Source organism: Amycolatopsis sp. NPDC058986 (assembly GCF_042741125.1).
Classification (GTDB): Bacteria; Actinomycetota; Actinomycetes; order Mycobacteriales; family Pseudonocardiaceae; genus Amycolatopsis.
On record NZ_JBHYJW010000025.1, the window covers coordinates 5,780 to 63,450 of the forward strand.

At 71.4% G+C, this 57,671-nt stretch carries 24 protein-coding genes (1 of these 24 cut by a window edge); 14 read left to right on the forward strand and 10 right to left on the reverse strand.

Annotated elements, in window-relative coordinates:
* Positions 1 to 115 precede the first annotated feature (115 nt).
* Positions 116 to 1,378 (forward strand): cytochrome P450, encoded by a 1,263-nt coding sequence (locus ACFW0G_RS22320; protein ID WP_378327284.1) that lies wholly within the window; start codon positions 116 to 118, stop codon positions 1,376 to 1,378.
* Here the strand turns inward: ACFW0G_RS22320 and ACFW0G_RS22325 are convergent.
* Positions 1,375 to 2,859, reverse strand: coding sequence for a hypothetical protein (locus tag ACFW0G_RS22325; protein ID WP_378327285.1), 1,485 nt, complete (start codon positions 2,857 to 2,859; stop codon positions 1,375 to 1,377). The genes ACFW0G_RS22320 and ACFW0G_RS22325 overlap by 4 nt on opposite strands.
* Before the next feature lie 338 nt (positions 2,860 to 3,197).
* On the opposite strand from ACFW0G_RS22325, the gene ACFW0G_RS22330 reads away from it, so the two are divergent.
* From ACFW0G_RS22330 to ACFW0G_RS22355, 6 genes are all read left to right on the forward strand, one after another.
* Positions 3,198 to 4,031: an SAM-dependent methyltransferase gene (locus ACFW0G_RS22330; RefSeq protein ID WP_378327286.1), complete on the forward strand. Its 834-nt coding sequence runs from the start codon at positions 3,198 to 3,200 to the stop codon at positions 4,029 to 4,031.
* Between the two features lie 135 nt (positions 4,032 to 4,166).
* Positions 4,167 to 6,278 (forward strand): putative bifunctional diguanylate cyclase/phosphodiesterase, encoded by a 2,112-nt coding sequence (locus tag ACFW0G_RS22335; protein WP_378327287.1) that lies wholly within the window; start codon positions 4,167 to 4,169, stop codon positions 6,276 to 6,278.
* Positions 6,279 to 6,355: 77 nt separating this feature from the next.
* A complete protein-coding gene (locus ACFW0G_RS22340; RefSeq protein WP_378327288.1) occupies positions 6,356 to 7,270 on the forward strand; it encodes an AraC family transcriptional regulator in 915 nt (304 codons plus the stop codon).
* Positions 7,271 to 7,371: 101 nt separating this feature from the next.
* Complete coding sequence (locus ACFW0G_RS22345) at positions 7,372 to 8,247, forward strand: carbohydrate-binding protein (protein ID WP_378327289.1); 876 nt, start codon at positions 7,372 to 7,374, stop codon at positions 8,245 to 8,247.
* Between the two features lie 158 nt (positions 8,248 to 8,405).
* The gene (locus tag ACFW0G_RS22350) at positions 8,406 to 8,948 is read left to right on the forward strand and encodes a hypothetical protein (RefSeq protein WP_378327290.1); all 543 of its coding nucleotides are present in this window, start codon (positions 8,406 to 8,408) and stop codon (positions 8,946 to 8,948) included.
* 210 nt (positions 8,949 to 9,158) lie between these two features.
* Positions 9,159 to 9,971, forward strand: a complete 813-nt coding sequence (locus ACFW0G_RS22355) for an alpha/beta hydrolase family protein (protein ID WP_378327291.1) — start codon at positions 9,159 to 9,161, stop codon at positions 9,969 to 9,971.
* An 8-nt stretch (positions 9,972 to 9,979) separates the two neighbouring features.
* Here ACFW0G_RS22355 and ACFW0G_RS22360 read toward each other — a convergent pair whose 3' ends face one another.
* The 5 genes from ACFW0G_RS22360 to ACFW0G_RS22380 are packed head-to-tail and all read right to left on the reverse strand — an operon-like array spanning position 9,980 to position 37,009.
* The gene (locus ACFW0G_RS22360; protein WP_378327292.1) at positions 9,980 to 10,762 is read right to left on the reverse strand and encodes a tryptophan 2,3-dioxygenase family protein; all 783 of its coding nucleotides are present in this window, start codon (positions 10,760 to 10,762) and stop codon (positions 9,980 to 9,982) included.
* A 23-nt stretch (positions 10,763 to 10,785) separates the two neighbouring features.
* On the reverse strand, positions 10,786 to 12,108 hold the full coding sequence (ccrA, locus tag ACFW0G_RS22365) for a crotonyl-CoA carboxylase/reductase (RefSeq protein WP_378327293.1): 1,323 nt from the start codon (positions 12,106 to 12,108) through the stop codon (positions 10,786 to 10,788).
* Between the two features lie 24 nt (positions 12,109 to 12,132).
* Positions 12,133 to 12,348, reverse strand: coding sequence for an MbtH family protein (locus ACFW0G_RS22370; protein ID WP_378327294.1), 216 nt, complete (start codon positions 12,346 to 12,348; stop codon positions 12,133 to 12,135).
* Positions 12,345 to 29,882 (reverse strand): amino acid adenylation domain-containing protein, encoded by a 17,538-nt coding sequence (locus ACFW0G_RS22375; protein WP_378327295.1) that lies wholly within the window; start codon positions 29,880 to 29,882, stop codon positions 12,345 to 12,347. Before ACFW0G_RS22375 ends, ACFW0G_RS22370 begins: the two co-directional genes overlap by 4 nt.
* Positions 29,883 to 29,896: 14 nt before the next feature.
* Positions 29,897 to 37,009 carry a type I polyketide synthase gene (locus ACFW0G_RS22380; protein ID WP_378327296.1) on the reverse strand — a complete coding sequence of 2,371 codons (7,113 nt, stop codon included), beginning with the start codon at positions 37,007 to 37,009 and terminating at the stop codon, positions 29,897 to 29,899.
* Between the two features lie 459 nt (positions 37,010 to 37,468).
* On the opposite strand from ACFW0G_RS22380, the gene ACFW0G_RS22385 reads away from it, so the two are divergent.
* The 4 genes from ACFW0G_RS22385 to ACFW0G_RS22400 are packed head-to-tail and all read left to right on the forward strand — an operon-like array spanning position 37,469 to position 52,785.
* Positions 37,469 to 38,824: a cytochrome P450 gene (locus ACFW0G_RS22385; RefSeq protein ID WP_378327297.1), complete on the forward strand. Its 1,356-nt coding sequence runs from the start codon at positions 37,469 to 37,471 to the stop codon at positions 38,822 to 38,824.
* A gap of 32 nt (positions 38,825 to 38,856) precedes the next feature.
* Positions 38,857 to 40,122 (forward strand): cytochrome P450, encoded by a 1,266-nt coding sequence (locus ACFW0G_RS22390; RefSeq protein WP_378327298.1) that lies wholly within the window; start codon positions 38,857 to 38,859, stop codon positions 40,120 to 40,122.
* 23 nt (positions 40,123 to 40,145) lie between these two features.
* Positions 40,146 to 51,515, forward strand: a complete 11,370-nt coding sequence (locus ACFW0G_RS22395; RefSeq protein WP_378327299.1) for an amino acid adenylation domain-containing protein — start codon at positions 40,146 to 40,148, stop codon at positions 51,513 to 51,515.
* Positions 51,516 to 51,558: 43 nt separating this feature from the next.
* Positions 51,559 to 52,785: a M50 family metallopeptidase gene (locus ACFW0G_RS22400; protein WP_378327300.1), complete on the forward strand. Its 1,227-nt coding sequence runs from the start codon at positions 51,559 to 51,561 to the stop codon at positions 52,783 to 52,785.
* On the opposite strand, the gene ACFW0G_RS22405 is transcribed toward ACFW0G_RS22400, so the two are convergent.
* Complete coding sequence (locus ACFW0G_RS22405; protein WP_378327301.1) at positions 52,782 to 53,732, reverse strand: amidohydrolase family protein; 951 nt, start codon at positions 53,730 to 53,732, stop codon at positions 52,782 to 52,784. The genes ACFW0G_RS22400 and ACFW0G_RS22405 overlap by 4 nt on opposite strands.
* 58 nt (positions 53,733 to 53,790) lie before the next feature.
* Between ACFW0G_RS22405 and ACFW0G_RS22410 the strand changes: the two genes are divergently transcribed.
* The 3 genes from ACFW0G_RS22410 (at position 53,791) to ACFW0G_RS22420 (ending at position 56,023) form a co-directional block, all read left to right on the forward strand.
* Positions 53,791 to 54,243, forward strand: a complete 453-nt coding sequence (locus tag ACFW0G_RS22410) for a MarR family winged helix-turn-helix transcriptional regulator (protein WP_378327302.1) — start codon at positions 53,791 to 53,793, stop codon at positions 54,241 to 54,243.
* Positions 54,244 to 54,374: 131 nt separating this feature from the next.
* Positions 54,375 to 54,929, forward strand: a complete 555-nt coding sequence (locus ACFW0G_RS22415) for a hypothetical protein (protein WP_378327303.1) — start codon at positions 54,375 to 54,377, stop codon at positions 54,927 to 54,929.
* Complete coding sequence (locus ACFW0G_RS22420) at positions 54,926 to 56,023, forward strand: MAB_1171c family putative transporter (RefSeq protein ID WP_378327304.1); 1,098 nt, start codon at positions 54,926 to 54,928, stop codon at positions 56,021 to 56,023. The genes ACFW0G_RS22415 and ACFW0G_RS22420 overlap by 4 nt, the downstream gene beginning before the upstream one ends.
* A gap of 106 nt (positions 56,024 to 56,129) precedes the next feature.
* Here the strand turns inward: ACFW0G_RS22420 and ACFW0G_RS22425 are convergent, their stop codons facing one another.
* The 3 genes from ACFW0G_RS22425 to rlmN all read right to left on the reverse strand — a co-directional run.
* A complete protein-coding gene (locus ACFW0G_RS22425) occupies positions 56,130 to 56,255 on the reverse strand; it encodes a hypothetical protein (protein WP_378327305.1) in 126 nt (41 codons plus the stop codon).
* Positions 56,256 to 57,049: 794 nt separating this feature from the next.
* Positions 57,050 to 57,325 carry a hypothetical protein gene (locus tag ACFW0G_RS22430; RefSeq protein WP_378327306.1) on the reverse strand — a complete coding sequence of 92 codons (276 nt, stop codon included), beginning with the start codon at positions 57,323 to 57,325 and terminating at the stop codon, positions 57,050 to 57,052.
* Positions 57,326 to 57,354: 29 nt separating this feature from the next.
* On the reverse strand, positions 57,355 to 57,671 hold the end of the coding sequence (rlmN, locus tag ACFW0G_RS22435; protein WP_378327307.1) for a 23S rRNA (adenine(2503)-C(2))-methyltransferase RlmN. It continues 790 nt past the right edge of the window; 317 of the gene's 1,107 nt are visible here — the last part of the coding sequence; its start codon lies off the right edge, out of view; its stop codon occupies positions 57,355 to 57,357.

Sequence of the window (57,671 nt, forward strand, 5' to 3'; positions counted from 1 at the left end):
GGGGGGGGCTGCCTGCGGGCGCTCGACCTCACCCCCGCTCCCAACCTCAGCCCCACCCCTCCGGGGGCCCCCCCCCACGCCGTCGACTCGCGCGGAGACGGGCTAGGGTCGAGCCGTGGTGATTACCGATCCGGACACCTACGTCAAAGGTGTGCCCCATGAGCTGCTCGCCCGGCTGCGCCGCGAATCGCCGGTGGTGTGGCTGGACGGGTTCTGGGCGGTGCTGCGGCACGCGGACGTCCGGCGGGTGCTGCGCGATCCGGCGGTGTTCTCCTCGCAACTCGGCGGCACGCAGATCCGTGACCCCGCGACGCCGGAGGATCTGAAGTACGTCCGCCGGATGATGCTCAACATGGACCCGCCGGAGCACGCGCGGCTGCGCGGGCTGCTGACGAAGGCGTTCACGCCGCGTGCCGTCGCCAAGCTGACCGACCGGATCCACGGGTGGGCCCGCGACCTCGTCGGCGCGGTCGCCGACGCGGGCGAGTGCGACTTCGCCAAGGTCGCCGCGGACCTGCCGCTGCTCACCCTCGCCGAGGTGTTCGGCGTGCCCGAGCGGGACCGGCGGCTGATGTACGACTGGAGCAACCGCGTGATCGGCTACCAGGACGCCGAATACGCGGTCAGCGCGACCGTGCGCGCCGACGAGGTCACAGAACTCGCGCGGACGGCTCTCGCCGTCCGGCCGGCGCCGGGGCCTGATGGCGTGATGCCCGACCCGCGCACCCGCGAGGGCATGCCGGACCTCTACGCCTACGCGACCGCGCTCGGCGAGTACAAGCGCGAAAATCCCGGCGACGACGTGATGAGCAACCTCATGCGCCACGTCGACGACGAGGGCGGCCGGGTCTCGATCGCCGAATTCGAAAACCTGTTCTGGCTGTTTTCCGTGGCAGGAAACGAAACCCTGCGCAACGGCCTGCCCGGCGGAATGCTCGCGCTGCTGTCCCACCGTTCGCAGTACCGCGCCTTGCTGGCCGACCGCTCGCTGCTGCCCGGCGCCGTGGAAGAGATGTTACGTTGGTGGACGCCCGTTATGCACTTTCGCCGCACCGCGACCCAGGACATCCGGCTGTCCGATGTGGACATTCGCGCCGGGGACAAGGTCGTGGTCTGGTTCTCCTCGGCGAACCGGGACGAGACGCTGTTCCCCGATCCCGATCGCTTCGACATCACGCGCGCCCCGAATGATCACCTCACCTTCGGGCACGGACCGCATTTCTGCCTCGGCGCTCAGCTGGCGCGGGTGCAGATGCGGGCGATGTTCGAGGCGGTACTGGATCTGCTCGGCGAGGTCGAACTGGCGGGTGAGCCGGTGCGGTTGCGGTCGAACTTCCAGAACGGCCTGAAGAGCCTGCCGATCCGCTGGCGCCGCTAGCCGTCGGCTCGCCGGTCCAGCAGGACTCGGACCACGGCGGGGAACAGCCGGTGCACGGCCGGATCGTGATCGAGCGGGACGACGATCGGCCGGTAACCGCGCGCGGCCAGCGCGTCGACGAGGAACGGCACGTCGGACACGCTCGCCGTAGGGCCGCAGTGCGCGAGCAGGCCTTCGGCCACGGCCGACGTCCACTCGCGCCCGGCCGCCGCACCGACCGCTTCCGGCGCGGGAGCGGCGGCCAGCGCGGGGAACACCCGGTCCGCGCGGACCAGTACGGCGTCGCCGCTTTTCAAGGCATGGCCCCAAACGTAAGCGTCGTCGGCACGCAGTTCCCGCAGCGCGGCGTCCGGATCGGCACCGGCGGGCAGCAGCGGGGCACCGGTGTGATCCAGCAGCCGTCGCGGATCGACCATCGAGGTCCCGTAGCGCGCCAGCCGCGGCAAAACGGTACGGCGCGGTCCGTCGAGTTCGTCCAGCACACCGAAGCGAGGATCCACGAGCCGCGCGATCCGGGCGGTGAACTCCTCCTCCGGCGGCGGCTCGGCCGACGCCAGTCGCGCGACACGAGCCAGGAACTCGTCCGCGCTCTCGGCGAGGGCCGGTCGGGTGAACGGGTGTGCGAGCACGGCGTGCCGGGTTTCGTCGAGTGTGTCCAGCCGGATCCGGAGAAGCCCGGGCGACGGTTCACCTCCGCCGGTGCGATGACGGAGCACGGCCAGCATCGCCCGGCTGGTCAGGACGGCCGTCGTCGCGGCGTCCAGCTCTCCCGGCGGGTCGTCCGGCACTCCGCCGGTGATCGCGGTGTGGCGGCGCCAGGCGCCCGCGAGGGAAACCGGCGGCGAGCTGGGTACCGTCAGCCACGCCTCGTCCCGGTGCACCGCGAGCTGCACCAGCGGGACGCCCGCCTCGGCACACAGCCGTTCCAGCCGCGTGGCCTCGGCGAGCCGCGGTGATTCGGGAACGTGGACCACGAACTCGGTGCCGCGCAACGCTTCCGCCAGCGCCGCCTCGTCCGCGGTGCCGACCGGGCGTACCGTGCGCAGGCCGGACCGCCGCGCCGCGTGGACGATCGCCGCGCACAGCGGACCCCCGCCCGCGACGGTCAACGGCCCGTCCTGGTACCGCGCGGGTACCCGCGCGGGCGTGCTCAGGTAGTAGCCGAGGAACGAGACGATCCGCTCGCACACCGGTTCGCGGCTGATCTCCTGGACCGCGCCCGCCTCGACCAGTGTCCGCACCAGCTCGGCGAGGTACTCGCGACGCGGCGGCGTCAGCGGCGCGGCCAGGTCGGCGAAGGTACGGCTGCCGTCGAGCAGCGGCACGAGCCAGGCGAGCCACTCCCCCGCCTCCGCACCGTCGAGCCGGATGCCCCCGCCGCGGACGAGCACGTAGACGCCGTGCCCGGTCACCACGCGATGGGCGTCGTGGCGGAAGACCAGCCTCGGCGCCGCGTCGAATCCGAGCTCCGGCAGGCACATCTGAAGTCCGTCCCCTGTCGGGCGTCACCGTCTCGCTGCCCGAACACCGCTGGCCGGGCACGGACCGCGGCGGACGGAGGGCTGAGTGGACGTTAGCGGCTACCCCCGGAACGCACAACGGGCGGCACCCGGGTCCGCGGGTTCCCGCAGTCCCCGCGCGGACACCCCGTCGGCGTCCACTGTGGACTCTACGGTTCCTCCTCACGAGTGAGGGCCTCGCCGCGCCATCCCGCACGACAACACCGATATCGGTCACCTGAGTGGGTGACGCGCTGTCACACTAATGGCGCAACGGAACGCCTCGCGCGCGTATCGCTAAGCTCGGACACCCACAACATATGTCGAGGTGCTTCTTCGTGACACGACAGGACTGGGTACCGCAAGGCGTGGACATCACCGTGCCGAGCGTCGCGCGCCTGTACGACTACATCCTGGGCGGCGGGCACAACTTCGCGGTGGATCGCGCGATGGGAGAGCAGATCGAACGCGTCATGCCCGGCGCGCGCGAAGCGGCGCGAATCAACCGCGCGTTCCTCGGCCGCGTCGTGCGGTTCATGGTGGATCAAGGCATCCGTCAGTTCCTCGACATCGGTTCCGGCATCCCGACCGTGGCCAATGTGCACGAAGTCGCCCGGGCGGCGGATCCGGAGTGCAGGGTGGTGTACGTCGATCGTGACGCGGTGGCCGTCGCGCACAGCGAGCTGATCCTCTCCGACGACGACCACGCCGCCGTCGTCCGCGCCGACATGCGCGAGCCGGAGGCGATCTTCACCAGTTCGCCGGTCCGGGAGCTACTGGACCTCGACGAGCCGGTCGGGTTGCTGATGCTGCTGATGCTGCACTGGATTCCGGACGACGCGGATCCACTCGGCCTGATGAGGCGGTACCACGACGCGCTGGCGAGCGGCAGCCACCTCGCGATCACCCACGTCAGCCACGACAACGAGGAAACCGGGCTCACCGAGGTCACCGACGTCATCAAGCGGAGCAAGAGCCCCGACCAGGTCAACGCGCGCCCGCGCGGCCGGATCGCCGAGCTGTTCGACGGATTCGACCTCGTCGAGCCGGGGCTCGTCGGCTGTGGTGAATGGCGTCCGAACGGACCCGCCGACATTTCCGGACAGCCCGCGATGAACACGCTGCTCTACGCCGGTGTTGGCGTCAAACCGTGAATTGATGCGGACAGTCACCGGCAATACGCTGAGTTTCCCCGAACGTGGCCCGTGGTCACCCCAGGGAACCTGTGCGGACGCACTTCGGGTAGCTAAACTTCCGCTCGGCCGGAAACCACAACAGGGTGAACCATGATGTCGGATCCAAGCCACCACCGCCCTTCCCCACCGCCGGACGACCGCCGTGACCGCGCACTCCTGGCGAGAAAATGGGCCTATCTGCTCAGCGGTGTCGTCGTCGTGCCGTTGAGCGCGGAGGACCTCGGCCGCGAACTGGGCGGGCGGCTCGACAGGCTGTGCACGGCGTTACGGGCGGAACCGTTCGCCACTGAGCCGTTCGAGCGAGCAGGCGAACAGCTGGTCGCGCTGGGCTACCTCGGCGAGCCGGGACTGCGCTGCACCATGGACGTGCTCGGGAAGGGTTTCCTGGCGCTGCCGGAGTTCGAGGCCACGGAGCGGTTCGCCGAGCGGATCGTGCTCGGGCTGGGCGCGCTCGCCTGCGGATTCCTCGCCGGGAGCCAGCGCGCCGTCCTCGAACAGCAGGAGACCATGCACCTGACGCTGCTCAAGGCGGTCCGCGACGCGAAGTGGAATCTCCGGGAGAGCGAAGCGCGCTTCGACGAGGTCGTCACCTCGTCGGCGAGCGGCGTCATGATCGTCGATCTCGACGGGCGGCTGTCCCGCGCCAACGCCGCGATCGGCGAGATGCTCGGCTACACCCAGGCGGAACTGACCGGCGCCGCGCTGCTCGACTTCGTGCACCCGGATTCCACGGAGGTCCTGCGCGAGGCGATCCGGTCACTGCGCGAAGGCGAACGGGACCGGATCCGCCAGTCGCAGCGCCTGCTGCGCAAGGACGGCGACGTCGCCCGCATCTCGCTGACCGTGTCGCTGCTGCGCGGCACCGACAACCAGCCCAGCCATTTCGTCACCGTGGTCGAGGACGGCACCGAGCTGATGCTGCTGCAGAGCGAGCTGAGCCGGCAGGCCCTGCACGACGTGCTGACCGGCCTGCCCAACCGGCAGTACTTCACCTCGAATCTCGAAAACGCGCTGCGGCGGGCGGATCCCGCCTACGGCACCACGCTGTTCCAGCTGCGCCCCGACGCGTTCGACATGGTGTGCAACAGCCTCGGCCGCCAGTCCGGCGAACGTCTGCTCGTCCACGTCGCGCAGCGGCTGAAGACCGTGCTGGCCCGCGAGAAGACCATGATCGCCCGGTTCGACGGCGACGAGTTCGCCGTCCTGATCGAGAACTCGGCGACCACTCCCGGCGTCGCCGCCCTCGTGGCCGCGATCAAGGACGAGCTCGCCGAACCGGCCTATGTGGACGGTCGCGGGCTCGCCGTGTCGGTGAGCGTCGGCGTGGTGCACCGGCCGCCGTCCACCATCGATCCGGCGGAACTGCTGCGCGCCGCCGATCTGACGCTGCGCCGCGCGGCGGCGGGACGCCGTGGCCAGTGGGAGCTGTACGACCCGGAACGGGACGCCGCCGAGCGCGACGAGCGGACGCTCGCCGTGAGCATGCCGGGCGCGTGGGAACACGGCGAGATCAGCGTGTGGTACCGGCCGGTGGCACGGCTGGCCGACGGCGGCACCGCGGGCGTCGAGGCACTGCTCCGCTGGGCGCCTCCCGAGCTCGACCCGTTGCCGCACAAGCGATGCGTCCGGCTGGCCGAGGAGACCGGGCTGAGCCTGCCGCTGGGCGATTGGCTTCTGCGGACCTCGGGCGGGCAGATCGCGTGGTGGCGGCAGCGGAGCGGGTTCGAGCACCCGTTGCTGCTCGGTCTCACCGCCCATCAGGCCTGCGACGGCGATCTGGTGTCCCGCGTGAACCAGGTGCTCACCGACGTCGGCCTGCGCCCGGAGCAGCTGCTGCTCGGCATGCCCGCCGGAGTGCTGCCGATCGACGAAGCCGTCGACAATCTCACCGTGCTGGCCGATCTCGGCGTCCGGATGCTGCTCGACGACTTCGACCTCGGGCCGGCGGGCCTGACCGCCGTCGAAGATCTTCCCCTGGCGGCCGTCCGGGTCCGGTCCTGCCTCACCACCCGGCTCGCCGCGGGTCCGCCCGCCACGGCCGCGCTCGTTCCGCTGGTCCGGCAGGCGGGCGCCACCGTCATCGTCGACGGGATCGCCGACGACGACCAGGCCCGGTGGTGGCACGCGGCGGGCGCCGACCTCGCCACCGGCGACTTCTTCGGGGTCGCCGGACAGGCGGAAGAAACCGTCACCCACTTCAACTGAGCGTCCTCTCGTGCCATCGTGGGAGATCACCCATGATTGGTCTGGACCTTCGGTCCGTTGGCGAGAGGAGCCGGACGATGCGCGGTACCACGGTGTTGCCGGGGGCGTCCTGTCACGCGTCGAACGAGGGGGAACTGCCGATGCACCGGCTCGAGGTGCCGACGCCGAACGCGCTGCCGTTCGCCATCGGCACGTTCGAGACCATGGGCCCGAACTCCCGCGCGTCCTTCCCGCACCGCCACACGTTCCACGAGATCGTCCACGTCACCGGCGGCACGGGAACGCACGTCGTCGACCTCGCGCGATGGGAGCTGCGCCCGCCGCATCTGTGCGTGCTCGGGCCCGGCCAGGTGCACCACTGGGAGAACGCGCGCGGGCTGACCGGGATCGTCGTGCTGTTCACCGACGACTTCCTGCTGGATCACCCCGGGGACCGGGATGTGCTGCGGCAGTTGAGCGAACGGCCGTGGCTGACCCTCGACGAGGCCACGAACGCCGCCACGGCCCGGCTGCTCACCGAGATCCACGACGAATACCGGCACGCCGCGCCGGGTGCCGAGTCGGTGCTGCGTTCGCTGCTCCACATCCTCGTCGTGCGCGCTTCCCGGCTGCCCGAGAGCATCGGCACCGCGACACCGGCCCGCGCCGGCGCGGTGGTGGAGGAGTTCGTCCGGCTCACCGGCCGGACCGATCTCGCGCTCTGGTCCGTCCGCGCGTATGCCGAGCGCGTCGGGGTCACTCCCGGTTACCTCACCGAGGCGGTGAAGGCGGCGACGGGCCGGACGCCGTCGCAGCTCATCCGGGAAACCCGCGCCCGTGAGGCGAAACGGCTCCTGGCCAGGACGGATCTGACCGTGCGGCAGGTGGCCGGCCGGGTCGGTTTCGTGGACCCGGCGTACTTCTGCCGGTTCTTCCGCAGGGAGACGGGGATGAGCCCGGGCGATTTCCGCCGCGACGGCGACGTCCGGTTGCTCCCCGTGCCTTCATCGTGACCCCGTGAAATCACCACGACCAGCGGAGCCAGTCCATCGTCCACGCCGAACCGCCGACGTACGTTCATGGTTAATCTCCCACGCCCCCACAAGGAGCAGCCATGGACGGCGAGCACAACACGGCCGACGGACACCCGCACGACGACTCCGGTGACGAAGCCCAGCGGCAGTACAGCCGCAAAACGGTGCTGCGCGCGGCCCTCGCCGCGGGAGTCGCGGTCCCCGCCGCACTGATCGGCGCGCCCGCGCTGGCGCGCACCGCCAAAGCGTCCGGTGGCCCGCTCGAGCCGACGCCGTCCTGCCACGACGGCGACGAGCCCACCATCCCGCAGACCGAAGGTCCTTACTTCAAGCCGAACTCGCCGGAACGGACCTCGATACGAGAGCCTGGCTACCCCGGCACCAACCTGACCGTGTCCGGCTACGTGTTCGGCCTGGCCTGCCAGCCGCTGAACCGGGTGCTGCTGGACTTCTGGCAGGCCGACGACGACGGCGCGTACGACAACACCACGTATCGCTTCCGCGGGCACCAGTTCACCAACGCCCAGGGCCAGTTCTCCCTGACCACGATCGTGCCCGGCCTCTACCCCGGCCGCACCCGGCACATCCACGTCAAGCTGCAGGCACCGGGACGTCCGGTCCTCACCACGCAGCTCTACTTCCCCGGTGAACCCCGCAACAACACCGACACGATCTTCGACCCGCGCCTGCTGATGACGGTGCGCGACGCCCCCGGCGGCCGGGAGGCCTCGTACGACTTCGTCCTGCGCGTGCCGGGCAACAAGCCGACGACGACCCCGACCCAGCCGACCACCCCGACCACTCCGCCGGGCGGCACCACCTGGGCCGCGGGCACCTCGTACACCGCGGGCACCCGCGTCACCTACAACGGCCAGACCTATGTGTGCCTGCAGGGGCACACGGCCCAGCCCGGCTGGGAACCGCCGACGACGCCTTCGCTGTGGCAGACGGCGTAACCCGCATTCGCCCGGCCATCCGCTGACGCACACCGCACCCCGGATCGGGGTGCGGTGTGCGTTCTGTATGGGCTCCGTGTGGTGTCCCGCGACAGGATGACGCACCTGTCCCGTGAACGGGAATTTTCCCACCGTGCGAAAGGTTTTCGGTCCCCATCATGCGTCGCGTCCTCCTCCCCGGTCTGCTCGCCGTCCTGCTGTTCTCCGGGGCGTGTGCCACCTCCGCCCCCACCCCCGTCACCGCCGGCGGGAAGACGCCGGCCACCGGCGAAGCGTCGGGCGACCCGAAACCGGCCGCCCAGTCCGAGAAGAAGATCGGCAAGACCATCACGGTCACCGACGACGAGGACAGCGCGCTCGTCACCCTTGTCTCCGTCGCCACGGTCAAGGAGGGCACCACCCCCGGTATCCGGCCCCGCAGCGGCACCTTCGTCGTCTTCGACCTGAAGATCGAAGGCAAGACCGGCAAGTTCAGCACCAACTCGCTGTACGTGTGGATGAAGACCGCGGCCGGCAAGACGGTCAAGGCGACCGACGGCATGGCCCCGGCGACCGGCGCCGACCCGGAACTGCCGCTGAAGGACCTCGGCCCCGGCGAACGAGCGAGCGGGAAAGCCTTGGTCGACGCCACACTGGAACCCGGCGCCCAGCTGCTCTGGGTGAACGCCATGGACAAACCTCTCGCCTCGTGGGACCTCTGACCGACGCGGAATCCGCGCCTTGTCCGCGTCACGGCGGTTGGCTATGGTGGAACGGCGGCCGGAAAATCACCGGCGCGCTGGGGAAGAAGTCACTGGGGTATTCACGGTAGCCCGTCTCGATTCCGCGTATCCACCCGCTTTGTGAACCGTCGCCGACGACCGTCCACAAAGGATACTCGACGACGGTCGCCGGGCAGGGGGGATTCGCCGATGGGGCTCATGGACGTTCTGGGCAGGACGGCCCGCCGATCCGACAGCACGCTGCGCTACGGCGAGGGCGCCGAGCACGTCGTCGAGCTGTGGTGGCCCGATCCCGGTCCCACCGTGGCGACGGTGGTCGTCATCCACGGCGGTTTCTGGGCCGCGGAATACGATCGCACGCACATCCGTCCACTGTGCGCCGAACTGGCGCGGCACGGTTATCTCACCGCCGCGCTGGAATACCACCGCGCCGGTCAGGATCGTGGCGGCTGGCCGGGGACGTTCACCGACATCGCCGACGGGCTCGACGCGCTGCCCCGGCTCACCGGCGGTCTCGTCGAGGAAACGCGCACCGTGCTGCTCGGCCATTCCGCGGGCGGACATCTCGCGCTGTGGGCGGCGCTACGGCACCGGCTGCCGTCCGGCAGTCCCGGCGCCGGCGGGAAACCCTTGCGCGCCAAGGGAGTGGTCTCGCTCGCCGGGGTGTGCGACCTCGCGATGGCGCATCGGCTCGACCTGGACGACGGCGCCGTGCGACGGCTGCTCGGCGGGGAATCGGCGGACCTTCCCCGCCGATACCACGCGGCGGATCCGGCCCGCCTGCTTCCCCTTGGCACGCGCTGTGTCCTGCTCCACGGTGACCAGGACGACCGCGTCCCGATCGAAGTCAGCGAGCGCTTCCACCGGCTGGCCATCGAGCACGGCGACGACGTCACGATGAACCGGCTCGCCGGTACCGACCACTTCGCGCTGATCGACCCGCACGCCCCGGAGTTCCAGTCGGTCCTCGACGCCGTCGGGACCGTCCTGGAACACCGGTAGCGGCCCGTTCAGGCGCCGTGCTCCGTCGCGAGCCGGTGCCGGACTTCCCACAGGAACGGGAAAAAACGCGAAGACAGCCGCCCCCGCAGGTACCGTGCCGAGGCACCGCCGGTGCCCCGGGTGTCGTACCCGATGATCCGCTCCACCAGGACCAGATGCTCGTGCCGCCAGCCCGCCCACAGCCGGTCGTAGTCGAGTAACGCCTCCCCCAGCAGGAAGAGCGCGCCCTGCGCGTCCGGGCGGGAGTACACCGCCCGCCAGTCCGCCGCCCCGCCCGCGATCTCGGCGAGACCAGGAGTGGCCAGCGCCTCGACGATCTCGGCGGGGAGGCTGCCGCCGTGCGCGGCCCGCAGGACGTTCAGGTAGCCGGAGTCCCGCAGTCCACTGAGGACCTCGATCACCCGGAACTGGACGGACTGGAAACCGCTCGCGGTACCGAGGAAACCCCGGAACTCCAAGAACGCCTGGGGATCCAGATGTCCCAGCGTGCCCAGCTGCGCCGTCTGCGCGGCGAGGATCGCGTTGATCCGGCCGAGCCTGGCCACCGCCCTTGTCCACTCGGCCCTGCCGAGTTCGGCCCTGACCCTGCCGAGCTCGTGGATGACCACCTTGAACCAGAGCTCCATCGCCTGGTGGGTGACGATGAAATGGAGCTCGTCGGGATGCTCCGGCACGCTGCGCGGTCGCTGCAGCCGCAGCAGCCCGTCGACGGCGAGGTAGCCGCCGTAGGTCGGCTCGGGCCGGTTCCGCTCCTGCTCGTCCGTCCTCAGTGGACTGTGGGTCGGCCGCATCGAACTTCTCCCCCTCATGGACCTCAGTACTTCCGGAACAACCCGAGCCGCCGCTCACCGATGCGGGCCCGCAGCTCGTGGTCCTCCACGCCGAGGCCGTCGCCGGGCGCCAGGCAGCGGATACCGACCTTGCCGACGTGCTTGCCGAGCTGGACGGCCCTGGTCGCCTCGCCGGCCTCGGTGAGCGGATAGGTCACCGACAGCGTCGGCACGATCATTCCCAGGCGCAGCAACCGGTTGGCCTCGTGCGCTTCGGCCATGTTCGCGCCGTGGCTGCCGACGATGCGCTTGACCTTCATCCACAGGTAGCGGTTGTCGTAGTCGTGCTGGTACCCGCTGCTGGAACCGCAGGTCACGACGCTGCCACCCCGCCGCGCGAGATAGACCGACGCCCCGAACGTCTCCTGGCCGGTGTGCTCGAACACGATGTGCGGGTCCTCCCCGACGAGCCGCCGGATCGCCTCGCCCATCCGCCGCAGCACCTTCGGGCTCTTCAGCCCGCCCGGCGCGTCCATGAACTCCTGCCGGTTGATCACCGCTTCGCAGCCCATCTCGCGCAGCAACGCGGCGCGCTCGTCGGACCCGGCCATCGCGACCGGGATCCCGCCGCCGTTCTTGACCATCTGCACCGCGTAGCCGCCCAGCCCGCCCGCGGCGCCCCAGATGAGCACGATGTCGCCCTGCTTCATCCGCGCGCCGTTGGGGCTGACCAGCATCCGGTACACCGTCATCCCGCACAGCATGTTGGCCGCGGACTCCTCCCACGTCAGGTGGGCGGGCTTGCGCAGGAGCTGGTTCGCCTTCACCACGGCGAAATCGGCCATCCCGCCGAAGTTCGTCTCGTAGCCCCAGGCGAGGATGTCGTCGGCGAGCATGCCGTCACCGGCGCCGGAGGTGACCTGGCCGCTGCTGTAGGTGGGCGACACGACCACGCGGTCGCCCGGCACCCAGTTCTCCACGGCCGAGCCCGCCCGCACGACGACGCCCGAGGCGTCGGACCCGATCACCTGCTCGGGACGGTCGTGCCGGGCCGCGCGCGGACCCTGCCTGCCGAAGCGTTCGAGGAAGGCGAAGGTCGGGACCGGCCGGAACGTGGCCGACCAGACGGTGTTGAAGTTGACCGCCGAGGCCATCACCGCGACCAGCACCTCGTCGGGCGCCAGCTCGGGCATCGCCACCTCGCCGACGTGGATGGAGCGGCGGACGTCGGGCTCGGCCTCGTCGTCGCCGAACATGCCGACGTCCTGTTTCCGGATATACGCCGCCCGATAACGCTCCGGGAGCGGAAGACCGGCGAGACGCTCGCCGGGCGCGTCGGCCAGCACGGCCTCGATGAGTTCGGACATGGGGCATCCTCCTGGGAGTTTCGGTCAGCGGCTTTCGTCCATGGCGCGGATCAGGCTCGCCGGCCGCAGATCGGTCCAGTGCCGCTCGACGTAGTCCAGGCAGGCCGCACGGGTGTCGTCGCCGTGCGCCACCGTCCACCCGGCGGGCACGTCGGCGAAGGCGGGCCACAGCGAGTGCTGCCCCTCGTCGTTGACCAGCACCTTGAAGGTGCCGTCGGCGTCGTCGAACGGATTCGTCATGAGTTCCCTTCCCGTCGGTTCCGCGCCACGGCGCGCAGTTTCCGTTCCAGCACCGGGCCGATGACCGCCAGCGAGTCCGGCAGTGTCATGCCGATGTGGTCACAGGGCACCGGATGTACCTCGGCCGTCCGCTTCAGGTATTCGGCCCAGGCGTCGGCGGTGAGCACGTCCGGCTCGTCCTCGGCGACGAACAGCAGGGTGTCGACCGCGATCGGTTCGTGCCGGAGCCTGCCGATGATGTCGGCGTTGTTCCGCATCACCCGCATCAGCGCGGTGACGTGGTCCTCCTCCAGGCTCGCCAGCACGATGTTCCGCTCACGGGCGATCTCCTGGAACCGTTCGTGGGTCAGGGTTTCCCCGGCGAGGCCCTCGGCGCCGATCCCGAACGCGGCGAGCATCCGGGTGTAGGCGCCGGTGCGGTCCATGTCGCGGGCCACCGCGAGCTCCTCCGGCGTCCACGGTTTGGCAGGGCTCGCGTCGAGCAGCACGAGCAGCGCGACCTCCTCGCCGCGGCGTTGCAGCTCCGCGGCGATGGCGTGCGCCACCATCCCGCCGAACGACCAGCCCAGCAGGTGGTACGGGCCTTCCGGCTGGACGCGGGTGAGCTCGGCGATGTAGTCCCGCGCGACCTCCTCGACCGAACGCGGCAGCGCGGCCTCGTCGGCGAGGCCGCGTGACTGCAGCCCGTACACCGGGAACTCGGGGCTCAGATACCGCAGCAACCCGGAATAGGTCCAGCTCAGCCCGCTGATCGGATGCACGCAGAACAGCGGCGGCCGGGTGCCGCCCCGCCGCAGCGGCAGGACGACGTCGAACGCGGTGTCCTCGCCGCCGCCCTGGATCCGCTGCGCCAGACTGTCCACTGTGGCCGCTTCGAAGAGCGCGCGGACCGGGAGGTCCGCCCCGAGCACCGCCTTGATCCGGCTGACCAGCCTGGTCGCGAGCAGCGAATGCCCGCCGAGGTCGAAGAAGCTCTCGTCGACACCGACGGTGGCCCGGCCGAGCATCTCCGCGAACAGTCCACAGAGGACTTCTTCGACGGGGGTCCTCGGCGCGCGGCCCGCGGTCGCGGGCAGCTGGTCCGGCAGGGCGTCCCGGTCCACCTTGCCGTTGGCGGTCAGCGGGATCTCGTCGATGGCGAGGATCGCCGACGGCACCAGGTAGGCGGGCAGGCGTTCGGCGAGCCGGTCGCGAAGGCCGGTCAGCAGCCTGCCGGTGGAGCGCGACCCGACGGGGTTGCTGGCCAGTGCCGTCAGCGGACGCCCTGCCGGTGCGCGGTGGACGCCGGTCAGTGGCCCGTCCTGATCGCCGGGGAGCACGATCGCCTCGTACGTGCCGGGGTCGTCGGGCGACCAGGTCGTCACGACGCGGTAGCCGCTCCGCTCACCCCAGGCGTGCAGTTCTTCCGGGTCGGCGCCGTGGCCGTTCTTCAGCCGCAGGCGGATTTCGTCGAGGGACAGGTGCCGGGTCAGTGCCCTGGCGGCGGCCAGTTCCCCGGTCAACCGGGGATTCGGGATGCCGACCAGCCGCACCGGCACTTCGACGTCGGACAGTTCGTCCAAGCCCGTGAACTCCAGCTCCGGCACCTCCGCCACCGGCACCACATCGGCCGGATCGCGATGAACAACCACCTCGTATCGGTGCCGGGTCAGCTCGTTGTGCGCTGAACCGCGCTTGAGGCGGATATCGACACCGGCCGAATTCTCCTTGGCCCACACCGAGAAGAAACCCGGATCGAGCACGAGTTCCTTCTCCAGCAGCACAGCCTGGTCAACGGAGGCGCGCAACCGCTCGACGGAGTCCGCCCGCCCGGCCTGCACCGCCGTATGCAACGCCCGCACCGTCCGCTGATGCCGGACATCACCCACGAAAATCCGGCCGCCCGGTGCCAGCAATTGCAATGCCCCGTCCAGAACCCGCTTCAGGTAGGCGCCATCCGGGAAATACTGGACGATCGAGTTCAGCACCACCACATCGAAAAACCCCGTCGGCAACCCGGAAACGTCATCCGCGGGCTGACACCGCAACTCCACATTCCCAGCGTCGACCTGAGCCCGGAGCCGCTCGATCACCGGAGCCGAGAAGTCCGTCGCCCAGTACTCGTCCACCTGCTCCAGCAGCGGCCCGAGCAACAGGCCGGAGCCGACGCCGATCTCCAGAATCCGGCGGGGCGCGGATTCACCGATCCGTTCGACGGCGGCGGCGCGCCAGGACTCCATCTCGTCCAGTGGAATCGGCTCGCCCGTGTAAGAACTATTCCACCCCGTGAAGTCCGAACCCAGCTCCGTGCCGTGCTCGGCCCCGTACATCGTGTCGTAGACATCGCGCCACTCATCGACCTGTGCGTCTCCGGCGTCCGTGTCGGTTTTGGCTTCCGGGACGACATAGGCGACCAGCCGCTCGGACCTGGCGAGGACGAAGGCACGCGAGACTTCGGGCTGATCGAGCAGCGCGGCCTCGACCTCTCCGGGCTCCACCCGGAAACCGCGCACCTTGACCTGGTCGTCCGCCCGGCCGACGAATTCCAGCTCGCCACGCCGGTTCCACCGCACCACGTCCCCGGTGCGGTACATCCGCGTGCCGGGCACGCCGAACGGATCCGGCAGGAACCGCACGGCGGTCTGCCCCGGACGGCCGAGGTAACCGCGGGCCACCCCGTCGCCGCTCACGTACAACTCACCGGCGACACCGGGCGGTACGAGACTCAGACGTTCGTCGAGGACGTAGACGCGCATGGCCTCCATCGGGACCCCGATCAGGACCGTCCCTTGTGGAGGGTTGTCCCGGGTCATCACGTGCCGCGTCGCGAACGTGGTCGTCTCCGTCGGACCGTAACCGTCGACGACCGTGAGCCCCGGGTGGGCGTCGAGCAGCTCGCGAACCGCGTCGGGCGACACGACGTCACCCCCGGCCCACACCTGCTCCACGGCGGCGAAACAGGCCCGATGCTGCTCCACCATCAGGCTGAACAGCCCGGCGGTGAGCCACAACCCGGTGACACCGCCGTCGGTGATGGTCCGCGCCAGCACCGCGGCGTCGAATTCTCCCGACGGCGCGAGGACCAGCGTTCCGCCGTGTGCCAGTGGAACCCACAACTCGTACGTCGACGCGTCGAACACCTGCGGCGAATGCACCAGAACCCGCCGATGCGCCCCACCCCAGCACCCGTCCAGAACGAGACCCGCGACATCGGCGTGGGTCACCGCCACGCCCTTCGGCACACCGGTGGACCCCGACGTGAACATCACATACGCCAGGTTCCGGGGATCGACGGCGATGCCCGGGTCACTGGCCGGAAGGCCGGTCACGTCGGGCAGTTCGCGCAACGTCAGCACCGGGGCCACGTCGTCGATCAGGTCGCTGATCCGCTCCGCGGGATACGACGGATCGACCGGCACGTAAGCACCACCGGATTTCACCACCGCGAGGATCGCGACGACCAGGTCAACCGACCGCTCCAGCACCAACGCGACCCGGGACTCCGGACCAACACCCCGGCCAACCAGCCAATGCGCCAACCGATTCGCCCGAACATCCACATCCCGATAGGACAGCTCAACCCCACTGGACACGACGGCGACCGCGTCCGGAGCACACTCGACACGCGCACGGAACAACTCCGGCAGGGTGGCACCGATCGGTTCCGGGGCGGGCGGGAGCAGCCGCACCCGTTCCGCCGGGAAAAGGATTTCGGCTTGGCTGATCGGTTTCTCCGGGTTCGCGGCGAGAGAGCGGAGCAGGCCGACGAAGCGGCGTGACAGCTCTTCGACGGTTTCCCGGTCGAAAAGTTCCGTCGCGTATTCGACCATCCCCGTGATACCCGCGGGCGCACCGGATTCGTCGAATTTTTCGGTGAGGCTGAAGAAGAGGTCGAACCGGGAGGTGTAGGTGGGAGCCAGCTCCAGATCTGCCTGGAGGCCCGGGAAGTCGAAGCGGGCTTCTTCGTTGTTCTGCAGGGCGAGCGCGATCTGGAACAACGGATGATGCGCCGACGAACGACGAGGATTCAACCGCTCCACCAACAACTCGAACGGCACATCCTGATGCTCATACGCACCCAAACTCACCTCACGAACCCGACCCACCAACTCCACAAAAGACGGATCCCCCGACACATCCGAACGCAACACCCACGTATTCACAAAAAAACCCACCAAATCATCCAACCCACCATCAGTCCGCCCCGCAATCGGCGAACCAACAGCAACATCACCCCCACCACCCAACCGCGACACCAACACCGCCAACCCAGCCTGCAACACCATGAACAACGACGCACCCACACCCCGAGCCACCACCCCCAAACCACCCACCACACCCACATCCACCCCAAACCACACCGTGTCGCCCTCGTACGAGGCGACGGCAGGGCGCGGCCGGTCCAGCGGCACGGTGGATTCGTCGGGCAGTCCGTCGAGCCGGTCCGTCCAGTACGCGACCTGCCGGTTGAACAGGCTGTCCACATCGGACTCATCGCCGAGCAGGGAACGCTGCCACAGCGTGTAGTCCGCGTACTGCACGGGCAGCGGCGCCCACCCGGGCACCACGCCGTCGCGGCGAGCGGTGTAGGCCGTCACGAGGTCCCGGGCCAGCGGGCCCATCGACCAGCCGTCACCGGCGATGTGGTGCACCAGCACCAGCAACACCGATGTCGACTCATCCACCTCGAACAACGTCGTCCGGATCGGGATCTCCCCCGCCAGATCGAACTCGTACCGCGCCGCCACGCTCAGCGTCTCCGTGAGCTCGGTCTCGGTGGTCCGGTCGAGCCGCAGGGACGGCCTGTCCTCGGTGACGAGCTGGCGTGGCTTGCCGTCGATCTCGGGGAACACGGTCCGCAGCGACTCATGCCGTCCGACGACGTCACCGAGTGCCGCCTCCAGTGCCTCGCGGTCCAGCTCGCCGGTGAGCCGCAGGGCGAGCGCGATGTTGTAGGTCGCCGACGGCCCCTCCAGCTTGTGCAGGAACCACAACCGCTGCTGCGCGAACGACAGCGGCAGCACCTCGGGACGTTCCCGCGGTACCAGCGCGGGCCGCTCCGATCCGCCGTGCACCCGCTCGGCGAGCAGTGCCACGGTGTCCGCCTCGAAGAGCGCGCGCACCGGCAGGTCCACCCCGAACACCGCCCGGATCCGGCTGATCAGCCTGGTCGCGAGCAGCGAATGCCCGCCGAGGTCGAAGAAGCCGTCGTCGACACCGACCGTCGGTCGTCCGAGGATCTCCGCGAACAGTCCACACAGGACTTCCTCCTGCGGGGTGCGCGGGGCGCGGCCGGTGACCTGGTGCCTGCCGGGTTCGGGCAGGGCCGCCCGGTCCACCTTGCCGTTGCCGGTCAGGGGTATCTCGTCGATCGCGAGGATGGTGGCCGGGACGAGGTAGTCCGGCAACCGTTCGGCGAGCCGGTCCCGCAGCCGGGCCAGCAGGTGGCCGGTGGTCCAGGAGCCGAGCGGGTTGTTCACCAGCGCGGAGCGGGGCCGTCCGCCGTCGGGGTACCGGTACACGCCGGTCAGACGGTCGTCGTTCCCGGCGGGGAGGAGGACAGCCTCGTAGGCGGCGGAATCGTGCGGTGACCAGGTCGTCACGACGCGGTAGCCGCTCCGCTCGCCCCAGGCGTGCAGTGCTTCCGGGTCCAGCCCCGTCCTGGCGCGCAGGCGGGCCCGGACATCGTCGAGGGGCGCGTGCCGGGTCAGCGCCCTGGCGGCGGCCAGTTCCCCGGTCAACCGGGGATTCGGGATACCGACGACCCGCACCGGAACCTCGACGTCACCCAGTTCGTCCAAGCTCGTGAACTCCAGCTCCGGCAACTCCGCCACCGGCACCACATCGGCCGGATCGCGATGAACAACCACCTCATACCGATGCCGGGTCAACTCGTTGTGCGCCGCACCCCGCTTGAGCCGGATATCGACACCCGCAGAATTCTCCTTGGCCCACAACGAGAAGAATCCCGGATCGAGGACAAGCTCCTTCTCCAGCAACACAGCCTGCTCAACAGACGCGCGCAACCGCTCCACCGACTCCGCCCGGCCCGCCTGCACCGCCGTATGCAGAGCACGCACCGTCCGCTGATACCGGACGTCACCCACGAAAATCCGGCCACCCGGCGCCAGCAACCGCAACGCCCCATCCAGAACACGCTTCAAGTAGGCACCGTCCGGGAAATACTGAACAATCGAGTTCAGCACCACCACATCGAAAAACCCGGCCGGCAACCCCGAAACATCATCCGCGGGCTGACACCGCAACTCCACATTCCCAGCGTCGACCTGCTGCCGGAGCCGCTCGATCACCGGCGCCGAAAAGTCCGTCGCCCAATAGGACTCGACATCATCCAGCAACGGCCCCAGCAGCAAACCAGAGCCGACACCGATCTCCAGAATCCGGCGGGGCGACGACTCCCGGATCCGCTCGACCGCGGCCGCCCGCCAGGACTCCATCTCGTCCAGTGGAATCGGCTCACCCGTGTAAGAACTGTTCCACCCCGTGAAGTCCGAACCCAGCTCCGCGACCCGCTCGGCCCCGTACATCGTGTCGTAGACATCGCGCCACTCATCAACCTGCGCGTCTCCCTCGCCCGTGTCGGTCTCGACTTCAGGGACGACGTAGGCAACGAGCCGGTCTTCCCGCGCGACGACCACGGCCTGCGCGACCTCGGGCTGATCGAACAACGCGGCCTCGACCTCTCCGGGCTCCACCCGGAAACCGCGCACCTTGACCTGATCATCGGCCCGGCCGACGAACTCCAGCTCGCCACGCCGATTCCACCGCACCACGTCCCCTGTGCGATACATCCGCGCACCAGGGACGCCGAACGGATCGGCCACGAACCGATCCGCCGTCAGGCCGGGGCGGCCGAGATAACCCCGTGCTACCCCGGCTCCGGAGACGTACAGCTCGCCGGGGACGCCCGGGGCCGTCAGGCGCAGGCGCTCGTCGAGGACGTAGACGCGCATCGCCTCCATCGGGGCCCCGATCGGGACCGTCCCTTGTGGAGGGTTGTCCCGGGTCATCACGTGCCGGGTCGCGAACGTGGTCGTCTCCGTCGGACCGTAACCGTCCACCACGGAAATCCCGGGATACGTGTCGAACAACCGGCGGACCGCTTCGGGCGACACGACGTCGCCGCCGGTCCACACCTGCTCCACCGCCGCGAAACAGCTCGGGTGGTGCTCGGTCATCAGGGTGAAAAGCCCGGCCGTGAGCCACAACCCGGTGACGCCGTGCTCGACCACCGTCCGTTCCAGCACCGCCGCGTCGAATTCCCCCGGAGGCGCGAGCACCAGCGCTCCACCGTGCACCAGCGGAACCCACAACTCGTACGTCGACGCGTCGAACACCTGCGGCGAATGCACCAGAACCCGCCGATGCGCCCCACCCCAGCACCCGTCCGACACCAGACCCGCGACGTCCGCCTGGGTCACCGCCACGCCCTTCGGCACACCCGTCGACCCCGACGTGAACATCACATACGCCAGATTTTCCGGCAGTACCCGGACGTCCGGATCGCTGCCGGGGAAGCCGGACACGTCCGGCAGTTCGCGCAGTACCAACACCGGATCGGCGTCATCGAGCAGGGCGCTGATCCGCTCCGCGGGGTACGCCGGATCGACCGGCACATACGCACCACCCGCCTTCACCACCGCGAGGATCGCGACGACCAGGTCAACCGACCGCTCCAGCACCAACGCGACCCGGCACTCCGGACCGACACCCCGGCCAACCAGCCAATGCGCCAGCCGATTCGCCCGGACATCCAAATCCCGATAGGACAGTTCGACCCCACCAGCCACCACAGCAACCGCGTCCGGAGCACACCCGGCACGCGCACGGAACAACTCCGGCAGCGTGCGAACGGGAGCGGGCAGCACCGGGGTGGCGGTGAGACGCGCACTTTCCCCCGGCGTCAGGATTTCGACGTCGTTGATCGAGCGGTCCGGGTTTTCGGCCAAGGCCCGCAATACCCGGAGCCAGCGTTCGACGAAATCCTCGACGGTCTCCCGGTCGAACAGTTCGGTCGCGTACTCGACGGCGCCCGCGAGGCCGCCGTCCGGCGTTTCGGTCAGGTTCAGGAACAGATCGAACCGCGCGGTACCCGGCAACGCCGTCTCCGGCCGGACGTCCAGTCCCTGCAGCGTGAACCGCGGTTCTTCGTTGTTCTGCAGGGCGAGCGCGATCTGGAACAACGGATGATGCGCCGACGAACGACGAGGATTCAACCGCTCCACCAACAACTCGAACGGCACATCCTGATGCTCATACGCACCCAAACTCACCTCACGAACCCGACCCACCAACTCCACAAAAGACGGATCCCCCGACACATCCGAACGCAACACCCACGTATTCACAAAAAAACCCACCAAATCATCCAACCCACCATCAGTCCGCCCCGCAATCGGCGAACCAACAGCAACATCACCCCCACCACCCAACCGCGACACCAACACCGCCAACCCAGCCTGCAACACCATGAACAACGACGCACCCACACCCCGAGCCACCACCCCCAAACCACCCACCACACCCACATCCACCCCAAACCACACGACATCCCCGGAATACGAGGCCACCGCGGGCCGGGGACGGTCCAGCGGAATCGTCACCTCCTCCGGCAGACCGGCCAGTCGCTCGGTCCAGTAGGTGACCTGCTTGGCGAACAAACTGTCCACATCGGACTCGTCACCCAGCAGAGACCGCTGCCACAACGTGTAATCCGCATACTGCACCGGTAGCGGCGCCCAGCTGGGAGCGGTCTTCACGCACCGCGCGGTGTAGGCGTTCACGAGATCCCGGGCCAGCGGGCCCAACGACCAGCCGTCACCGGCGATGTGATGCACCAGCACCAGCAACACCGACGTCGACTCATCCACCTCGAACAACGTCGTCCGGATCGGGATCTCCCCCGCCAGATCGAACTCGTACCGCGCCGCCACGGCCAGCGCCCCGGCGAGGTCGTCCTCGCCGACCCGCTCGGTCCGCAGCGACAGCCCGGTGTCCAGGATCCGCTGCCACGGACGCCCGTCCCGCTCGGGGAACACGGTCCGCAGCGATTCGTGGCGCGCGACGACGTCGTTGAGCGCCGCTTCGAGCGCGTCCCGGTCCAGCTCCCCGCTCAGGCGCAGCGCCAGCGGGATGTTGTAGGTCGGCGACGGCCCCTCGAACTTGTGCAGGAACCACAACCGCTGCTGCGCGAACGACAGCGGCAGCACCTCGGGTCGCTCCTGCCGCACCAATGCCGGGCGGGCGGCGTCCCCCGTCGACAGCCGTTCGGCGAGCCCAGCCGGTGTCGGCGTCTCGAACAGCGCCCGCACCGGCAGTTCGACCGCCAGCGCGCCGCGGATGCGGCTGATCAGCCGGGTCGCGAGCAGCGAATGCCCGCCCAGGTCGAAGAAGTCGTCGTCGACGCCCGCCGACGGCACGCCGAGCACCTCGGCGAACAACCCGGCCAGGATCTCCTCGTGCGGCGTCGACGGCGCCCGCCCCGCGGCCACCGGCGCTTCCGGCGACGGCAGCGCCGCGCGGTCCAGTTTCCCGTTGGCGGTCAGCGGAATCGCCGGGACGCGCAGCACCACCGACGGCACCAGGTGTTCCGGGAGCCGCTCCCGCGCGTACCGCCGCAGCGCGCCGACCTCCGATTCGCCGGAGACGACGTAGGCGGCCAACCGGTTGTCGGCCGCGATCACCACGGCCTGCGAGACGGCGGGATGCGCGCGCAGCACGGCTTCCACCTCGCCCGGTTCGATCCGGAAGCCGCGCACCTTGACCTGGTCGTCGGCCCGGCCGACGTACTCCAGCCCGCCGTGCCGGTCGCGCCGCACGACGTCACCCGTGCGGTACATCCGGGAACCCGGCGCCCCGAACGGATCCGCCACGAACCGGCTCGCCGTCAGGCCGGGACGGCCGAGATAGCCCCTGGCCACACCGGCCCCCGCCACGTACAGCTCGCCGGCGACACCGGGCGGTACCGGGCGCAGGCCCGCGTCGAGCACGTAGGCCGCCAGATCCGGCAGCGGCTCCCCGATCCTGCTGGCCGTCGCCGCCGCGGCCGAACCGCGGTCCAGCTCCAGGTAGCTGACGTGCACGGTGGTTTCGGTGATCCCGTACATGTTGACCAGCAACGGGGCCCGGTCCGGATGCCGCTCGTACCAGGCGGCGAGCCGGGACAGGTCCAGCGCCTCCCCGCCGAACACGATGGTCCGCAGGGACGACGGCAGCGGAGTCTCGCGCTCGGCCTCGGCCAGCTGGGAGAACGCCGACGGCGTCTGGTTGAGCACCGTTACCCGCTCGCGGGCCAGCAACCGCACGAACCGCTCCGGTGACCGGCTGACCTCGTGGGACACCACGACCACGGACCCGCCCCAGGCCAGCGCGCCCCACAGTTCCCACACGGAGAAGTCGAACGACGCCGAGTGGAACAACGTCCAGACGTCCTCGCGGCCGAACCGGAACCACGGCTGGGTGACCTCCAGCAGCCGTGCGACATTGCGGTGCGGTACCACCACGCCTTTGGGCGCGCCGGTCGATCCCGACGTGTAGATCACGTACGCGGCTTGACCGGGGTCGCCCGGCACACCCGGGTCCGTGCCGGGATACGCCTCCAGTGCCGCCCGCACCTCCGGCGCGTCGAGCACGACGGCCCCGGGCACCGCCGTCGCCGAGATCGCCAGCACCCGGCTCGGGGCGGCGTCGTCGAGCAGGTACGTGATGCGCGCGGCGGGGTAGTCCGGGTCGACCGGGACATACGCGGCCCCGGCCTTGAGGACGCCCAGGATCGCGGCGACCAGTTCGGCCGACCGCGGCAGCAGCAGGGCCACCCGGTCTTCGCGACCGATCCCGCCGTCGAGCAGCAACCGGGCCACGCGGTTGGCCCGCGCGTTCAGCTCCGCGTACGTCCACCGGGTGTCCCCGGACACGATCGCGACGGCGTCCGGCCGCTCCCGCACGTGTTCCTCGAACAGTTCCGGCAGCAGGCGTCCGGCGGTGCCGGGCCCGGGCGGGGCGAGCAGGGCCGCCCGTTCCCGCGGGGCGAGGATGTCCGCGTCGCCGATCGCCGCGGCGGGGTCGGCGGCGACCGCGCGCAGCAACCGCTCCCAGCGGGCTACCAGCGTCGAGACCGTCTCGGCGTCGAAGATGTCGGTGGCGTACTCGACCAGGACCGACACCCCGGCGGGCTCGCCGTCCGCGCCGGTTTCCTCCGTGACGCTGAAGAACAGGTCGAACCGCGACGTCCGGGTCGACGCGACGTCGAGGCTCGCGGTGAGACCCGGCGGCCCGAACCGGCCGCGCTCGTTGTTCTGCAGCGCCAGCGCCACCTGGAACAGCGGTTGATGCGCGGTGGAGCGCTGCGGGTTGAGCAGCTCCACCAGGTACTCGAACGGGACGTCCTGGTGCGCGTAGGCCGCCAGGCTCGTCTCACGGATCCTGGCCAGCAGCTCGGTGAACGACGGATCGCCCGAGGTGTCCGCGCGCAGTACCAGGGTGTTGACGAAGAAGCCGATCAGGTCGTCGAGCGCGTCGTCGGTCCGGCCGGCGACCGGCGCGCCGAGCGGGATGTCCGTCCCCGCGCCGAGCCGGGTGAACAGGGCGGCCAGCGCGGCCTGCAACACCATGAACACCGTCGCGTCACCCGAGCGCGCGAGGTCGACGAGCCGCCCGTGCAACCCGGCGTCGAGGGTGAACCGGGCCAGGTCGCCGGCATAGGACGACACCGCGGGCCGCGGCCGGTCGAGCGGGAGGTCGAGCTGTTCGGGGATCCCCGCCAGCCGATCCGTCCAGTACCCGACCTGATCGGCCAGCAGACTTCCGCGCTCGTCGAGCAGGTTCCGCTGCCACAGCGTGTAATCCGCGTACTGCACCGGCAAGGGTGTCCATTGTGGACGTTCGTCGGCTCGGCGGGCGGTGTACGCGGTGGTGAGGTCCCGCGCGAGCGGGCCGACGGACCAGCCGTCGCCCGCGATGTGGTGCAGCACCACGACCAGCACCGACCGGTCCGCGCCGAGTACGCAGAGCCGCGCCCGGAGCGGGATGTCGGTGGCCAGGTCGAACCCGCGGGTGGCCGCCCGCGCCACCGCGTCCTCGACGGTGTCTTCGGTGACTTCGACGACATCGAAATCGAGGGACACGCTTGCGGCGTCGAGGATCTCCTGGTGTGGTTCGCCGTCCACGTCCGGGAAGACCGTGCGCAGGCTTTCGTGCCGTCCGACGACGTCCTCCAGCGCCTGGCGGAGCACCCCGGCGTCCACTTCGCCGGTCAGCCGGAGCACGAGCGGGATGTTGTAGGTGGCGGACGGACCTTCCAGCGCGTAGAGGAACCAGAGCCGCTGCTGTGCGAACGACAGCGGCACGACCTCCGGCCGCGGCACCGGCACCAGCGCCGCGCGGTCGCGGCCCGGATCGCCGAACCGCCCGGCCAGCCCGGCCACGCTGGGCGTTTCGAACAGCGCGCGCACCGGGATCTCGGTGTCGAGCACGCTCCTGATCCGGCTCACCAGCCGGGTCGCGAGCAGGGAATGCCCGCCCAGATCGAAGAAACCGTCGTCGACGTTCACCGACGCGAGGCCGAGGAGCTCGGCGAACAGCCCGCACAACAGCTCTTCGCGCGCGGTGCCCGGCGGACGCTCCCCCACCGGAGCGTGTTCGGGGTCGGGAAGGCGGGTCGCGGCTGTCGTCACCACGGCGTCCGGCGTCAGGTAAGCGGGCAGCTCCGCGCGAAGCGCCTCGAGCGCGGCGTCACCTTCGACGACGACATAAGCCGCCATCCGCCCGTTTTCCCTTGGCACCACTACGGCCTGGGTGACGCCGGGGCGGCGGCGCACCCACTCGGCGGCCACGTCGAGCCGCTCCCGGCTGTCCCAGTCGCCGGTTCCGGCCTGCCGCACGACCGTCCGCCGGGGCCTGGGCACCAGACCCCGCAGCACCACCGGGAGCTCGCCGGACGCGGCACGGTCCCGCAGCGCGGCGAGGTCCACGTCGACCGGCGCGACCACCGTCTCGGCCACGCCCAGCGCGCGGTCGAACAACGCCAGCCCGTGCTCCTCGGTCATCGCGGTGATGCCGGACCTGTTCAGCTGCACCAGATCCGCCTCGGTGAGACCGCCGGCGGCCACCGTGCGCCAGAGCCCCCAGGCGAGGGAGACCGCGGGCAGGCCGAGTGCGCGGCGATGCGCCGCCAGCGCGTCGAGGAAGGTGTTCGCCGCCGCGTAACCCGCCTGGCCCGCGTTGCCGATGATCCCGGAGAACGAGGAGAAGAGCACGAACGCCGCGAGGTCCCGGTCCGCGGTGAGTTCGTGCAGCTGCCAGCCCGCGTCGACCTTGGGGCCGAACACGCCCGCGAGCCGGTCCGGCGTGATGTCGGCCAACGGCGCGTCGTCGATGAGGCCGGCCGTGTGGACGACGGCGGTCAGGTCGGGAATCGACGCCAGCACGCCGGCCAGCGCGGCCCGGTCGGACACGTCGCACGCGACGACCCGCACCCGCGCTCCCAGCGCGGCGAGTTCGTCTCGCAGCGTTTCCGCGCCCGCGGCCGCGAGGCCCCGCCTGCTCACCAGGACCAGGCCGCGCACCCCGTGCCGCTCCACGAGCCGGCGTGCCACCAGCGAGCCGAGCGCCCCGGTGCCGCCGGTGACCAGAACCGTTCCCGCCGAAGGGAAAGCGACGTCGTGCGCCTCGGCCGCCTTGGTCACGCGCGGGACGTACCGCCGCCCGGCACGGACGGCGAGCTGCGGCTCGTCCCGGTCCAGCGCGACCGCGACCGCCCGGCGGACGTCGTCGGCTCCGGCCCGCCGGTCGACGTCGACCAGCAGGAACCGGCCCGGATACTCCGAGGCCGCCGAGCGCACCAGCCCCCACAGCGGGGACATCGCGAGATCACCCACGACGCCGTCTCCGGCGGCGACGGCTTCCCGCGTCACCACGACGAGCCGTCCACGCTCGCCGGCAAGGGTTTCCTGGGCCAGCCGCAGCACCCGCCGCGACACGTCATGTGCCTGACCGGTCACGTCGCCGTCCGGGTCGCCGAAGCACGGCAGGACCGTGACCGGCGAGTGCTCGTCCGAGCCGAGGCCCCACGGGTCGTCGCCGGGAACCCGCCACCGGCCGGGCTCGGGAGCCTCGCCGGACAACGGCATCCAGCCGGGCCGGTACAGCGAACCGCTGGCCGCGGGAAGCGCCGCGGGACGCGGGACGACGGAATCCACGGTCAGCACCGGGGTGCCGGACTCGTCGGTGACCAGCAGCGCCACCGCTCCATCCACAGTGGACACATCGGTGGTGTGGACACGGACGACGGCGGCGCCCGCCGCGCGCAGGTCCACGCCGGTGAACGTGACGTGCCCGCCGAAACGCCGTAGCACGGGGCCGAGCAGTGCCGGGTGGATGCCGAACGCGTCCGCGGACCGGTCCCCGGCCAGCTCGACGGCCTCCCCCTCGCCGTCCGGCTCGGGCACCCCGGCCCGGCCGGTGCCCGCGCTCAGCACACCGGAAGCGTGCCGGACCCAGTCCTCGCCGCGCCGGGCGTGCACGGCGATGTTCCAACGGCCCTCGCCGTCCGGGTCCACCGCGATGTGCAGTTCGACCGGACCGCCCGCCTCGACGGCCAGTGGTGTCTCGACGGTCAGCTCGTCGATCCGGTCGCAACCCGCCCGGTCGCCGGCGGCGATCGCCAGCTCCAGCAGGACCGCCCCGCCGTCACAGCCTGCCAGCCAGGGCTGCTCGCCCGGCGAGAGCCGCCCGGTCATCGTCCAGCCTTCGCCGTCCGGGCGCGGGATGACGGTGTCCAGCAGCGGATGGCCGTCGGCGTACCGTCCGGTGGCCTTCGGCGCGGGCCGCGTCCAGAACGACCGGTGCTGGAAGGCGTAGGTCGGCAGGTCCACCGCACGCGCCCCCGGCACCAGCGCGGACCAGCCGACGGCGCCGCCCGCGACGTGCAGGCCCGCGGCGGCCGACAGGAACTGCCGCAGTGAACCGTGCCCCCGGCGCAGCGTGCCGGTGACGGTGGCCTCGGCACCCGCGGACGCGGCGATGTCGCGGACGGCGTTGCCCAGCACCAGATGCGCGGACGGCTCGACGAACACGTCGTAGCCGGCGCCGAGCAGCAGCCGGACGGCCGGATCGAACCGGACCGGCTGACGCATGTTGCGGTACCAGTACTCGGCGTCGAGCGCGGTGCCGTCCACGGCGGCCACGTCCACAGTGGAATAGAACGGGATTTCCGCCGGGCGCGGGGTGATGCCCGCCAGCGCCTCCATCAGCGGTTCGCACAACACCTCCACGCGCGGCGAGTGCGAAGCGTACGCGGCGGAGAAGGTACGGAAGTCGATCCCGTCGCGGGTGCACCGCGCGGCGAGTTCCTCCAGCGCCGGGACGTCACCGGTGATGACCGTCGAGTCCGGCCCGTTCACCACCGCGACCCACAGCCGGTCCGGCCACTGCCGGAGCATGGCCTCGACGCGGTCGGCGGGCAGCGGCAGCCAGAGCCCGCCGCCCGCGCCCGCCAGCCGCGAGGCGATCTTGCTGCGCAGCGCGACCACCTTCGCGCCGTCCTCGAGGCTGAGCGCGCCCGCGACGCACGCGGCGGCGATCTCGCCCTGGGAATGCCCGAGCACCGCGGCGGGCCGTACCCCGGCCGACATCCACAGCTCGGCGAGCCCGAGCATGACCGCCCACAGCACGGGCTGGACGACGTCCACCCGCTCCAGCGATTCGCCGTCGCCCGCCAGCACGTCGGTCAGCGACCAGTCCACATAGGACTCCAGCGCGGCGGCGCACTCCTCGATCCGCGCGGCGAACACCGGCGACGACGCGAGCAGTTCCTTCGCCATGCCCGCCCATTGCGCGCCCTGGCCGGGGAAGACGAAAACGGTCTTGCCGACGTCACGGGCGAGGCCGGTCACCACGTTCGCGCCCGCCTCGCCCCCGGCCAGCGAACGCAGCCCGGCGAGCAGTTCCCCGGTGTCCGCGCCGAGTACCACCGCGCGGTGCTCGAACGACGACCGGTGCTCCGCGAGCGAGAAGGCCACGTCCCGCGCCGGCTGCGCCGCCACCGACTCCACGAGCCGATCCGCCTGTGCCCGCAAGGCTTCCGGCGTCTTCGCCGACACCGGCCACGCGAGCGCCACCGGCGGCGCGGCGGGCTCAACGGGCGCGGGCGCCTCGGCGGGAACCTCCTCCAGGATCACGTGGGCGTTGGTGCCGCTGATGCCGAAGGACGACACCGCGGCACGGCGCGGCCGGTCGGCCGCCGCCCACGCGCGGCCGGACTCCAGTACCCGCACACCGCCGGAGTCCCAGTCGACGTAGTCCGAGGGCGCGTCGACGTGCAGGGTCTTCGGCAGCCACCGGTTCCGCAGCGCCAGCACCATCTTGAGCACCCCGGCCACGCCGGCGGCGGCCTGGGTGTGCCCGAGGTTGGACTTGACCGACCCGAGCCACAACGGGTTTTCCGGCACCCGTTCCCGGCCGTACGTCGCCAGCAGCGCTTGCACCTCGATCGGGTCGCCCAGCCGGGTTCCGGTGCCGTGGCCCTCGACGACGTCGACGTCGCCGGTGCCCAGTTCCGCGTCGGCCAGCGCGGCGCGGATCACCCGCTCCTGCGCGGGACCGTGCGGCGCGGCGAGGCCGTTGCTGGCGCCGTCGGAGTTGATCGCGGTGCCCCGGATCACCGCCAGCACCGGGTGCCCGGCGGCACGTGCCCGGGAAAGCGTTTCCAGCACCAGCATCCCGGCGCCCTCGGCGAATCCCGCGCCGTCCGCGGCGGCGGCGTAGGCCTTGCACCGGCCGTCGGCGGAGAGCACCTGCTGGCGGGACATCTCGATCAGGTTGTTCGGTGTCGACATGACCGTCGACCCGCCCGCGAGCGCGATCGAGCACTCGCCCCGGCGCAGCGCGCGGACCGCGAGGTGCAGGGCCACCAGCGAGGAGGAACACGCCGTGTCGACGGTGAGCGCGGGGCCCTCCAGCCCGAGCAGGTAGGACAGCCTGCCGGACACGACGCTCAGCGCGTTCCCGGTCAGCACCTGGCCTTCCAGCTCTTCCGGGATCTCGCGCGGCGCGTAGTCGCCGACGCTCGCACCGACGAACACCCCGGCGGGCGTGCCCCGCAGGTCGCCGGGCCGGATGCCCGCCGTTTCCAGTGCCTCCCAAGCGGTTTCCAGCACGAGCCGCTGCTGCGGGTCCATCGCCGCGGCCTCCAGCGGGCTGATCCCGAAGAACGCCGCGTCGAATTCGCCCGCGGCGTCGAGGAACCCGCCGCCCCGCGCGTGGCACCGGCCCGGCTCGTACGGGTCGGGGTGGTAGAGCTCGTCGAGATCCCAGCCACGCCCGGCGGGCATGCCGGTGATCACGTCCCGTTCCCCGGCGACGACCTCCCAGAGGTCCCGTGCGTTCGCGACGCCACCGGGATACCGGCAGCCGGTACCGACGATCGCGATCGGCTCGCGGGTCCCGGCGGTCAGCTCCCGGTTGCGCGCGCGAAGTCGTTCGTTCTCCTTCAGCGCGGCCCGGAGGCCCTCGACCAGCTGGTCGGCAGACGCGGTCATGGGCGGCAAGCTCCTCAGTCGGAAAGTTCGGTGTCCAGCGCCATGCGCACCAGGCTCATGGCGTCCATCCCGTCGAGCGGGTCCCCGTCCCCTGCCGCGAGGGCGGGGGCGGGCTCCGGGGCGGCCAGCCGCCGCAGGTACCGCACCACCGCGGCCGGGGAAGGGTGGTCGAAAACGAGCGTGGCGGGCAGCGGGAACCCGGTCGCGGCGGTCAGCCTGCCCCGCAGCTGGACCGCGGCGAGCGAACCGAATCCGAGGTCCTTGAACGCCGCGTCGAGCGGGACACGGGCGGGCTCCTCGTGGCCGAGCACGACGGCGGTCTGTGCACGCACCATCCTGGTCAGCTCCCGCTCCAGCTCCTCGGCGGACAGGGAGGCCGGATCCACCGCCCACGCGGTGTCCACAGTGGACTCGACAGCGGGGCCGCCCGCGAGACCCCGCAACGGCGCGGGCAGCCCGTCCCCCGCCCGCAGGCGGCCGGGGTCGAGTGCGATCGGGGCCAGGACGGCCTCGCCCGAGGCCACCGCCGAGTCGAACAACGCGAGCGCGCGGGCCGGGAGCAGCGGGCTGATGCCCCAGCGGCCGAGCCGCTCCAGGTCGGCGCCGCCCAGATGCCCGGTCATCGCGCTTTCCGCGGCCCACAGGCCCCAGGCCAGCGACGTCGCGGGCAGGCCGAGGGCGCGGCGGTGCCAGGCCAGCGCGTCGAGGAACGCGTTGCCCGCCGCGTAGTTCGCCATGCCCTCGTGGCCGAGCAGGCCCGCCGTCGAGGAGAACAGCACGAACGCGGCGAGGTCGAGCCCCGCGGTCAGTTCGTGCAGGTTCCAGGCGCCGTCGACCTTCGGGGCGAGCACCGGGCCCAGCCGGCCGGGTGCCAGGTCCGGCACCAGCGCGTTGTCCAGTACCCCCGCGGCGTGGACGACCGCGCTCAGCGGCCGGTCCGGCGGAATGGTGTCGAGGACCGCCGCCAGCCGGGCGCGGTCCGCGACGTCGCAGGCCTCGACGCGCACATCGGCGCCGAGCGCGGCGAGTTCGGCGCACAACGCGGCGGCGCCTTCGGCGTCCGCGCCCCGCCTGCCCGTCAGCAGCAGCCGCCGGACACCGTGTTCGGTGACGAGGTGACGAGCCAGCGTCGCGCCGAGCACGCCGGTACCGCCGGTGACGAGCACGGTGCCGGTCCCGAAGGACGGACGGCCGTTGTCGCCGGCCTCCGCTTCCGCCAGGCGGGGCACGAGAATCCGGCCGTCGCGCAGGGCGAGCTGCGGTTCGCCGGTGCCCAGCGCGCGGCCCAGCTCCGCGGACGTCACCTCGCTGTCGGCGTCGACGAGGACGAACCGGCCGGGGAACTCCGACTGGGCCGACCGCAACAGGCCCCAGACCGGTGCCTGCGCCGGATCGACGTCCTCGTCCGCGGTGGCGACGGCACCCCGGGTGACGACGACGAGGGGGCCCGTCCGGTCCCCGGCAAGCCGTTCCCGGACGAGTTCCAGCACCCGGCGGGCTTCCGCGTGCGCGGACTCGACCACCGCCGCGCCACCCTCGGCTACGCGGACCACGGAACCGGCCGCTCCGGACGCCGCCGGGGCGGGTACCTCGGCCCAGCCGAGCCGGAACAGCGATCCCGGGGCCCGCACCGGGCCCTCGCGCCAGAACCGGCGGCGCTGGAAGGCGTAGGTGGGCAGCTCCACCCGGCGCCCGCCGGGGAACACGGTCGCCGGGTCGAGCGCGGCGCCGCCGAGCAGCAGATGCCCGAGCGCCTCGGTCACCGCGGGCCGGTCGCGCCGCAGGACCGGCACGCACGCCAGGTCCGGCAGCATCGAGGTCAGCGTGCCGTCCGGGCCGAGTTCGAGGAACGTCGTGACGCCCCGCTCGCCGAGCGTCGCGACCGCGTCGGCGAAACGCACCGGCAGGCGGAGCTGATCGGCCCAGTAGTCCGGTGAGGACAGCTGCCCGGGTGTCGCCTCCCGCCCGGTCACCGTCGACACGATCGGGATTTCGGGCTCGTGGAAGGACATTCCCTCGAGGACGGCCAGCAGGCCGCCGCGTGCACTGTCCATATGGGACGAATGGAAGGCGTGGCTGACCCGGAGCCGCTTGAAGTCCCGGCCCTGCGCGGCGAAGTACCCGCCCAGCAGGCCGATCGCGTCCGCGTCGCCCGACACGACCACCGACGCGGGCCCGTTCACCGCCGCCAGGCACACCCGGCCGGGGACCACCGCGCCGATGACGGCCAGCACCTCGTCCTCGTCCGCGCGGACGGCGGCCATCGCGCCGCCGGACGGCGCCGCCTGCATCAGCCTGCCCCGCGCCGCGACCAGCGCGCAGGCGTCCGGCAGGGTGAACACCCCCGCCACGTGCGCGGCGGTGATCTCGCCGATCGAATGTCCCGCCAGCACGTCCGGCCTCGCGCCGTGGTGTTCGAGCAGCCGGAACAGCGCCGTCTCCAGCGCGAACAGCGCGGGCTGGGCGAACTCGGTGCGGTCGAGCAGCTCGGCGCCCGCCCCGAAGACCACCTCGCGCAGCGGTTTCGGCAGCTGCCCGTCCAGCTGCGCGCACACCTCGTCGAAGGCCGCCGCGAACACCGGGGAACCCGCCGCGAGCGCCCGGCCCATGTCCGGGTACTGCGCGCCCTGCCCGGCGAACAGGAACGCACGGCCACCGTCCGCGCGCCGCCGCGGAGGTTCGTCGCCGGATTCCACAGCGGCGAGCGCCGCGAGCAGCTCGTCACGGTCCGCGCCCGTGACGACGGCCCGGCAGGCGAGCCGGGCCCTGGTCGTCGCGAGGGACAGCCCGACGTCGGCGGCACTCACGTCCGGGTTCCCCGCGACGAACTCGCGTAGCCGTTTCGCCTGCGCCCGCAGGGCTTCCGGCGTCGCGGCCGAAACCAGCCAGGGCACGGGACCCGCCTCACCGTTCGCCCGCCGCTCTTCGCCGTCGCCCTCTTCGAGGATCAGATGCGCGTTGGTCCCGCTGATCCCGAACGAGGAGACACCCGCGCGGCGCGGACGCCCGGACTCCCAGTCACGGGCCTCGGTCAGCAGGCGCAGCCCGCCGGATGTCCAGTCCACATGGGACGAAGGCGCGTCGATGTGCAGGCTCGCCGGGAGCTTCCGGTGCCGGAGCGCCTGGACCATCTTGATCACCCCGGCCACGCCCGCCGCGGCCTGGGCATGGCCGAGGTTGGACTTCAGCGACCCGAGCCACATCGGTTCCTCCCCGCGATGGGCCTGCCCGTAGGTCGCCAGGAGTGCCCGCGCCTCGACCGGGTCGCCGAGCGCGGTTCCGGTGCCGTGCCCTTCGACCGCGCCGACCTCGGCGGCGGTGAGCCCGGCGTCGGCCAGCGCGCCGGTGATCACCCGCTGCTGGGCGAGCCCGCTGGGCGCGGTGAGGCCGTTGCTCGCGCCGTCGGAGTTGATCGCGGAGCCACGGATCACGGCGAGCACCCGGTGCCCGTGCCTTCGCGCGTCCGACAGCCGTTCGACCAGCAGCATCCCGGCGCCTTCGGCCCAGCTGGTGCCGTCCGCGGCCGCGGCATAGGCCTTCGACCGGCCGTCCGGGGCCAGCCCGCGCTGCCTGCTGAACTCGACGAAGATCCCCGGCGTCGGCATCAGCGTCACCCCGCCCGCGAGCGCCAGATCGCAGTCCCCCGCCCGGAGCGCGCGCACGGCCAGGTGCGTCGCCACCAGCGACGAGGAACAGGCGGTGTCGACGGTGAGCGCGGGACCTTCGAGCCCAAAGGTGTAAGCCAGCCTGCCGGACAGGACACCCGCGGCGGTGCCGGTCAGCAGGTAGCCCGAATCGTCCTCCCCGCCTTCGTGCAGCCGCGGCCCGTAGTCCCCGGCCCCGCCACCGACGAACACCCCGACCGGCGCGCCGCGCAGCGCGTGCGGGTCGACACCGGCGTGTTCGAAGGCCTCCCATGCGGTTTCCAGCAGCACGCGCTGCTGGGGGTCCATCGCGAGCGCCTCGCGCGGGGCGATGCCGAAGAACTCCGGGTCGAACCCGGCGATGTCGTCGAGGAACCCGCCGGACCGCGTGTGGCTGCTGCCGGGCCGGTCGGGATCGGGATCGTGCAGCGCGGCGAGATCCCAGCCGCGGTCCCCGGGGAACGGGCCGATCACGTCGTCGCCCCGCGACACCAGGTCCCACAGCCGGTCCGGCGAGTCGGCCCCGCCCGGCAGGCGGCAGGCCATCCCGACGATCGCGACGGCCTCGCCGTCGGCGGGCCGGGTGCGCGCGGCCGCAACACGGGGCGGTTCGCCGAGTGACGCGGCGAGGAGTTCCGGGGTCGGATGGTCGAACACGGCCGCGGGCGACAGCGGTCTGCCGAGGGTGCCGCTCAGCCGGTTCGCGAGGTCGGCGACCGCGACCGAGTCGAAGCCGAGCGCCTTGAACGTCAGCGCCGGATCGACCGCCGCCGGGCCGGGATGGCCGAGCACGGCCGCCGCCGTGGCGCGGACCAGGCCCAGCGCGTCCGTACCGGGCGACGGCGACGGCGCGGACGGCGCCGCGTCGGCGCCGAGCCAGTGCCGGCGGCGTTGGAAGGCATAGGCGGGCAAGGGAATCCGGCGGGCGCCGGCGAAATCCAGTCCGGCGGACCAGTCGACGTCGACCCCGCGGACGTGGAGTTCGGCGAGCGACGTCAGCAGCCTCCGCCGCCCACCCTCACCGCGCCGCAGGGTGCCGGCGACCGTGACCGGGGCGTCCCCGTGCGCCCCCTGGAGCGCCGTGGTCAGCACCGGATGCGCGCTGACCTCCACGAACGTGCGGAACCCGTGTGCGGCCAGCAGTTCGGTCGCCGGGCGCAGCAGCACCGGCCGCCGGAGGTTCCGGAACCAGTACTCCGCGTCCAGTCCCGCCGTGTCGAGCACCGTGCCGGTGACCGTGGAGTAGAACGGGATCTCCGACGACCGCGGCCGTACGTCGGCGAGTTCGCGCAGCAACGCCTCACGCAGGTCGTCGACGGCTTCGGTGTGCGACGCGTACCCGACCGGGATCAGCCGGGCACGGACACCGCGCTCGGTGCACGCCGCGACGAATCCGCGCACGTCACCGGGCGGGCCCGCGACCACGGTCGAGGACGGACCGTTCTCGGCGGCCACGGTGAGCGAACCGCCGATGGCGGCCCGTACCTCGGCCGCGGGCAGCTCGATCCCGGCCATCGCGCCGGTGCCGTCGATCGCGGTCAGCGCCCGCGACCGCAGGGCGACGATCTTCGCGGAGTCCTCCAGTGACAAGGCGCCCGCCACGTACGCCGCGGCGATTTCGCCCTGGGAGTGGCCGGCCACCGCCTCGGGACGCACCCCGAACGCGCGCCACTGTGCCGCCAGCCCGATCATCATCGCCCACAACGCGGGCTGGACGACCTCGACGCGGTCGAGCACGCTTTCGCCGTCCCGCAGCACCTCGACGAGCGACCAGTCCACATAGGACTCCAGGGCCGCGGCGCAGCGGGCGATCTCCGCGGCGAACACCGGCGAGGTGTCCAGCAGCCCGGCGGCCATCCCGGCCCACTGCGAGCCCTGGCCGGGGAAGACGAACGCGATCCGCCCGGCGTCCCCCGCCACCCCGCCGGCCACCGCGGGATGCGGCTCGCCCCGCTCGACGGCGTCGAGCGCGTCTTCGAACCCGGCCCGGTCCCCGGCGATCAGCACCGCGCGCACGGGCAACGGGGTACGGGTGGTGGCCAGCGAGAGAGCGACGTCACGCGGGTCCTCGCGCACGACCTCGCGCAACCGGCCCGCCTGGGCTCGCAGCGCCCCGGCGGAGGCAGCGGACACTACCCAGGGCAGCACTCCGGCGGGTTCGCGCGCCGGGCTCACCGGTGCTGGAACGGGCGCCGCGTCGGACAGGACGACGTGACAGTTCGTGCCGCCGACGCCGAAGGAGCTGACCCCGGCGACGCGCTCGCCGTCGGTACCGTCCCATCCGGCCGTCTCGGTGCAGACCCGCAGGTTCAGCTCGTCGAGCGGGATCGCCGGGTTCGGGGTGGTGAAGTGGAGGCTGGGCACCAGCAGCCGGTTCTTCAGGCACAGCACGGTCTTCAGCAGCCCGGCGATCCCGGCCGCGGCCTCCAGGTGCCCGAGGTTGGTCTTGACGGAACCGACCCGCAGCGGCGGGCACCGGCGGCCGCGCACCCCGCCGAGCGCCGCGGCCTCGATCGGGTCGCCGACCCTCGTCCCGGTGCCGTGCAGTTCCACGTACCCCGCGAGGGCCGGGTCCAGTCCCGCCCGCTCGTACGCGAGCCGCAGGACCTCCTGCTGTGCCGCGCCGTCCGGCACGGCGAAGGCGTCGCCGCCGCCGTCGTTGTTGACCGCGCTGCCGCGCAGCAGGCAGTGGATCGGGTCGCCGTCGGCGAGCGCCCGCGAGCGCGGCTTGAGCAGCACCAGCCCGCCGCCCTCGCCCCGGACGAAGCCGTCGGCCGCCGCGTCGAAGGTGCGGCACCGGCCGCTGGGCGACAACGCGCCGAACCGGGCGGCGGCGAACGCGTTATCCGGCAGGAGGTTCAGCTGGACCCCGCCGGCGAGCGCGAGCGCGCACTCCCCGCGCCGGAGGCTCTCGGCGGCCAGGTGGACGGCGACCAGCGAGGAGGACTGCCCGGCGTCCACGGCGTAGCTGGGGCCGGACAGGCCGAGGAAGTACGACAGCCGGTTGGCGATCGCGCCACGCTGGGTGCCGGTGAAGGTGTGCGCCGTCCTGGCCGCGGCGCCGAGCCGGTCGAGCAGCACGGCGTAGTCGCCGGAGGCGGCGCCGACGAAGACTCCGGTGCGCTCCCGCCGCGCGGCGGGACCGAGGCCCGCGTCCTCCAGCGCCTCCCAGCCCAGTTCGAGCGCGAGCCGCTGCTGCGGGTCCATCGCGGCGGCCTCCCGGGGGGAGACGCCGAAGAACCCGGCGTCGAACTCGTCGACCCGGTCGAGAAATGCGCCGTACCGGACCGCGCTCGCCTGTTCGGCGGTCAATCCGGCACCGGCGAGCGAACTCTCGGGAAACCGTTCCCCCGGCACTTCGGAAACCGCGTCCGCACCCGCGCGGAGCAAACGCCAGAATTCCGCCGGTCCGCGTGCGCCGGGAAATCGGCAGGAAATGCCGACAACGGCGATCGGATCGTCGTCGTCACCACTCGTCGACATCGGGATCAGCAACTCGCGAAACGCATTGATGACATTCCTTTCCCCCACGAGGTATGACAAAAAATGTCACACCGCGAACGGCGCGCCAGAGGAAGGACAACTTGTCACCAAACCCCCCAGCGATGCCACGACCCGGCACCGCCCGAGTGCCGCCCCACCTACGGCCTCAGCCGCACCATACCAGCCTCGTTGCCGGACAAGCAAACCCCGCCCACATGCGGGAAATTATCCACCCCCAGCACGATCACCCGACGATAGGCACCGGATGTGGATCAAGACAAGCCGCCCGGCCGGATTTCATCCGGACAGCCCAGCGACCGCTCCGGCACACACCGGACTTACCCGCCCGGCGGGCGGAAGACTTGACCGGGTAATGAATTAAGCGCTTTCCGAAACTCGACGACCCGCCGCGTCTTCGCTACACTCGCCGCCGTGTCAAATCCTTGATCGGAGGCGGTCGTGCGCGGGAAAGACCGCAATTACACACTGGATACCATTCCAGGCTCCTGGGGCGGCCTCGGGCATATCGTCCGGCTGTGGCGGGATCCGCTGGGCTTTCTGGAAAGCCTGCCGAAATACGGCGATCTCGTGCGGCTACGGCTGGGCACGGTGCGGGTGTGGATGCTGTGCGACCCCGAGCTGACCCACCACGTGCTGCAGGACGGCCGCACGTTCGACAAGGGCGGCACCTTCGACGAGGCGACCCGGCTGATCGTCCAGGACGGGCTGGTGGTCGCCCCGCACGAGCCGCACAAACGGCAGCGCAGGCTCGTCCAGCCGGTGTTCCACCATCAGCGCCTCGACCAGTACGCCGCGCTGATGGACACCGAGATCCGCGCGGTGTCGGAGTCCTGGTCCGAAGACCGGGTCCTCGACGGCGTCGGCGAGATGCAGCGGCTGGCGATGCGGGTCACCGCGCGCACGATGTTCAGCTCCTCGCTCGGCGAACGGACGGTCGCCCAGGTCCGCGAGGACCTCACGAACATCATGGACGGCGCACGGCACAAGCTGTTCGCGCGCATGTCCGGGCTCGGCTGGGTCCCGACCGCGACCGGGCGGCGCTTCGACGCCTCGATCGCGCGGATGAACCGGACCGTCACCGACCTGATCGCCGACTACCGCCGCAGCGGCCGCGACCACGGCGACATGCTGTCCATGCTGCTGGAGAGCACCGACGAACACGGCGACGCGCTCACCGACGAGGAGGTGCACGCCCAGGTGCTGACGGTGTTCATGGCGGGCACCGAGACCACGGCCAGCCTGCTGGCCTGGGCGCTGCACCTGGTCTCGGGCGACGAGGACCTGCAGGACCGCATCCGCGAGGAGGCGCGTGCGCTGCCCGGCGAGAACATCGGCCTCGCCGACGTCGGCAAGCTCGCCCTGACCCGCCGCGTGCTCACCGAGGCCCTGCGCATGTACCCGCCGGTGTGGATCTTCCACCGGCGGCTGCGCACCGAGTCCAAGGTGCTTGGCCAGCGGCTTCCCGAAGGGTCGAACCTCTTCTACAGCCCGTACGTCATCCACCACCGGCCCGACCTCTACCCCGAACCGCACGAGTTCCGGCCGGACCGCTGGCTGCCCGGCGCGTCCGACCACCTGCCCAAGGGCGGCTACGTGCCCTTCGGCGGCGGCAGCCGCAAGTGCATCGGCGACGAGTTCGCGCACACCGAGTCGGCCATCGCGCTGGCCCGCATCCTCGGCACCTGGCGGCTGCGCCCCGAGCCCGGCGCCGTGGTGCGGCCCGCGGTCAAGGCGTCCCTGCGCCCGGATGCGGTCCGGCTGCGGCTGGGCCGCCACGCGCGCCAAGAGACATGAACCCCGCGCGGGAACCGGAGACGGAGAGCACCATGACCACCACGCCGGAGTCCACCTTTTCCTTGCTGGGGCCGGAATTCCAAGCCGACCCGTACGCCACGACGGCGCGGCTGCGCGAGGCGGGGCCCGCGGTGAAGGGCACCTTCATCGACGGCGAGCCGTGCTGGATGTTCGTCCGGGACGCCGAGGTCCGCACCATCCTCGACGACCCGCGGTTCGTGGTGAACCCGGCGTCGGTGCCCGGCGGCGCGGTGCCCGACCGCCGTGTCGAGGGCATGGTGGCGATCGGCATCGACGAGGAGATCGTCCGCCCGTACCTGAGCGCCAGCATGGCCGAGCTCGACTCGCCGGGCCATCCCCGGCTGCGGAAGCTGGCGTCGCGTGCGTTCACCGCGCGGCGCATCGCGGAACTGCGGCCCCGGATCGAGAAAGCCACCGAGGAACTGCTCGACGCGCTCCCGGAACACGCCGAGAACGGCGTAGTCGACCTCATCGAGCACTTCGCGCACCCGCTGCCGCTGACGGTGATCTGCGACCTGATCGGCGTCCCGGAGGCCGACCGTCCACTGTGGCTCGAATGGAGCCACGCGGCGATGTGGCACGTGAAGCCCGGCGCGATGACGCTCGCCGAGGCGATGCGCGCGATGGTCGGGCAGATCGGGGAGCTCGTCGCGCGGCGCCGGGCCGAGCCCGGCGACGACCTGATCGACGCGCTGATCCGCGCCCAGGACGAGGACGGCGACCGGCTCAGCGACACCGAGCTGGTCATGCTGCTGCTCGACCTCGGTGTCGCCGGGCACGAGACGACGTCGTACCTGATCGGCACCGGCACCGCCGCGCTGCTCACCCATCCCGACCAGCTTTCCCTGCTGCGCTCGGACCTCTCGCTGCTGCCGAAGGCGATCCACGAGCTGATGCGGTGGTGCACGCCGGTCATGCTGACCCGGCCGCGGCACGCCACGGTCGACCTCGACCTCGGCGGGGTGCCGATCGCCGCGGGCGAGCGGGTGATGGCGATCCTGCCCGGCGCCAACCGGGATCCGCGGCGGTTCCCCGAACCGGACCGGCTGGACATCACCCGTACCTACGAGTTCCGCGGCGAGCAGCACGTCGGCTTCAGCCACGGGCCGCACTACTGCCTCGGTGCCGGGCTGGCCAGGGAAGAGGGCGAGGTCGCGTTCGGCGCGCTGCTGCGGAAGTACCCGGACCTCGCGCTCGCCGTCGAGGAGTCCGAACTCGTATGGCAGCAACCACATCCGGGCATGCGCAGGCTGGCCGCGCTGCCGCTGCGCCTGTAACAGCTTGACGAGGGGGGATCTCGTTGACCACACCTGTACCGCTTTCGGCCGCCCAGCGGGAGATCTGGCACGCGAGCCGGGCCGACCCCGGCAACCCGGCCTACCATCTGGGGCTCTACCTCGACCTCGACGGCGCGGTGGACCACGACGTCCTGCGCCGGGCGCTGAACCGTACGCTCGCCGAGGCCGACGGCCTGCGTGTCACCTTCACCGAAACCGGGGACGACGTCCGCCAGGTCGTCCACGAACCGGCGGAGGTCGCGCTGCCGCTCGTCGAATTCGGCGACACGCCCGACCCGGACGCCGCTGCCGACGCGTGGATCAGGGCGCGGCTGGCCGAGCCGTGGAACCTCCACAGTGGACCATTGGCCGATTTCGCGCTGCTCGCCCTTTCCCCGCACCGGTTCCGCTGTTACCTCGGGTTCCACCACATCGTCATCGACGGCTTCGGGCTGAACCTGTTCAGCGAACGGCTCGCCCAGCTGTACACCCGGTTTCTCGCCGGGGAGCCCGCCGGCGAAAGCCCGTTCGGCTCTTTCGGCGATTACCTCGCCGAGGACGCCGCCTACCGGGAGTCGGCCGAGTTCGCCGAGGCCGGGAAGTACTGGGCGGACCGGCTGGCCGGCATCTCCGGGCCGACGTACCTCTCCGCGGGCGGCAGGCTGGCCCACGACGTCGTGCGCCGGACCACGTCGCTGCCGCCGTCGGTGTTCGCGGGGCTGGAGCGGGCCGCGTCGGACGCGGGTACCCGCTGGTTCCGGCTCGTCCTGACGGTGACCGCGGCCTACCTGGCGCGGATGCGCGGAGACGACGACGTGCTGCTGAGCATGGCGGTGGCCGGGCGCGCCACTCCGCTCGGCAGGACGGTGCCCACGATGGCCTCCACCGTGGTGCCGATCCGCGTCGCCGTCGACCCCGGCCGGACCTGGGCCGAGCTCGCCGGCGCGGTGTCGGCCGAGGTGCGCGCCGCCATCGCGGTCCAGCGGTACCGAGGCGAGGACGTCCGCCGTGACCTCGTCCGGCACGGCGGCGGGCCGTTCTTCGGGCCGATCGTCAACTCCGTGCCGTTCCAGGCGCGGTACTCCTTCGCCGGGATCACGGCGGACCTGCGCAACAGCTCGCTGATGCCGGTCGACGACCTGTCGGTGCTCTGCTATCCCACCGCGGACGGCGGCTTGCGGTTCGACACCGACGCCCACCCCGGCCGCTATTCGCGGCACGAACTCGACCGCCACCACGAGCGGCTGCTGCGCACGCTGACTGCCATCGCCGAGCACGGCGCCGGCGGCCGGGTCGGCGACCTGCACCTGGTCGACGACGCCGACCGCGCGCTGCTGGCAGCACGGCACGGCGCGCCCCGGCCGGTGCCGCCGTCGAGCCTGCCGGACCTGTTCGCCGCGCAGGCGGCCGCGACCCCGGGGGAAACCGCCGTCGAGTCGGAGCGGACAACGTTGTCCTACGCGGAACTCGACGCACGGGCCACCCGGCTCGCCCTGCGGCTCGTGGCCGCGGGAGTGCGGCCGGAGACGCCGGTCGCGGTGCTGATGCGGCGGTCGGCCGAGCTGATCGTCGCGGTGCTCGCGGTGGCGAAGGCGGGCGGCACGTACGTCCCGCTCGACCTGCGTTATCCCTTGCCGCGCCTGCGGAGCGTGCTGGCCGACGCACGGACGCCGCTGCTGCTCGTCGACCGGACGACCGCCACACACGAGGTCGTGGCCGAGCACCGCGCGCTGGCCGCGGACACCGACGAGCCGCCTGAGCCGGGAGTCGCCCTCCCGCAAAAGATCGATCCGGACTCGCTGCTCTACGTCATGTACACCTCGGGCTCGTCCGGCGCGCCGAAGGGCGTAGAGGTCACCCACCGCGCCGTGGCCGAGTTCGCTGCGGACAGCACGTGGACCGGGCAGGCGCACCGGCGGATCCTGGTGCACTCCCCGCACGCGTTCGACGCCTCCACCTACGAGATGTGGGTGCCGCTGCTGTCCGGCGGCCGCGCCGTGCTCGCGCCCGGCGACGTCGACGCCGCCCTGCTGCGCCGCTACGCGGGCGGCGGCCGGATCACCGCGGTCTTCCTGACCACCGGGCTGTTCCGGATGCTCGCCGAGGACGACCCCGGCTGCTTCGCCGGGCTCGCCGAGGTGTGGACCGGCGGTGAGGCAGGCTCACCACGCGCGTTCCGCCGGGTGCTCGACAGCTGTCCCGGCACGTCGGTGATCAGCGTGTACGGCCCGACCGAGACCACCACCTTCGCCACCTTTCACCGGCTCGGCCGCGACTACCGGCCGGAGGACGGGGTGCCGATCGGGAAGCCGATGGAGAACACCCGCGGCTACGTACTCGACGAGCGGCTCCGCCTCCTGCCGCCCGGCGCGGTCGGGCAGCTGTATCTCGCGGGCGGCGGGCTCGCGCGCGGCTACACCCGCTCCCCCGGGCTGACCGCCACCCGGTTCGTGCCCGATCCGTCCGGCCCGCCGGGACAACGGATGTACGCCACCGGCGATCTCGTGCGCTGGCGGCCCGACGGCGCGCTGGAGTTCGTCGGCCGGGTGGACCAGCAGGTGAAACTCCGCGGGTTCCGGATCGAACCCGGCGACATCGAGGCCGCGCTGACCGGGCATCCGGAGGTGGCGCAGGCGGCGGTCGTGGTGCGGGAGGACGGCGCCGCGGGCAAGCGGCTGGTGGCCTACGTCGTCCCGCGCGACCGGGAGGCCCCCGCCGCGCTGCCCGGGCACCAGGTCGCCGAATGGCGGGAGATCTACACCTCCGTCTACCGGGACGCGGACCGCGTCCCGCTCGGGGAGAACTTCTCCGGCTGGAACTCCAGCTACGACGGCGCGCCCATCCCGCTCGGCGAGATGACCGAATGGCGGGACACCACGGTGGCCGAAATCGCCGCGCTCGCCCCGCGGCGGGTCCTCGAAATCGGCGTCGGCTCGGGACTGCTGCTGGCGAAACTCGCGCCGCGCTGCGAGGAGTACTGGGGAACGGACTTCTCGGCGGAGGCGATCGACGCGCTGCGCACCCGGCTCGAAACGGAACCGGCGGGCCGGGTCACCCTGCGGCACCAGGCCGCCGACGACTGGACCGGGATCCCGGCGGGTTTCTTCGACACGATCGTCCTCAACTCGGTCGTCCAGTACTTCCCGAACGCGGGCTACCTGACCGAGGTCCTCCGCGCGGCCGTCCGCGTGCTCGCGCCCGGCGGCTCGGTGTACGTCGGCGACGTCCGGGTGCGCGCGCTGAACCGGGTGTTCCGCACCGCGGTGGAACTGCGGTCGGCGCGGGGCCGCGACCGGGTCGCGCTGCGGCGCACCATCGAGCAGAGCCTGTTGCTGGAGAAGGAACTCCTCGTCGATCCGGAGTTCTTCGCCGCGCTCGGCGCCCGGCTCGGCGACGTCGGCGGTTACCGGATCCGGCTCAAGCGGGGCCGCGCGCACAACGAGCTTACGCGCTACCGCTACGCGGCGGTCCTGCACAAGATCCCGCCGGTCGCGCCACCGGCCGAAACCGTGCTGCGCTGGGGCGCCGATGTGTCCACTCTGGACGAACTGAGGCCACCGGAGCACGAACGGCGGGTACGGCTGGAAGGCGTCCCCGACCGTCGCGTGTGGACGGAGATGCGGGCCGAACGGGCCTGGGCGTCGGCCGACGAAACCGGTGCGCTGGACGCGCTGAACACCTCGCCCGGGCCCGAAGTCCCCGATCCGGAGGACGTGTTCGAACACGGTGAACGGCTCGGCTGGCACGTCACGGCGCGCTGGTCGGCAGGCGCGAACGGCCGGACCGACTACGTCTTCACCCGGGGCCCTGCCGCCCCGGACCTCCCGCCGCCCGCGCTCGCGGACGTCCCCCTCTCCTCGTACGCGAACGACCCGGCGCGCTCCCACCAGCTCGGCGCGCTGACCGGGCACCTCGGCCGCTACCTCGCCGAGCGGCTGCCGGACTACATGGTCCCCTCGGCGTTCGTCGTCCTCGACCGGCTCCCGATGGGCGCGCACGGCAAGCTCGACCGGCGGGCGCTGCCCGCCCCCGTCCAGGACGCCGCGGGCGGTTCGCGGCAGCCCGCCACTCCCCGCGAGGAACTGCTCTGCGGGCTGTTCGCCGAGGTGCTCGGCCTGTCCAGGGTCGGCGCCGACGACGGGTTCTTCGACCTGGGTGGGCATTCCCTGCTCGCCACCCGCCTGGTCAGCCGGATCCGCACGGTGCTGGGCGCGGAGATCTCCGTGCGCGACCTGTTCGATCACCCGACCGTGGCGGGCCTCGCCCCCCACCTCGGCGACGAGGTCGCCCGGCCACCGCTGAAGCCGGTCCCCCGCGACGAAACCGTGCCGCTGTCCTTCGCGCAGCAACGGTTGTGGTTCCTGTCGCAGCTGGAAGGCCCGTCGGCGACGTACAACGTCCCGCTCGCCGTGCGGCTGACCGGCCCGCTCGACCGCCAGGCGCTGCGTGCCGCACTGGCCGACGTCGCGGAGCGGCACGAAAGCCTCCGCACGGTCTTCGCGGAGACGTCAGGCGAAGCGACGCAACGGGTCGTGCCGGCAGTCCCGGTGCTCACGGTGCGCGAGGTCGAGGACGTCGCCTCCGCGATCACCGCCGCCGCGAGCCGCGGCTTCGCGCTCGCCACCGAGCTGCCGATCCGCGCCGAACTGCTGGTACGCGGCGAGGAGCAGGTTCTGGTACTGGTGCTGCACCACATCGCCGCCGACGGCTGGTCGCTGACGCCGCTGGCCCGTGACCTCGGCACGGCCTACCGCGCCCGCCTCGACGGCGTCGCGCCGGGCTGGCCGCCGCTGCCCGTGCAGTACGCGGACTACACGCTGTGGCAACGAGAAGTCCTCGGGTCCGAAAAGGACCCCGGCAGCGTTCTCCACCACCAGCTGGCGTACTGGACGGACCGGCTCGCCGGTCTCCCCGACCACATCGACCTGCCGGCCGACCGGCCGCGGCAGGCCACCGCGTCGTATGCGGGCGACACCGTCCACTTCGGACTCGACGCCGAGCTGCACCGCGCACTGCGTACCCTCGCCCGCCGCCACGACGCGACGCTGTTCATGGTGCTGCAAGCGGGGTTCGCCGCGCTGCTGACCCGTCTCGGCGCGGGCACCGACATCCCGATCGGCACGCCGGTCGCCGGCCGCACCGACGACGCGCTCGACGCGCTGGTCGGGTTCTTCGTCAACACCCTCGTCCTGCGGACGGACACCTCGGGCGACCCGTCGTTCACCGAACTGCTGGCCAGGGCAAGGGAAACCGGCCTCGCCGCCTACGCCCACCAGGACCTCCCGTTCGAGTACCTGGTGGAGAAGCTCAACCCGCGGCGCTCACCCGCGCACCACCCGCTGTTCCAGGTTTCGCTCGCGCTGCAGAACAACGAGGAGGCCCGCTTCGACTTCCCCGGAACGGAAAGCAGCGCCGCGTTCGCTCCCGCCGCCGTGTCGCGGTTCGACCTGTTCGTCAACCTCACCGAGACGTTCGACGCGGCGGGCGCGCCGGCCGGGATCTCCGGCTTCGCCGAATACGCGACCGCACTGTTCGACCGCGAAACCGTCGAGGGGCTCACCGCCCGCTGGCACCGGCTGCTGCGTGACCTCGTGGACCATCCCGACCGCCCGATCGGCCGGGCCGCGCTCCTCACCCGCGCCGAACACCACCGGCTGCTGACCAGCCCCGCGACGTCGCCAGGCGGCCTTTCGCTGGCCGAGGTGTTCGAGGAGCACGCACAGCGCACTCCGGACGCCGACGCCGTCGTGTCCGAAGACGGCACCCTGTCCTACCGCGCGCTCGACGCGCGGGCGAACCACGTCGCGCGGGAACTGGCCGCGCTCGGAGTCGGCCCGGAACACCGTGTCGGCGTCCTGATGCCCCTCTCGGCCGATCTGGTCGCCGTCGTGCTCGGGGTGCTGAAGGCGGGCGGCGCGTACGTCCCGGTCGCCCCGGAACATCCCGACGCGCGGCTGCGGCACCTCCTCGCGGATTCCGGGGTCTCGGCGATCGTCGCCCCGGCGGGGGAAACCGGCCGGGCACGGCGGCTGGCTCCGTCCGCCGCGGTGTGGGCCCTCGAAATCCCCGACCAGCCCACCGCGGCGGGACTCCCGTCGCGGGTCACCGGCGACAACACGGCCTACGTGCTCTACACCTCCGGCTCCACCGGCGTGCCCAAGGGCGTCGTCGTGCCTCAGCGCGCCGTCACGAGCCTCGCGCGGGACACGTGCTGGGGCGACGCGCATCGCCGGGTCCTCCTGCACTCACCGCAGATGTTCGACGCGACGACGTACGAACTGTGGGTGCCGCTGCTCCGCGGTGGCACGGTTGTCGTCGGCAGGCGGGGGCCGCTGGACACCACCGTGCTCGCCGAGGACATCGCCGGGCACGGGGTGACCGCGCTGTGGCTGACCGCGGGCCTGTTCGGCCTGATGAGCGAGGAACGGCCGGACTGCTTCGCGAACGTCGCTCAGGTGTGGACCGGTGGCGACGTCGTCCCGGCGGCGGCCGTACGCCGGGTGCTCGCGGCACATCCCGGGCTGACCGTCGTCAACGGGTACGGACCCACCGAGACGACGGTGTTCGCGACGCGGCATTTCGTGCGCCGCCCACCGGAACACGGCGTCCCGATCGGCGGCCCGATGGACGACACCGGCCTGCGGGTGCTCGACGCCCGGCTGGAGCCGGTGCCACCGGGGGTACCCGGGGAGCTGTACGTCAGCGGTCACGGCCTCGCCCGCGGATACGCCGGGCAGCCGGGTGTGAGCGCGTCGCGGTTCGTCGCGGATCCCTTCGGGCCGCCCGGTTCCCGCATGTACCGGACCGGCGACGTGGTGCGCTGGAACCGGGCGGGCGAGCTGGAGTTCGCGGGCCGGGCCGACGATCAGGTCAAGATCCGCGGGTTCCGCGTCGAACCCGGCGAGGCGGAAGCGGTGCTGGCCACCGCGCCCGGGGTGGCCCAGGCCGCCGTCGTGGTGCGCGAGGACACGACCGGACGGCGTCTCGCCGGCTACCTGGTGCCCGAAGCCGGCCACGCCGCCGACCTCGCGAGCCTGCGTTCCCACCTGGCCGACCGGCTGCCCGAGTACCTCGTGCCCTCGGCGCTGGTCGTGCTGGACCGGCTGCCGCTCACCGCCAATGGGAAGCTCGACCGGCCAGCGCTGCCCGCCCCGGAGTCCACTTCGGACAGTGGGCACGGGCCGGACGGCGAGCGCGAGGCACTGCTGTGCGGGCTGTTCGCCGAGGTACTCGACCGGCCGCGGGTCGGCGTCGACGAGGATTTCTTCGACCTGGGCGGGCATTCGCTGCTCGCCACCCGCCTGGTCGGCCGGATCCGCGCTGCGCTGGACGTCGAACTGCCCGTCCGCGCGCTGTTCGACGCCCCGACGGTGGCGGGTCTCGTCCGGCATCTCGACCACGACCGGCCCGCCCGGCCGCCGCTGGCCCCGCGACACCGGCCCGAACCGCTCCCGCTGTCGTTCGCCCAGCGCCGCCTGTGGTTCCTCACCCGGTTGGAAGGGCCTTCGGCGACGTACAACATCCCGCTCGCGGTCCGGTTGCTCGGGCCGCTCGACGTCCCGGCCCTGCGGCGGGCCGTGGCCGACGTCGCCGGGCGCCACGAGGCGCTCCGCACGATGTTCCCCGAGGTGGACGGGGAACCACGGCAGCTGATCGCCGACGCCGTCCCGGTCCTGACGGTCCGGGACGCCACCGGGTCCGCTCCGGGCACCGTGGAAGCACTGGTCGAGTCGGCCGCGCACCACGAGTTCGACCTCGCGAACCAGCTGCCGGTCCGCGCCGAACTCCTGGCGAGCGGCCCCGGGGAGCACATCCTCGTCCTGGTGCTGCACCACATCGCCGCCGACGGCTGGTCACTGGCCCCGCTCGCTCGTGACCTCGGCACCGCCTACGCGGCCCGCCGCGACGGCGCCGCTCCCGGCTGGGCACCGCTGCCGGTCCAGTACGCCGACTACACGCTCTGGCACCAGGAAGCCCTCGGCTCCGGCGACGATCCGGAAAGCCCGCTGTACCGGCAACTCGAGTACTGGACGGGGCAGCTGGCGGGTCTCCCCGACCGGATCGGCCTGCCTGCCGACCGGCCGCGCCCGGCCATCGCCTCGTACGCCGGCGACACCGTCCACTTCGGACTCGACGCCGAGCTGCACCGCGCACTGCTCGCTCTCGCGCGAAGGCATGACGTGACGTTGTTCATGGTGCTGCACGCGAGCCTCGCCGCACTGCTCACCCGCCTCGGCGCGGGCACCGACATCGCCGTCGGCTCCCCCGTCGCCGGTCGCGTCGAGCACCGGCTCGACGACCTCGTCGGCCTGTTCGTCAACACACTGGTGATCCGCACCGACACCAGCGGCGACCCCAGTTTCGCCGAACTGCTCGCGCAAGTGCGAGAGACCAGCCTCGCCGCGTACGCACACCAGGACGTCCCGTTCGAATACCTCGTCGAGCGGCTGAACCCGCAACGGTCGACGGCGCACCATCCGGTGTTCCAGATCGCATTCGCGTTGCAGAACACCGAGGGCGCGCGGTTCGCGTTCCCCGGGCTGGAAAGCCGTCTCGACTTCACCACGCCCGCCGTCGCCCGGCTCGACCTGTTCCTGAGCCTGACCGAGACCCACGACGAATCCGGTGTGCCGGCAGGCATGACCGGCCTGATCGAGTACGCCACCGACCTGTTCGACCCGGCGACCGTCAGCGCGCTGGCAACCCGCTGGACGGCCGTTCTCCGTGCCATGACGGAGAATCCCGCCCAGCCGATCGCCGTTGACCTGCTGACGCCGGAGGACAGGGAAGCCATGGCGGCCCGCTGGCGTGAACGCGCTTCGCACGCCACGCCGTCGACGGTGCCCGAGCTGTTCGAGGCACAGGTGGCCCGCACCCCCGACGGGATCGCGCTGGTCGACGGCGCGGTGGAGTGGACTTACGCCGAGCTCGACGCGCGGGCGGAACGCCTGGCGGAACGGCTCGCGGCGCGCGGCGTCGGCCCGGAGCGGATCGCCGGGATCGCGCTGCCCCGCTCGGCCGAGCTGATCGCCGCGTTCCTCGGCACGGTCAAGGCGGGCGGGGCGTACCTGCCGATCGATCCGTCCTATCCGGACGAACGGCTGGCCTACCTGCTCGCCGACGCGGCCCCGGCGCTGGTCGTGACCACCACGGATCTCGCCGGCCGCCTGCCTGACGACGTTCCCGTCCTCCTGCTGGACGCCGAGGACGGCGAACCCGGTGCGCCACCCCAGCGTCCGTCGCCGCTCAACCTCGCGTACGTCGTGTACACCTCCGGCTCCACCGGCCGCCCCAAAGGCGTGCCGCTGAGCTACGAAGGCATCCCGGACCTGCTCGCGGAACTCCGGGAAACCCTCGCCGTCGAGCCGGGGCACCGGGTCCTGCAACTCGTTTCGCCGAGCTTCGACGCCTCGCTGTGGGACATCCTCGGCGCGCTGCTGTGCGGCGGGACGCTCGTGCTCGCTCCGCCACGGGCAATCACCGGCGACGAACTGGCGCGGTTCGCGGAACAGCATCGCCTGACCCACCTGACGCTGCCGCCCGCGGTGCTGTCCGGGCTGCGGCCGGGCAGCCTGCCCGAAGGCACGACGCTGACGGTGAGCGGCGACGTCTGCACGCCGCGGCTGGCGGCGGACTGGTCCGGCGGCCACCGGTTCTTCAACGGGTACGGGCCGACGGAGGTCACCATCGGCGCCACCACGTTCCGCTGTCATCCGGACGACGCGCGCGGTGTCGTCCCGATCGGGCGGCCGTTCCGCGGCCAGCGCGTCCACGTGCTCGACGAGCGGCTGCGTCCGGTCCCGCCCGGCGTGATCGGCGAACTGTACGTCGCGGGCAGCGGCCTCGCGCGTGGCTACCTCGGCAGGCCGGCGGCCAGCGCGTCGCGGTTCGTGGCGGACCCCTTCGGCGAGCCCGGCACGCGGATGTACCGCACCGGTGACCTCGGCCGCTGGACCGCCCGCGGCCTGCTGGAGTTCGCCGGGCGCGCCGACAACCAGGTCAAGTTCCGGGGATTCCGGGTCGAACTCGGCGAGATCGAGTCCGTGCTGTCCGGGCATCCCGGCGTCACGCAGACGGCCGTGGTGGTCCGCGAGGACACCCCGGGCGCGGCCCGCCTCGTCGCGTACTTCGTACCGTCGGGCCCGGACAGCGCCGTGGACGGTGCCGCGCTGCGCGAACTGGCCGCCACACGGCTGCCGGAATACATGATCCCGGCGGCGTTCGTCGCGCTCGACCGGCTACCGCTGACGACGAACGGCAAGCTCGACCACCGGGCGCTGCCCGTCCCTGCCGTGTCCGTCACCGGCCGGGCGCCGCGAACGCCGCGCGAAGATGTCCTTTGTGGACTGTTCGCCGAGGTTCTCGGTGTCGGCGGCGTCGGCGCCGACGACAGTTTCTTCGACCTCGGCGGCCATTCGCTGCTGGTGACGAAGCTGGCGGAGCGGATCCGCGCGGTGCTCGGCGTCGAACTCCCGGTGCAGGCTCTCTTCGAGGCGCCGACCGTCGCCGCGCTGGCCGAGCGGCTCGACGGCGGCGATTTCAGCGCCGGCGCGCTCGGCACGCTGCTGCCGCTGCGCACCGGCGGGCAGCACGCGCCGTTGTTCTGCGTTCCCCCGGTGACCGGGCTGAGCTGGACCTACGCCGGGCTGCTCCGGTATCTCGGCCCGGACTTCCCGGTGTACGGGCTGCAGACACGCGGCCTGACCGACTCCGCGGAACTCCCGGCCTCGGTCGAGCAGCTCGTCGGCCAGTACGCCGACGAGGTCACCAGGGTCCAGCCCGATGGCGCGTTCCAGCTCCTCGGCTGGTCGTTCGGCGGCATGATCGCGCACGCGCTGGCCGCCGAGCTGCGGCGCCGCGGCCGCGAGGTCGCGCTGCTCGTCCTGCTCGACACGACCCCGGCGGAACCGGCGCTGTGGGCGGCGACAGGGCAGAGCGCCGAGGTACCGGACGAACTCGCCCACGTCCAGCTGCTCGAGGCGCTCGGCGTCGCCGTCCCGCCCGGGGAACGGAACGGGCTCACCCGCGAGCGGTTCCTGGAGCTGGCCGGGACGAGCGGCACCGTGCTCGCGAGCCTGGCCGGGGAACAACTGCTGCGGATGATCCGCGTGATGCGCGCCAACCGGCGGATCATCACCGAGTTCACCCACGAACGGGTGAATGTCACCACGCTGCACTTCCTCGCCGCCGACGAGCCGTCCGGCCCGCTCGACCCCGGTGTCTGGCGGCCCTATCTCGAGGAGGAAGCCGAATCGTACGAGGTCGCGGCGGATCACCTGGGGATGACCTCGCCGGCGGCGCTGCGCGAGATCGGCCCGGTGCTGGAACGCGCGCTGCGCGAGATCGCCGCCGCTCCCGGGAAGACCCGCATGCCCACTTCACAGCGATTGTGAATAATTCCGGTGAGATGCCGTCGGGGCGAAGGGGAATCGGGGAGTGTTCGCTTACCTTTCCGGGGTGGTGCTGTTCGCACTCGGGGTTTGTGTCTCGGTGGCGTTGCATGAGGCGGGGCATATGGTGTCGGCGCGGGTGTTCGGGATGCGGGTGCGCCGGTTTTTCGTGGGGTATGGGCCGACGGTGTTTTCGTTCCGGCGAGGTGGGACGGAGTATGGGCTGAAGTGGATTCCGCTGGGTGGGTTTTGTGACATCGCGGGGATGACGGCGTTGGATGAGGTGACGCCGGAGGAGTCGCCGAGGGCGATGTGGCGGTTCAAGACCTGGAAGCGCACGGTGGTGATGTCGGCCGGGTCGATCACGCACTTCATCCTGGGTTTCGTGGTGCTGTACCTGATGGCCGTCACCATGGGCCTGCCCAACCTCACCGGGAAACCGGAGATCACGGCCGTGGCCCCCTGCGTGCGAGACGCCACCACCGCCGAGGCGGTGAGCAACCCGGTCTGCAGGCCCGGTGACGCGGCCCCGGCCAGGGCGGCCGGGCTGCGCGAGGGAGACGTCGTCCGGTCGGTCGGCGGGGCCACCACCACGACCTACCCCGAGGTCATCGCCGCACTCCAGCGGTCGGCGGGCCCGACGGCCATCGAGGTCGAGCGCGACGGCAGGCTGCTGCCGCTCGTCGTGGACGTCCCCCGCGTCGAGCGCCCGGTCGTCGCGGCGAAGGCGCCGAAGAACGCGCCGCCGGAGATCGTCAAGACCGGCTCGATCGGCGTGACCTTCCCGAAGATGCTCCACTACGGCGCAGGCGCCGGCGTCGGCGGCGCGCTCTCGTTCACCGGCGAGATGTTCGCGCAGACCTGGCAGCGGATCGTCGAGTTCCCGCAGCGGCTGCCCGCCGTGTTCACCGCGATCTTCGGCGGCGAGCGCGATCCGAACACCCCGGTCAGCGTCGTCGGTGCGAGCAGGCTCGGCGGCGAGGCTGTCGAGCAGGGCCTGTGGCCGGTGTTTCTGTTGCTGCTGGCCAGCCTCAACTTCTTCATGGGCATGTTCAACCTGCTGCCGCTGCTGCCGATGGACGGCGGGCACATCGCGGTGGTCTGGTACGAACACCTCCGCGATCGGGTGCGGAAACTGCGCGGCCGGGCCGCGGGAGGACCGGTGGACTACGGGAAACTCTCCGCGGTCACCGTCGTGCTCGTGCTGCTCGGCGGCGCGGTGCTGCTGCTGACCGTGACAGCCGACATCGTGAACCCCGTCCGGCTCTCCTAGCACCGCTCCGCGAGGCGTGGGAACAACACTTCCGCGCTGCCGCGGTCGATCGCTGCGGCCTGGCCATCGGCGAAATCGGCGTAGGTCTCCAGGAAGTGGTTGTAGTAGCCGCCCGCTTCCTCCGGAGCGAAGGGCCAGTCACTGCCGTAGAGGACGTGCCCGGGTTCGGCGAAGGCGAGCAGCGCGGGCAGCGCGCTGGGGCTCGCCGACAGCGCGGTGTCGAAGTAGAACCGCTTGAGATCACGGAGAATGTCGTCGGCGTCGCGATCCGGATCGACGACCGTGGCGGTCAGGCCAGAGAACCGGTATGCCGCGTAAGGCAGGAATCCCCCGCCGTGGGACGGGATCACCTTGACGTCCGGGTACCTGCGCGGCACGCCGGCCAGCACCAGGTTCACCGCGGTGCGCGTCGTGTCGAAGGCGTAGTCGACCAACGGTGCCGGAGTTCCGGGCAACAGATCCATCGGAGACTGCGCGGGGTGGACGAACACGACGGCCGCGCGCCGGTCGAATTCCGCCCACAACGGTTCGAAGTCCGGGTCGCCGAGATAACGCCCGTGGGCGTTGGACATCAGCACCACGCCGTCGGCACCCAGGACGTCCAGCGCGTAGGCGGCCTCTTCGAGAGCGCCGTCGACATCTGGCAGCGGCACGGAGGCAAAGGAGCCGAACCGGCCGGGGCGGTCCTTCACCATTTCGGCGCCGTATTCGTTGACGGCCCTTGCCAGGTCCCGTGCCCCGCGGTCGTGCTCTCGATCGAGGTGGACGCCCGGCGCGGTGACCGAGAGGACACCGGTGGCGATGTGCTGCCGGTCCATCATCGCGATCGCTTCGCCCGCGTGCCAAGGCGGAATGGCCCAGCCGCCGGACGTCAGGCCGCGCGAGTCCAGAACGCGTGCCCAGGCCGGGGGAACGATGTGCTGATGGACGTCGATGCGCGACGACATGATCATTGCCTACCCAAAAGTTAGCTTGCCAAATATTGCACATGCTAGGCTAACACTCATGCGAACCACGGGCATCGAGGAACTGGCGCAGGCCGCCGACCGGCTGTTCTACGCGATGCGGCGATCCAGGGCCTCGACCGTCGGCCAAGCCGGCGACGGGCTGTCCCTGGCCCAGCTGGCCCTGCTCGACCCGCTGACCGAAGCACCGGACGAGCTGGGCCTGCCGGTCGGCAGGCTCGCCTCCGCCGCCGAAGTCAGCGTGTCGACCGCCACCCGCATGCTCAAACAGCTCGAAACCAAGGGCGTGGTCGCCCGGCGCCGCTCCCCCGACGACGAACGTCAGGTGCTGATCAGCCTCACCGAGAACGGCGCCCGCCGCCTCGGCGCGATGCGCGACAGCCTGCGTGAACGGCAAGGCCGCGCGCTGAGCCAGTTCACCGCGGCGGAACGGCGCGAACTCACCGCGCAACTGCACCGGCTGGCCGATGTCATTCAGTCGAACCGCCCCTGAAGGTCCCGCTCACCGTCGTCTACCGTGACGAACGGACCGGGCGCGGCGATACGTCGAACGACCGAACGCAGGTCGACGGCGATCGGACAGTGGGCAGATCGCCACGGTCGGAGACGAAAGCGGGGTGACCGGTGAAGGAACGCGAGTTGCGGCGCCGCTGCAGGAAGCTGCTGAACGAACTGGATATCCAGCCACCGCTCGACGTCCTCGAACTGTGCCGCAAGGTCGGCGACCAGCGAGGCCGCCCGATCCGCCTGATCGCGCACCGGATCCCGGTACCGGGACCGTTCGGCGCCTGGATCGCCACCGGCAAGGCCGACTACATCGTGTACCAGCAGGACACGAGCAAGGCCCACCAGTGCCACATCATCCTGCACGAACTGGGCCACATGCTGGCCGGGCACAGCACCACCGCGGAGGACGACAGCCTGGTCGCCGAGCTGACCCCGGACGTCGCCCCGCCCGGTGACCTGCGCGAACGCTACCCGGACCTGGAACCGGAGTCGGTCCGGCGTGCCCTGCGGCGCACCTCCTACGACACCGACCACGAGCGGGAGGCCGAGACGGTCGCCACGATCATCCTCGAGTGGGCGTCCGTGCTGGACCGCGTCGCGCCGAAGTCCTCGGACGAGACCACCGCGCAGCGGATGGAGACCGCTCTGGGCGAAAGGCTGGGCTGGCTGTGAACGCCCACATCACGCTGACCGTGATCCAAGGGGTGATTCTCTACCCCGCCCTGCTGTGGAAGATCTACCAGCTCACCCGGGCGCCGAAGGACGTAGCGCGCTGGATGGTCACCGCCTGCCTGGCCTGCTTCGCTGCCTCCTACCCGTTCGGGCTCATGGCGGGCAACGTGAACCAGCCGGATCCCGGGCCGATCGTGCCGCTGCTGTTCCAGCACATCCTGCTCTGCGGACTGGTCTACACCCTGGCCTGTTTTTTCCTGTTCTCGGCGCGTCCGGCCGCCCAGGCGAAGCGGCGAGCCTGGCTGGAGGCGATCCCGCTGGGCGCCGCGATCCTGGTGATGGCGGCCGTCACGCTGCTCATGCCCGACGTCCCGCCGGGGCAATACCCTCTCGCCGGCGTCTCGGTCTTCTACCTCGCCGCCGATCTGTACCTCACCTACGGCATCGCGAGCGCGTGCTTCTTCGCACGACGTTACGCGCGGGGCGCTTCGCCCCGGCTGGCCCGCGGCCTGCTGGTGGCGTCCGTGGGTTTCGCCATCGGCGCGCTGGGCGGGGCGACGCTGATCGCGGTGGTGCTCGTGCACTGGGCGGGTGCGACGATCCCCTGGCTGCTGGTGCAGGCCACGGTCTTCCTGGTGTTCCCGAGCGCGATCCTGCTCGTCGTCGGGCTGTCCTACCCCGGTGTCGCCACCCGGGTGGCCGCGGCCAGGGTGTGGTGGCAGCACCTGCGGATGTACCATCGCCTTGGTCCACTGTGGACACGACTGCACGAGGCGTTCCCGGAGGACGCGCTGAGCCGGGTGCGAGTCGCCCCGTGGCGGGACGCGCTGAGCCTTCGCGGCGTGCATCGCCGGTACTACCGGCGGGTCATCGAATGCCGGGACGGGCTGGTCCGGATCAGCCCGTACCTCGCCCCTCTCGGCGACGACGGCTCACTGGCCAACAGGCTCACCGAAGCGCTGCGCGCCCACGCCCGCCGCGAAGCGGTGCCGCAGGAGGGAATGCCCGTCGCCTTGCCCGACGGCGACGGCCTGGACGACGACGTCCGCGAACTGGTCACACTCTCCGAGTCGCTGAAGGCCGTTCCCGCCTGAGCGGGAGGTGTCAGAGTCCTTTCATCCAACGAACGATGGCTACGCACAGGGATTCCAAAGTCGGGCCTGTCGCAGCTACGCCGGCCCTGAGCCGTCCGGCGCGGATTCAGCCTTCGAACGAACCCCAGTCCGTGAGCCGCAAGGCGTCCTGCCAATCCGCCTCGACGACTGTGCCGTCCGAGAACACGCCAGGCTCGCGGTTGATGCCGTCATCCAGCAGCAAGGTGCGCACGTCCTCACCCAGCCCACTGATCTCTCTCCCTGCTCCGCACCCCTGAGACGGTCAGCAAGCGAGCGCGGCAACCGAACCTGGCCGAGCTGAACGCACCATCGACTTCTCGTCCACCAAGTTCCACAGCCCTCAAGAACGGAAGGCAATAAGCCAGAACGACGCGATCGCGGGTCACGGAAAATTCAACCGGCTCGTCGCCGTCCACCTCCGGGTCGAAGGCATCCAGTCTCATCGATCCCGCACGACGAGGAAATGAAGCGACACAACCCAACGCCGGCCAAGGACCCTCACCGGCAATGAGCGCCACCGACCGTTTCTGCTGCTCAAGTTTTTGCCTCAGGCCGTGAGACGCCGCACCGGACCGCCCCTTTGCTTCCGCGACAACCCAGCCATTCGGAGCCCGGCCGAACAGATCCGAACGTTGCCGCGTCCCGCCGAATGTCGGCCGGAATGAGCGAAGTTCGGTGCAGCCACTCGTACACCGACGCAGCGCCACGAGCCAAGCGGTCACCCGGCGCTCGACCGGTCGTGAACAGCGCATGCGCGAGATCGTCTACCGTAAACCTCAACTCACCATGCGGCGAAACAGCACTTTCCGGAAACGCGAAGGCGCTATAGGGGACGACGAATTCAGGCGGGATGGAGCGCACGACAAGGTACTCCGTTCGTCGATGCCTGATTTTGACGATATCCACCGTATCGCAGAGGCATCGGCGATGTACGAACCTCGCTCAGCGTTCGACTGCGAGCGGATGGCACGCCGTGGCAGTCTCCAGCCGGACGGGGGTCTGTGGTCAACGCTCAAGCCACGGACCGAGCACCTTCTCCAGATCAGCGTCCGACAACGCTCGCGGCCCACCGTGGAACTCATGCCACCGCGCCGCGTCGCACGCCGCCGCGTACTCCACCTCGAAGGCACGCATCAACACGTACACGAACGTCACTGAGCTAAACCGGTCACCCAGCAGCGTCCGCGCTTCGCGAACGACTTCTGTAGCTCCGCGACCGCACACGTCCGCGAGCCGGAGCTCCTCCGCAGCCGGGTCCAGCAGGCTGGGGGCATACATCACGACGAACTCTCCACAGCGAAACGCATAACTCAGCCTTCGGCTGCCAACTGGCCGCAGGCGGCCGCGATCTCCTGGCCACGGGTGTCCCGCACCGTGCACGCCACTCCCCCGGCGTTGACCAGCCGCACGAACTCGCGCTCCACCGGCTTCGGCGACGCGTCCCACTTGCTGCCCGGCGTCGGGTTCAACGGAATGACGTTGACGTGGACCAGCTGGCCGAGGTGCTTCCGCAGCCGCTTCGCCAGAAGCTCGGCGCGCCAAGGCTGATCGTTGATGTCCCGGATCAACGCGTACTCGATCGACACCCGCCGACCCGACGTGTCCGCGTAGTACCGCGCGGCCGAAA

Coding starts and splice junctions, on each gene's coding strand:
- ACFW0G_RS22325 (WP_378327285.1), bottom strand. CDS start 2,859: ATGTGCCTGCCGGAGCTCGGATTCGACGCGGCGCCGAGGCTGGTCTTC.
- ACFW0G_RS22330 (WP_378327286.1), top strand. CDS start 3,198: ATGTCGAGGTGCTTCTTCGTGACACGACAGGACTGGGTACCGCAAGGC.
- ACFW0G_RS22335 (WP_378327287.1), top strand. CDS start 4,167: ATGTCGGATCCAAGCCACCACCGCCCTTCCCCACCGCCGGACGACCGC.
- ACFW0G_RS22340 (WP_378327288.1), top strand. CDS start 6,356: ATGCGCGGTACCACGGTGTTGCCGGGGGCGTCCTGTCACGCGTCGAAC.
- ACFW0G_RS22345 (WP_378327289.1), top strand. CDS start 7,372: ATGGACGGCGAGCACAACACGGCCGACGGACACCCGCACGACGACTCC.
- ACFW0G_RS22350 (WP_378327290.1), top strand. CDS start 8,406: ATGCGTCGCGTCCTCCTCCCCGGTCTGCTCGCCGTCCTGCTGTTCTCC.
- ACFW0G_RS22355 (WP_378327291.1), top strand. CDS start 9,159: ATGGGGCTCATGGACGTTCTGGGCAGGACGGCCCGCCGATCCGACAGC.
- ACFW0G_RS22360 (WP_378327292.1), bottom strand. CDS start 10,762: ATGCGGCCGACCCACAGTCCACTGAGGACGGACGAGCAGGAGCGGAAC.
- ccrA (WP_378327293.1), bottom strand. CDS start 12,108: ATGTCCGAACTCATCGAGGCCGTGCTGGCCGACGCGCCCGGCGAGCGT.
- ACFW0G_RS22370 (WP_378327294.1), bottom strand. CDS start 12,348: ATGACGAATCCGTTCGACGACGCCGACGGCACCTTCAAGGTGCTGGTC.
- ACFW0G_RS22375 (WP_378327295.1), bottom strand. CDS start 29,882: ATGACCGCGTCTGCCGACCAGCTGGTCGAGGGCCTCCGGGCCGCGCTG.
- ACFW0G_RS22380 (WP_378327296.1), bottom strand. CDS start 37,009: ATGTCGACGAGTGGTGACGACGACGATCCGATCGCCGTTGTCGGCATT.
- ACFW0G_RS22390 (WP_378327298.1), top strand. CDS start 38,857: ATGACCACCACGCCGGAGTCCACCTTTTCCTTGCTGGGGCCGGAATTC.
- ACFW0G_RS22405 (WP_378327301.1), bottom strand. CDS start 53,732: ATGTCGTCGCGCATCGACGTCCATCAGCACATCGTTCCCCCGGCCTGG.
- ACFW0G_RS22410 (WP_378327302.1), top strand. CDS start 53,791: ATGCGAACCACGGGCATCGAGGAACTGGCGCAGGCCGCCGACCGGCTG.